We start from the raw sequence: 53,708 nt of genomic DNA, 5'->3' as shown, positions 1-53,708 counted from the left end.
TCTCCTTGATCCGACCGATCAGTGCCGCCTGCGAGCGACGCTTGCCACGGTAGTGGTAGGTCGACGGCTCCATCCGGATCACCGCGCAGGCTTCAGAGCTTTCTTGCCAGGACGTCCTGCAGCATCGCCCGATCCAGCGAGAGATCCGCCACAAGCTTCTTCAGCTTGCCGTTCTCCTCCTCGAGCTGCTTCCGCCGCCGCATCTCCGACGGCATCAGCCCGCCGTACTTGCTGCGCGAATTGTAGAACATCGCCTCCGGGATGCCCGCCTTGCGGCAGACCTCCCCGATTGCCGTCCCCTCCTCCGCCTGGCGCAGCACGAACGCAATCTGCGCATCCGTGAACTTCGACTTCTTCATCGCCATCCCTCCGTCTCCCAGCCCAACCCTAAACTGGAATCTTCCAACTCAGGGCGATCCAGGAAACGGGAGGCAGGTCACCGGGTTTCCCTGGGCTGGGAGGAGCAGATCCGATGAAGGCCTCGAAGTTCAGTGATGCCCAGAAGGCGTTCATCCTGAAGCAGGGTGCGGCGGGAATGCCGGTGGCGGAGATCTGCCGCAAGGCGGGTATCAGCCAGGCGACCTACTTCAATTGGAAGAAGAAGTACGACGGGATGACGCCGCCGGAGATGCGGCGGCTGAAGCAGCTGGAAGACGAGAACGGCAAGTTGCGGAAGCTGGTGGCGGACCTGTCGCTGGATCGCGAGATGCTGCAGGACGTGATCCGCCGAAAAATCTGAGGCCTGGTCGCAAGCGCCAACTCGTCGACGCGGTGCGGCGGGAGTGGGACGTGTCGATCCGGCGCGCGTGCCGGGTTCTGGAAGTCGACACGTCGACCTACCACTACCGCTCACGTCGACCCGACCAGGCCGGCCTCGAGGGGCGCATCAGGGAGATCTGCGCGACGCGCGTGCGCTACGGCTATCGGCGCGTGCATGTGCTGCTGCGGCGGGAGGGATGGCGCGTGAACCACAAACGGACATGCCGGATCTATCGGGAACTCGGCCTGCAACTGCGGAACAAGACGCCCAAGCGCAGGGTCAAGGCGAAGCTGCGCGAGGATCGCCGGCCAGCGAGCCAGGCGAACGAGACCTGGGCGATGGACTTCATCCACGACCAGCTCGCGACGGGGCGGAAGATCCGGGTGCTTACGGTGGTCGACACGTTCTCGCGCTACTCGCCGGTGATCGATCCGCGGTTCAGCCATCGGGCCGAGGATGTCGTGGCGGCGCTGGAGGAGGCCTGCGCCGTGCTGGGCTATCCGAAGACGATCCGGGTCGACCAGGGCACGGAGTTCGTCTCGCGCGACCTGGACCTTTGGGCGTACGCGAAGGGGGTGACGCTCGACTTCTCGCGCCCCGGCAAGCCGACGGACAATGCCTTCGCCGAAGCGTTCAACGGGCGCGTCCCGGGCGGAGTGCCTGAACGCGCACTGGTTCCTGACGCTTGCCGATGCGCGGGAAAAGTTGGAGGCTTGGCGCAGATACTACAACGAAGATCGCCCGCACGGGGCGATCGGGCAGAAGCCGCCTATTTCGTTGCAGAATCCCGGTGGCATCACCAGCCCGCCACCGTGATCAAGGCCCGAAAACTCCACCCTCGGGCGCTCCAACGATGGGGCTCGGAGCAACAAGCCCGAGAAGTTGCGTAGCCCCCGAAGCAGAGATCGGGGCAGGTCCAGGCGGCCCACCGGCCTATGTACGCGGCGGATCGCTTCTATGGGAGCAGGTCAACGGCTCTGGAGATTGACCGCGGCGCAGTCCGATACCTAGGCTTCGCTCTAATGCCGGTTAGCGACCCTGCTCAGCAGGGCGAATTTGCCGGCGCTTGGGAAGGGAAACACGAGAATGACGTTGCGCCTGACCCGCCGTGGTGCCCTGGCCTCGGGGCTCGCGGCCGCCGGCGGCACCCTCGCCGCACCCGCCTATGCCCAGACGCGCGAGCGCGTCGCCCGCGTCTGGGGCGAACCAGGCCCCTATATCGGCGTCTTCGCCAACGGGTTGAACGAATGGGCGCAGCGCAACGCGCCCGGCCTGCGCTTCGAGGCCGAGCAGATCGCCTGGGATGCGGTCTACACCAAGCTCGCGACCGACCTCGCCGCACGCCGTCCGCCGGCGCTGATCAGCGTGGAGAGCCCGATCGCGTATCAGCTCGCGGCCGAAGGCCTGCTTGAGCCGATGCAGGACGTGAACACCGCTATCCGTGCGCGGGAGCGACTGGTCGACGGCTTCACCGTCGACGATTTCGGCACCTGGAAGGGCACGCAGTATGCGGTGCCGCTGCATCATCAGGGCTGCCTCTTCGTCGTCCAGGACGATGTGCGCCAGGAAGCCGGGCTCTCCGACCCGACCAACTGGACCTGGACCGACCTGCTGAGCGGCGCCAAGGCGATCCAGGCCAAGCGGCAGGGCAGCGCCGGCTTCACCATGGCACTGGGGCGCAACCTCTGCGGCGACTACCACATCCAGCAGCTGATCTGGCAGTCGGGCGGGATGACCTGGGATCCCGGCCGCGGCTTCGAGACGACCTTCAACAGTCCCGCAACGATCGAGGCCTATGAGTTCATCAAGGAGCTCTATGGCACCATGCCGCGCTCGGCGGTTGAATTCAGCTTCCTGCAGGTGGTGGACCAGCACGTCACCGGCCGCACCGGCAGCAGCTTCTACTGGGGCCGCACCATGGGCCGCGCCTTCGACGAGGCGAAGCCCATCTACGAGAAGATGGAATACTACCTGAACCCGGCCCATCCGCGCACCGGCCAGCGCTGGTCCTGGACCGACATCAACGGCTTCATCATGCCGCGCCAGAACAACCCCTTCATCCGCGAGGCGAAGGAGGCGATGGCCTACGTGATGAACAACACCGAGTGGATGGTGCGCTATTCCACCAGCCTCTTCCCGAATGTGGGGCCGGTGTTCAAGGACCAGGCAAGCGCGCCCGGCATCGTCAACCACCCGATGTACCGGCAGAAGAAGCGCAGCGTGGATGTGATCTTCACCGGCTTCGTCCCCTATGCCTGCAATTCCGGCCACGAGATCAAGAAGGGCATCAACCCGCTGGCCGGCATCGGGCACGGGCGCAATGTTTGGTCGCAGGTTGCGCAGCGCATCCTGGTGAACAACGAGAATCCCCGCGCCGCGGTGGAATGGGGCCATCGGCAGTTCGAGGACATCCGCCGCGAGAACCGGCGCCTGCTGGGATGAAGTTTCGCCTCAGCGATCGCCAGGTGGGGGTGCTGTTCATGCTCCCCCTCATCCTGGCGGTCGGCATCTTCCTCGTTTGGCCCATCGCCGAGGCGGTGCGGCTGTCCTTCGTCCGCTACAACCCGCTGCGGCCGGACGACCAGCCCTTCGTCGGGTTGGACAACTATGTCTTCGTGCTGGAGGACCCGCTCTTCTGGGAGAGCTTCTGGCAGGCCATTGTCTGGACCGGCTGGTCGACCGTGCTGCAGGCGGTGATCGGTGTTGGGCTCGCGCTGCTGCTGCACCAGCCGCTGAAGGGGATGAACGCCTTCCGCGGCCTGCTGCTGTTCCCCTACATCGTGCCCACGGTGGTGATCGCGCTGAACTGGCGCTGGCTGTTCAATTCCGAGATCGGCATCGTCAACCACCTGCTGCTGTCGGTCGGCGTCATCGACGACAAGATCGCCTGGCTGTCAACGCCGTCCATGGCGATGGCCAGCGCCATCATGCTGAACGTGTGGAAATACACGCCCTTCGTCGTGATCGTTGTGCTCGCGCGGCTGCAGACCATTCCCACGGAGCTGTATGACGCGGCGAGGGTGGACGGCGCCGGCGTGCTGCGGCGCTTCCGCGACATCACCCTGCCGCAACTGGCAGAAGTGCTGGCGGTGGTGATCGTTTTCCGCACCATCTGGACCTTCAACAAATTCGAGGAGATCTACCTGCTGACGCGCGGCGGGCCTGGAACCTCGACCTACAACCTCGCGCTCTATGCCTTCGACCAGTCCATCGCGAACCTGCGCATGGGCGTCGGCGCCGCGGCGGGGGTGATAATGCTCGTGCTGCTGCTGGCGGGATCAATGCTCTACATCCGGGTCTCCGGCTTCGGGCGGGAGGACAAGGCGGCATGAAGCCCTGGGTCGCAGCCATCCTCTATGCCGTGCTGGGTGCCATCACCTTCGTGGTGTGCTTCCCGCTGCTTTGGGCGATCTCCACCAGCCTCAAGCCGAAGGACGAGATCTTCCGCTGGCCGCCAACGATCTGGCCTGAGAACATCACCTTCGATGCGTACCGCGAATTGCTGTTCGGCGGATCGGTCGCCAGCGCGCCGGGGGCGGGGGTGCCGCCATCGGCCTACTTCCTCACCTGGTTCGGCAACTCGATCATCGTCTCGATCGGGTCGACGGTCATCTCCATCACCGTCGCGACGCTCGCGGCCTATTCGCTGACGCGGTTCCGGTTTTGGGGGCAGCGTGCGGTGCCCTATATCGCGATCCTCGGCTACATGGTGCCGAGCGTGATCTTCGTCTTCCCGATGTTCCTCACGATGGTGTCGCTCGAGCTGACGGACACGCTGTTCTCGCTGATCCTAGGCTACGTCTGCATCACGCTGCCCTTCTGCCTTTGGCTGATGTGGGCCTTCTTCCGCGGCGTGCCGATCGAGATCGAGGAAGCCGCGATGGTGGACGGCGCGACACGCCTGCAGGTCTTCCGCCAGATCGTGCTGCCCGTGGCGCTGCCCGGGATCATCGCGGCGAGCATCTTCTCGCTGATCGTCTCCTGGAACGACTACCTGTTCGGGCGGGTCTTCATGAACTCGATGGAGAACCTGCCGCTGACCGTCGGCGTGATGCACTTCTTCGACGGAACGCATGTAGATTGGGCCCTGATGATGGCGTCATCCGTGCTGATGACGCTGCCCATGGCGATCCTGTTCGGCTTCATGCAGCGCCACCTGGTGGCGGGCTTCGGCGCGGGGGCGGTGAAGGGATGACGGACCTCATTGTTCAGGGGCTCTCGAAGTCCTTCGGATCGAACCAGGTGCTCAAGGCGCTCGACCTGACGGTGCCGTCGCGGCAGTTCGTCACGCTGCTCGGACCCTCGGGCTGTGGCAAGACAACGCTGCTGCGGATGATCGCGGGGCTCGAGAAGGCCACCGCCGGCGAGATCCGCTTCGGCGACCGCCGCGTGGACATGCTGCCGCCGGGCGAGCGCAACATCGCCATGGTGTTCCAGTCCTACGCGCTCTATCCGACCATGGATGTGGCGCGGAACATCGGCTACGGGCTCGAGGTCCGCGGCACGCCGAAGCCCGAGCGGACCGAGAAGATCGGCGCTGTCGCCAAGGTGCTCGAGATCGCGCACCTGCTGCTGCGCAAGCCGAAGCAGCTTTCGGGCGGGCAAAGGCAGCGCGTCGCCCTCGGGCGCGCGATGGCGCGGCGGCCGGACATCTTCCTGATGGACGAGCCGCTGTCGAACCTCGACGCCAAGCTGCGCGCGACGATGCGCGGGGAGTTGCGGCGCTTCCACCTCGATCTCGGCACCACCACCGTCTACGTCACGCACGACCAGCTCGAGGCCATGACCATGTCCGACCTGGTCGTGGTGATGAACGAGGGCGTGGTCCAGCAGATCGGCACGCCGGAGGAAGTCTACGGCAAGCCCGCCAACCTGTTCGTCGCGGGCTTCATCGGCACGCCGCCGATGAACCTGATCCCAGCGCAGATAAGCAATGGCATGCTGGCAGTAGCCGGGACGCCCATCCCCGTGCCGCTGCCGCCGCGTGCACCGCCGGACGTCGTCCTCGGCGTGCGCCCACAGGATGTTGCGATGGCAGCCCCGGGCGACGCAGGCGCAATTCCGGGCAAGGTCTGGATGGTAGAGCTCATCGGCAGCGAGCGACTGATCGAAGTGGAGATCGCACCGAAGATCCGCGTCACGGCCGAAGTCCGCGCCAGCCATCGCGCCTCGATCGACGACGCCGTCGCGGTGCGGCCCGACCCGGCGCATATCCATTTATTCGATCCGGCAACGGGGCAGGCGCTGACGGGCTGATTGGGGCGGCTGAAGAGGCTGACGGTTGACATCGGGCCGGGGTTTGCCGGACGGACGCTGCACCAGTGGGCGCACCTGAATCGGGTGGAGATCGACTTCTAGCGGCCGGGCAGACCAACGGATAAGCCGCATATCGCAACGTTCAACAGCCGGCTGCGGGCCGAATGTTTGAACGCCTCGTGGTTCCTGTCGCTGGCCGACGCGCGGGAGCAGCTGGAGGCATGGCGACGCGAGTACAACGAGGAACGGCCGCATGGGTCACTGCGGAACTTGACCCCACGGGCGTTCGCCGAGCAGGCTCAACATGCCCGAGAAGTTGCGTAGCCCCCGGAGCAGAGATCGGGGCAGGTCCAGTGCCCGAAAAAGTTGCCCTCCCAACGGACAAGTTTCCGGGTGACCCTGCCCCCTGGGATGTCCCTGGTCTGAGCGAGAGTCCGTCGAAGGGAGACGGATGATGAAGCGATCGAGGTTCACGCAGGAGCAGATCATTGGGGTGCTGAAGGAGCACCAGGCGGGCGCGACGGCGCCGGATCTGTGCCGCAAGCACGGGATCAGCGAGGCGACGTTCTACGCGTGGCGGTCGAAGTACGGGGGCATGGAAGTGTCCGACGCCCGCAAGCTGAAGAGCCTCGAGGAGGAGAACGCGCGGCTGAAGAAGCTGCTGGCGGAATCCATGCTCGATGTCTCGACGCTGCGGGAGATGCTGGCAAAAAACTTCTGACGTCCGGCTCGCGGAGAAGAGCCGTGACCTGGGCGATCGAGGAGAAGGACTACTCGCAGCGGCGCGCCTGCCGGCTCGTCGGCCTGGCGCCGAAGACGTACCGCTAAGTCTCGCGGCGTGCTGATGATGGCGAGGTCCGTGTTCGGTTGCGGGCGCTCGCGAATGAGCGTCGGCGGTTCGGCTACCGGCGCCTGCACATTCTGCTGGCGCGAGAGGGGCACCGGCTGAACCACAAGAAGCTGTTCCGGCTGTATCGGGCGGAACGCCTCGGCGTGCGCCGTCGTGGCGGGCGCAAGCGCGCGCTCGGCACGCGTGCGCCGATGGCGCTGCCGCAGGCGATGAACCAGCGCTGGTCGCTGGACTTCGTCTCCGATGCGCTGGCCTGCGGGCGGCGGTTCCGCGTGCTTGCGGTGGTGGATGACTTCACCCGCGAGTGCCTGGCGCTGGTGGCGGATACCTCGCTGTCGGGGCTGCGCGTCGGGCGTGAGCTCGACCGGATCGTGGCCCTGCGTGGCCGCCCGGCGCTGATCGTCAGCGACAACGGCACCGAGCTGACCTCACACGCGATGCTGCGCTGGCAGCAGGAGCGTGGTGTCGCCTGGCACTACATCGCGCCGGGCAAGCCGCAGCAGAACGGGTTCGTCGAGAGCTTCAACGGCCGGTTCCGCGACGAATGCCTCAACGAGCACCTGTTCGGCAGCCTGCCCGCGGCGCGCCGGATCATCGAAGCATGGAGGAGCGACTACAACACGGCCCGACCACACACGAGCCTGAACGGGCTCACCCCAGCAGCCTTTGCAACCCGCCCCGCATCGGGGCAAATGGAGAACAGGCTCTGCTCATGAACGAGGGCATTTAGGGGGCAAGGTCACGGGTTCAGGAGCAGTTCAGGACCAACCGCTTCTACGAGGTCAGGCCAGGACTAGCCTGGTACCTCCGCGAAGTAGGCGACCATTCCGTCCATCGTGAGGAGACGCGGATAGTCGGCCTCCGGGATCGGGGCGCCCGTGCGGTCATGCAGAGCGATAACGAGATTCTGGAAGTCGATCGAATCGAGGTCGATCGATTCCCGCAGATCGTCATCGCCCTTCACGTCGGCCAGGCTCGCCTCCGGCGCGATCTCCGCCAGGATCTGGGCGAGGAGTGCGAGCGTCTTCTCCCGCGTCATGGAACCTCCGCCTCCTGCAGTTTCGACTCGATGCGGGCGAGCAGCAGCCCGCCGCGGTGGCCGTCCGAGGCGCGATGGTCCCCGGCCAGGGTCAGTGCCGCCACGCGGCGCGGGACGACGTTTCCCTCCACCACCCAGGGCCGCTCCACGATCCGCCCGATGCCGAGGATCGCGACCTGTGGCGGGTAGATGATCGGCAGCACGCTCTCGGCCCCACGATCGCCGACGCTCGTGACGGTTATCGTGGCGTCGGTGAGCTCCGAACTGCGCAGGCCGCCGCCGCGCGCCCGCGCGACGATGTCGCGCAGCGCCGCCATCAGCGCCTCGGGGGAAAGTCGGTCCGCATCGCGGATCGCCGGCGCGACGAGGCCACCGCCGCGCAGCGCGACCGCCCAGCCGACATGCACGCCATCGCCTTGCCGGAAGGCGCCGTCCTCCCAGAAGCCGTTCAGCTCGGGTGTCTCCGCGACGGCGCGCGCAACGGCGTGCAGGATCAGGGCCGCCGGCAGCAGGCGGTCGGGCGGCGCGCGGTCGCGGTTCAGCGCCTCGATCCGCGCGAGCGGGCCGGTCATGTCGACGGTCTGGGAGAGGTAGTAGTGCGGGATCTCCCGCTTGGACCGCCCCATGGCGGCAGCGATGGCGCGCCGCATCGCGGCAGGGTCGAAGCCGCCGCGGCGTGTGGCAGGGGCGGCGGCCGGCGACGGCAGGTCGGCCAGGCAGATCGCGCCGTCCACGCCGGTGCCGCGCAGGCCGCCGAGGTCGATGCCGAGCGCCGCGGTACGCTGCCGCGCGGCCGGCGTCACGCGACGGCGGGCGGGCGCTTCCCGGGCGGCCGGGGGTTGTGGCAGGACGGGCGTGGGCCTCACGGGAGCGGCCACGACCACCGCCTCCCGCATCGCCGCAGGCGTCGTCGTCGCCGCGCCGTCGAGGCGCGCGAGCACCGCGCCCACCGGCACCTTGGTCCCCGGTGCGACGAGCAGTTCGGCGACGACGCCATCGTGGAAGATCTCGATCTCGATGGCGCCCTTGGCGGTTTCCACCACCGCGACGATGTCGCCGCGGTGCACCTTCTCCCCGGGGCGGATCTTCCACTCTACCAGCGTGCCGTCCTCCATGTCGGCACCGAGGGACGGCATGCGGAACGCGGTCATCACGCCGGCCTCACCAGCCCCCGTGCCGCGGCGGCGATGGCCTCGGGTTGCGGCAGCGCTGCCTGTTCCAGGTGCGCCGCATAGGGGATCGGCACCTCGCGCGAGCACACGCGGCGGATCGGCGCGTCGAGCTCGAAGAACGCCTCCTCGACGATGCGCATGGCGATCTCGGCGGAGAGCGAGCCGGAGCGCCAGCCCTCGTCCACGATCACGACGCGCCGCGTGCGTGCGACCGAGGCCATGATCGCCGCGGTGTCGAGCGGGCGGAGCACGCGGAGGTCGATCACCTCCGCCTCGATGCCTTCGGCCGCCAGCGCCTCGGCCGCGGCGAGCGTCTTGAACAGGCTGCCGCCATAGGTCACCAGCGTGACGTCGCGCCCGGGCCGCCGCACCGCCGCATGGGCGATGTCAACGCCGGCGAGGCCTGCGGGGATCTCGCCCTCCATGTTGTAGAGCATGACATGCTCGAAGATCAGCACCGGGTTGGGATCGGCGAGCGCCGGGGCCAGCATGAAGCGCGCATCGGCCACCGTCGCCGGCGCCAGGATGCGCAGGCCCGGGATATGGGCGAACCAGCCCTCGAGGCTGTGGGAATGCTGTGCGGCCAACTGGCGCCCGGCTCCCGTCGCCATGCGCAGCACGATCGGCACCGCGAACTGCCCGCCCGACATGTGTGGGATGGTCGCGGCGTTGTTGAGAATCTGGTCGAGGGCGAGCAGGCTGAAATTGCAGGTCATCACCTCGACGATCGGCCGCATGCCGGCCATGGCCGCGCCGATGCCGGCGCCGACGAAGGCGCTTTCGGACAGCGGGGTGTCGAGGATCCGATCCTCCCCCAATTCCGCCGACAGACCCTTGGTCACGGCGTAGCAGCCGCCGTAGCGGCCGACATCCTCGCCCATCAGGAAGACGCGCGGGTCGGCCAGTACCGCCTCGCGGATCGCCTGGCGGCAGGCCTCGCGGTAGGTCATGCGGATCGCGCCGCTCATGACGGCACCTCGTCCATGGTGACGAAGCGTTCGAGGTTCTCGACCGGCTCCAGGGTGCCCGCCTCCGCGAAGGCGATGGCGTCGGCGACCTCGGCATCCACCTCGGCCTCCATGCGCGTCATGTCGTCCGGATGGAGGTAGCCGGCCTGTTCCAGCCAGGCACGCAGGCGGCGGATCGGGTCGCGCTCGCGCCAGGCCACCACCTCCTCCTTGTTGCGGTAGAGTTGGGCATCGAACATCGAATGCGCCCGGAAGCGATAGGTCAGGCATTCGAGAAAATGCGGCGCGCCAGTCTCACGGATGCGTTCCACCGCGCGGCGGGCGGCGACCGCCACGGAGACCACGTCCATGCCGTCCACTGCCTCAGCGCTCACGCGGTAGCCTTCCGCCTTGCGGAAGATGGCGGTCTCCGCCTCCGCACGCTCCAGCGCCGTGCCCATGGAATAGCGGTTGTTCTCACAGACGAAGAGGACCGGCAGGCGCCAGAGCGAGGCGAGGTTCATCGTCTCGTGGAACTCGCCTTCGTCCACCGCGCCTTCACCGAAGAAGCAGGCGGTGACGCCCTTGCGGCCCTGCATCCTGTCCGCCAGCGCGACGCCGAGGGCAAGCGGCAGCCCACCGCCGACAATGGCGTTGCCGCCATAGAAGCGTGTGGCGCGGTCGAAGATGTGCATCGATCCGCCGCGCCCGCGGCAGCAGCCTTCCTGCTTGCCCAGCATCTCCGCCATCAGCGGCCGCATCGGGATGCCGCGCGCGATGGCCTGGCCGTGCTCGCGATAGGTGGCGGCGATGCCGTCTTCTGGACCGAGGGCGCGCATGACGCCGACCGAGACTGCTTCCTCGCCATCGTAGAGGTGAAGGAAGCCACGGATCTTCTCCGCCTGGTAGAGCGCCACGCAGGCTTCCTCGAAGCGGCGGATGCGCAGCATGTCGCGCAGCAGCGCGAGACCCTCCGGGCGGCCGAGATGCACCTTGGCGGTCATCGTTCGTCGCTCTCCAGCGTGGACAGGTCGCCTTCAGGAAGGCCGAGCTCGCGCGCCTTGAGGAGGCGACGCATGATCTTGCCGCTGCGCGTCTTCGGCAGATTGAGCCGGAAGTCGATTTCCTTCGGTGCCACCACGGCGCCAAGCCGCTTGCGCGCATGGCCGAGCAGTTCGCGCCGCAGCGCCTCCGACGGCTCGTGACCGGGCTTGAGCGCGACGAAGGCCTTCACGATCTCTCCGGCGGTCGGGTCCGGCTTGCCGATGACCGCGGCTTCCGCGACGGCCGGATGCTCCATCAGCGTGCTCTCGACCTCGAACGGCCCGACCAGGTGGCCGGATGACTTGATCACGTCGTCGGCGCGGCCGACGAACCAGAAGTAGCCATCCTCGTCGCGCATCGCGAGGTCGCCGGTCAGGTACCAGCCGCCGACGAAGCACTTCTTGTAGCGGGCTTCCTCATGCAGGTAGCCGCGCATCATCGATGGCCATCCCGGCTTGAGAGCGAGTTCTCCGGGAACCATCCAAGCGTCCACCAAGGCGATGCCGCCTTGTCCGTCGCGTTGTACGATCGCCGCCTCGATCCCCGGCAGCGGCTTGCCCATGGAGCCGGGCTTCACGTCCATCGCCGCGAGGTTGGCGATCATGATCCCGCCGGTCTCGGTCTGCCACCAGTTGTCGTGGAAGGGCATGCCGAAGGCCTCGACGCCCCAGACCACGGCCTCGGGATTCAGCGGCTCGCCGACGCTGGCGAGGAATCGCAGCGAGGACAGATCGCGGCCGCGCAGCGGCTCGGTGCCCAGCTTCATCATCATGCGGATGGCGGTCGGGGCGGTGTACCAGACCGAGATCCGCTCCTGTTCGAGCACGTCGTACCAGGTCTGCGGGTCGAACTCCGCCTCGACCACGACATTGGTCACGCCATTGGTGAGAGGCGCGATCATCCCGTAGCTCGTGCCGGTGACCCAGCCGGGGTCCGCGCTGCACCAGAAGATATCGCCGGGATGCAGGTCGAGGGCCGTGCGGCCCGTGACATGATGCATCACCACGGACTGGTGGACATGAACCACGCCCTTCGGCTTTCCCGTGGTGCCGCTGGTGAAGTGCAGGAGAGCCATATCCTCAGGATCCGTCGGCGGGATCTCGAAGACCGGATCGGCCTCCGTCATCAGGGCGTGCCAATCGAGCGTCCCATCGACGGCGGCTGCGTCCACCAGGACGACATGCCGCAGCAGCGGCAGCCGCGGCCGCAGGGCTTCCACTTTGCGGCGGTAGAGCGTCGCAGTGGTAATCAGGATTTCGGCCTCCCCGATCTCCAGCCGCGTCGCGATCGGCTCAGGCCCGAAGGCCGAGAAAAGCGGGCAGACGACGCACTTCGCCTTCAGCGCCCCGAGTGTCGCGACATAGAGTTCCGGGATCCGCCCCGCCAGGAGGAAGACCCTGCCGCCTTCCTTCAGGCCCAGGCGCCTCAGGGCATTCGCGAAGCGGTTCGTTTCCGTCCGCAGGTCACGCCAGGACAGCACGCGCCGCGTGCCGTCGCGGCCGATCCAGCGCAGCGCGGTCCCCATGCCATTCGGCCCGGAAGCATGCCGGTCGACAGCTTCATGCGCGATGTTGAGGCCCTTCCCGGAGGGCAGGCCGTCGAGCAGGGCGCGTGCCGCCCCCCAGTCGAACGGCCGTCCGTCGAGGGCTTCACCCAGCAGGTTCGGCTGCATGCGCAGCCCCTCGAGCTGCTTCACGATCCGTCGACCCCGCTCCAGGGGCCTGTCGGCGCCGATATCGCCGGTCGCGGCCACGCGCTCTCCTCCCACCCTTTGATGTCAGGGTGCGCGGGAGGGAGGGCTGGTGACCATGATCCCGATCAAGTTCGGACCCTGGCCAGGGCGTTGGGGAATACTCCGCCTACCCCGTCGGACCTCCCGGTGAGGGATCGAACCGGCCCGCGGGGATGGCGCCCGGTCCAATGAACGGGTCTGCGGCCGCTATGAGCGTGCCGCACGTCGGGTCCGCCCTGACCTCAGTCTCGCGCCTTCGAGGCGTGTCGGGGATCCGCTCGGCGCGCGCGAGCGAGCAAGCCGATCGCGTCACCGCCGACAGGTCGACGATTCCGTGACGTATCCGGCAGCCAGGTCGTGCGCGACCGCTACCGCACTTCGCTGACCTGGATCACCGTGCCCACCGCCTCCCGGCGTGGCCAGCGCGACGGTATCGCCCGTCTTCAGCACGTATTGCCGCTTCGGATCGACCTTCTCGCCGTTGATGCGAAGCATGCCCGGCGCGCCGTCCTGCCCGCCTTCCACCCCGAACGCAGGAAAGATGGTCCGCTCCGCAAGAAAGGAAACGGCGATCGGCGTCGGCGAGCGGCTCTCGATGAGGATCTCCTGGCCCAGTCCGCCACGATGCCGTCCCGGTCCGCCGCTGTCGGGCCGCAGTCGCTTGTGGTGGATGTGGATGGGCGCGATGTGCTCGCTGATCTCGACCGCGGTGGAGGAGACGTTGGACGGCCAGGACAGGCAGGAGATCCCGTCGCCATGCATGTTCCCGCCCATGCCGCCGTTGAAGAAGAACATGTTGGCGTAGGGCTTGCCGTTCGCGCCGACGCCGGACTGGTTCATCCCCCACATCGGCGACCCGCAGGCCGCCATGACCCGTTCCGGCACGACCTGGCCAAGGCAGCCGAAGACGAGCATCGGCAGGTAGTGGCCGATCAGCATGCGAGAGCCGCCTGACGCGGGGAATTGCGGGTTCACGATGCAGCCCGGCGGGGCGACGATGGAGATCGGCCGCCAGGCGCCCTCGTTGTTCGGCAGGGTGGGGCTGGTGCAGACCTTCACCCCGTACATCACCATGGCGTAGGTGTAGCAGAGCGCACAGTTGATCGCGCGATCGACCTGCGCATCGGTGCCGGTGAAGTCCGCGGTGATGGTGTCGCCCTTGATCGTCAGCGCAAGCCGGATCGTGACGGGCGTGTCCATGAGCCCGTCCGTCTTCAGTTCGCTGCGATAGGTGCCGTCGGGCAGGGCGGCGATGGCATTGCGCATGGCCGCTTCGCAGCGGCGGTGGATCTCCGCGGCGAGGTCCGTGAGGTCCCGCAGCCCGGCCTGGTCCATCAGGACGTGCAGCCGTTCCTCCATCAGGTCCAGCGCCACGACCTGCGCCCACAAGTCGCCGAGCGTCTGCTCCGGCGTGCGCACGTTCTGCCGTAGTATCGCGACAAGCGTCTCGTCGGCGACGCCCGAGCGCATCAGCTTGAGCGGCGGGATCTGGAGGCCTTCCTCGAAGACCTCCCGCGGTTCCGGGCTTCGGATCTTGCCGCCGATGTCGGGCGCATGGGCGGTGCTCGCGCTGAAGGCGACCAGGCGACCGTCGCGGAAGATCGGCTTGGCGACGGTGATGTCGGGCAGGTGCCCGGTGCCGAGCCAGAGGTCGTTGGTGATCAAGACGTCGCCCGGCTGCAGTGTCTCCGGCGGGAAGAAACGCAGGAAGTGCTTTACCGTCTCCGGCAGGGTACCGATGAAGGAGGGGATGCTCTCCGTCGCCTGCACCAACGACTGCCCTGCGGCGTCCGTGACGACGCAGGAGAAGTCGTAGGATTCACGCACCAGCGTGGAGAAGGAGGTGCGGACCAGCGCGGCCGCCGCCTCGTCCACCAGCGAGATCAGGCGGCGCCAGAGGAGCTCCAGTTCGACGGCGTCGAAGGTCCGGGCAGGCATCGTGTCATTCATGGTGCACGTCCTCAGGCAACGCGCTCGGCGAGGATGGACCCGTCGGGCAGCACGTCGATGCGCGCGCCGGGGCCGACGATGAAGGTGCTCTCGTTCTCCTCGAATACCGCCGGGCCTTCGAGGCGCGTGCCTATGGGCAACGCGTAGCGATCATAGACCGGCGTCGCGACCGCGCCGCCGGCATCGGGGAAATGCACCTGACGCTCGCCTTTCCGCGCGACCTGCCCGCCGCCGAGACCATCGAGCTTCAGCATGCCGCCCGAACCCGGCATTGGGGCGGAGAGCGAGAGCCGCAGCGCGACGAACTGGGCGGTGGCGCCGGGCGGCGTGCGGCCGAACAGGATCCGGTAGGCGGCCTCGAAGGCTGCAAGCACCTCGTCGGCGACAAGGCGTTCCGGAAGCACGACCGTGATCTCGGAACCCTGGCCGACATAGCGCATGTCGGCGAGGCGCCTGACGTCGCGGCGCGAGAGGTCGGCGCCCGTCTCCCTCACGATGGCCGTCGCATCGGCCTCCAGCATGCCGAAGATGCGCCCGGCCTCCTCCCAGTCGGCTTCGGACAGGCGCGTGTTGAACGACGCGACACGGTCGATGCGCGCGGGCGCCATGAGCATCCCGATGGTGCTGCCGGCGCCCGCGCCGGGCGGACAGACCACGCGCTGCACGCCGAGCTTGCGCCCGACATGCCAGGCATGGACAGGCGCGGCCCCGCCGGTGGCCAGCAGCGCGTAGTCCTGCGGCACGCGTCCACGCTCGGCGATGGCGACGCGTGCGGCGCCGGCCATGTTCTCGTTGACCACGTCATGGATGCCGAAGGCGGCCCTGGCCGCGTCGAGGCCCAGCGCGCCTGCCAGCCCGCCGAGCGCCGCCGCCGCCTTGTCGGCATCGATCGCCATGGCGCCGCCGAGGAAGAAGTCGGCATTGAGGTACCCCAGCGCGAGGTCGCTGTCCGTGACCGTAGGCTCGTTGCCGCCGCGGCCGTAGCAGACCGGTCCTGGCTGTGCGCCGGCGCTCTCGGGCCCGACATGCAGCGTGCCGAGTTCGCTGCGGCGCGCGATCGATCCTCCGCCAGCGCCGATCTCGATCAGTTCCACCGTCGCGATCTGGATCGGCAGCCCGGAACCGCGCAGGAAGCGCTTGGTCCGCGCCGCCTCGAAGCCCCAGGCGACCAGAGGATCGCCGTCATCCACCAGCGCCAGCTTCGCTGTCGTGCCGCCCATGTCGAAGGCAAGCACGCGGTCGAGCCCCGCGTGCCGCCCGAACCACGCTCCGGCGAGCGCACCGGCCGCCGGGCCGCTCTCCAGCAACTGCACCGGCGCGCGCTTGGCCTCGGCCACGTGCGTCAGTCCGCCATTGGACAGCATCAGGAACAGCCCGCCGGGAATGCCCGCGTGCTTCAGCGCGGCCTCCAGCGTATCGAGGTAGGTTTGGGCGATCGGCCGCACATAGGCATTGGCCGCCGTCGTCACCATGCGCGGATACTCGCGGATCTCCGGTGCGAGATCGGACGATATGGAGACGGACAGGGCCGGGAAGCGCCGTGCGATCGCCTCGGCGGCGATGCGCTCATGCGCCGGGTTGGCGTAGGCGTGCAGGAAGCAGATGGCGAGGCTCGCCACCCCGCTGGCGACAAGGCCCTCCACCTCCCGAAGCGCCGCGTCCACGTCGAGGGGGCGTTCGACCGTGCCATCGGGCGCCATGCGCTCCAGGGCCGGGCGCCGCCAAGGGCGCGGCACGAGCGGCGCCGGCATCTCAAGGAAGATGTCGTAGAGCTCGTACTTCCGCTCGCGGCCGATCTCGAGGACGTCGGTGAAGCCATCTGTGGTCAACAGCCCAGTCGGCGCACCCTTCCGTTCGATCAGTGCATTGGTGAACAGGGTCGTGGCATGCACGACGCGGCCGATAGAGCCGGGCGCGATGCCGCCCTTCTCGAGCAGCCGCCGCAACCCGGTGATGGTCCCGCGGGAAGGGTCGTCGGGCGTCGTGCTTTCCTTCCAGATCACTGCCCGGCCGTCTGAGGGATCGAGAACGACCAGGTCGGTGAAGGTGCCGCCGATGTCGATGCCGAGCGAAAGCGAGGCAGCCATGATGCTCCTTGGGCGCAGAGAAGCCGGATGTCGTATGGAAGGCGGGGTCAGTCGCCGCGGATGTTGTTCGCCTCGACCACCTGGCGCCATCGGGCGCGGTCGCGCCGGATGCGTTCCTCGAAGGCCGGACCGCTCTCGCCGAGCGGGATCAGCCCGCGCTCGAGCAGCGTGCGGGCGGTCTGGGGATCGCGGACCACCGCCTCGAAGATGCCGGCGAGCCCTTCGCGCACATCGGCCGGCAGGCCGGCCGGGCCGGCAAGGCCGAACCAGTTGTTGATCTCGAGCGTGGGGAAGCGGACAGCCAGCGGCGCCAGTTCCGGCATCAGCGGGGTCGGCTCCTTCGCCGTGACGCCGAAGCCCTTGAGTTGCCCGCCCCGGATGCCGGGTGCGACTTCCGCGACATTGGCGACCATCATGTCGACGCGCCCCGCGCTAACGTCCAGCATCGCGGGCGCGCCGCCGCGATAGGAGATGTGGTTCAGCCTGACGCCCGCGGCATTGGCGAAAAGCAGGGCCCCGAGCTGGTTGATCGACCCGTTGCCCGAGGAGGCGAAGGTCGCCGCTCCGTCGCGTTGCCGGGCATAGGCGATCAGCCCGTCGATGTCGGTGAAGGGCGCGTCGGGCCGCACCACCAGCGCCATCGGCGTGCCGGCGAGCGCGGTGACCGGCGTCAGTTCGCGATCGAGGTCGATCGGGATCGGTATGCCGGGAATGGCGGGCGCCACACTCATCATGCCCATGATGGCGCTGGCGAGCGTGTAGCCGTCGGGTGCTGACCGTGCGGCGCCCTGCGCGGCGATGAACCCATAGGCGCCGCTGCGCACCTCCGGCACCGCGCTGATGCCGCGCACGCGCTGCATGCCCTCGGCGACGATGCGAACCAGAATGTCGACCGCGCCGCCAGGCGGGTAGCCGACGAGGATCCGGATCGGCTGCTGCGGGGTCCAGGTCGCACGGGCCGCGGCGAAGGGTGCCGCGGCAGCCGCGGCGCCGCCCAGAAGCATGCGGCGGCGAGGGAGACGGAACGAGTCGGTCATGATGCCTCCTGATCTAGCCGTCCAGGGCAGCGTTCCCGTGCCGCCGGGTTGGTCCCCGGCGATGATGCGCGGCGCCGTTCATGCGCCGTGTGCATGGGGCAGGCTGCGCCTGCTCCACGCAAGGTCCAGTTTTCGTGCCGTTGCCTGGGGCTGGCAACCGTTACTCCCTCATGCCTTCATGACGATCCGGAATGAAGTCGGAGGCCGCCGATGCGCCGCCATACCCCGCCGACCGCGGCGCTTCAGGCCTTCGAAGCCTGCGCGCGGCATCTGTCCGTTTCCCGTGCGGCCGACGAACTGCATCTCACGCAGAGCGCCGTCAGCCGCCAGGTCGCGGGCCTCGAGGCGATCCTGGGCGTGCGGCTGTTCCAGCGCGTACGCCAGCGGCTGGTCCTGACGGCGGCGGCAGCAGCCTATGCGCCGCAGGTGCGCGCGGCGCTGTCGCGCATCGAGGCGGCGACGCTCGAGCTGCTGGCGCATCAGGGCGCCGACGGCACGCTGACCATCGCGGTGCAGCCCACCTTCGGGACGCGATGGCTGGTGCCCAGGATGCCGCGCTTCCACGCGGCCCATCGCCGCATCGTCGTGAACTACCAGAACTATACGACGCGGCCGACACCGCTCGATTTCGCAGCCGAGGACGTGGATGCCGCCATCATGCTGGATGCCGGACCGCGCCCGGGCATCGCGAGCCATCGCCTCGTCGCGGACCGCAGGATCCCAGTGTGCGCGCCCGCGCTGATCATGGACCGTCGGCTCGACGTCGTGGCAGACCTTGCGCGGCACACGCTGCTGCAGCATTCGACCCAGCCGCGCGCATGGACGGAATGGCTGGCAATGGTCGGGGCGACCGGCGTCGACGGGTTACGAGGCCCCAAGTTCCATCACCACGCCATGGTCGCCGCGGCGGCCGTGAATGGCCTGGGCGTGGCCCTGATGCCCTCCTTCATGGTCGCCGAGGAACTCGCGCGCGGCAGTCTCATCGCCCCGTTCGAGCACGCTCTGGATACCGGTGCGGCCTACGTCCTGGCCTATCCAGAAGCCTCGACCGACATGCCCGCGCTGAGGGCCTTTCGCGATTGGCTCCTCGCGGAGATCGCTGGAGAGGGTGAGTCGCGCCGGTGAGTGGCGGTCGTCCCGGCAGATGCCCGAGGCGCGCGGGCCCTTGATCTCCTCCGCGATCTGGCGCGGCATGGTCGCGTTGACGCTGCCGGTTGGCGAGGCCGAGTGCACGCACAACATCGCCGCGCTCGAGGAATCCTGCGAAGCGCGCTGAGAATTCTGTGTCGAGGCGTAGCTCATGAGCGGCGCGATAGCGAGGAGCGGGCGCGATGGGCCGAGGCCCCGTGGCTTGACGATGCGGCGTCCACTTTGCTGCAGTGACCCTCCGCGTGAGTGACCTGGGGGGTCGGGATGAGCATGCCTGTCGCTTCGCGAGAGCGTTCCTCGAACGCCACCTCCGGCCTGCAGGGGTCGGCGCATGCCTTCGAGCGCGCCAAGCGCGTCGTGCCCGGCGGCAGCATGCGCCAGGCCACCTGGTTCGCGCCGCATCCGCCGTACGCCGCACGCGGCGAAGGCTGCTGGATCGAAGATCTCGACGGACGGCGCATCCTCGATTGCGCCAACAACTTCTTCTCGCTGATCCACGGGCACGCCTTTCCCCCGGTGGTCGAGGCGCTGCGCGCCGTGGTGGGCAGCGGCACGGCGTTCGGATTGCCGACGGAGCACGAGACGCGGCTCGCCGAGGCGATCAGGAGCCGGGCGCCCCGCTGCGAGCAGATTCGCTTCTGCAATTCGGGCACGGAAGCCGTGATGTTCGCCGTGAAGGCGGCGCGAGCGCTGACCGGTCGCCCGGCCATCGCGAAGATGGAAGGCGCCTATCATGGCGCCTACGATCATCTCGAGGTGAGCCTCGCCTCCGATACCTCGAACTGGGACGGTCCGGATGGCGACCCGGCGGCGGTGCCCTATGCGCGCGGCACGCCGCCGGCGGTGGTCGCGGATACGGTCGTGCTGCCCTATGCCGATCCTGCCCGCTGCGCCGTCATCCTGGAGCGCGAGGGCGCGCGCCTGGCTGCCGTGGTGCTCGATACGCTCACCTCGAAGGCCGGCATGGTGCCGCCGCCGCAGGGCACGCTGGATGCCATCCGCACCGCGTGTCGCCGCCACGGCATCATGCTGATCTGCGATGAGGTCATCGGCTTCCGCCTGGCGCATGCGGGCGCGCACACGCTGTTTGGGCTCGAGCCCGACCTGATCGCGCTCGGCAAGATCATCGGCGGCGGTCTGCCGGTCGGGGCCGTGGCGGGTCCGGCCGATCGCATGGCGGTCTTCGACCACACACGCGGGACACCCGCGGTCGCGCATGGCGGCACCTTCAGCGCCAATCCGCTCACCATGGTGGCGGGGCTCGCGACGCTGGAGGCGTTCGACGCGGCCGCGGTGGATCGGCTCGGGCGGCTCGGTGACACGCTGCGCGCGCGGATCAACGCCGCCTTCGCTGCGGCGGGCATGCCGGCGCAGGTCACGGGGCTCGGCTCGCTGTTCCGTCTGCACCTCACGGCAGCGCCCATCCGCGACTATCGCTCAAGCTACCCGACGGCGCAGGCAAAGCGCGCGATCGCAGCGATCCACCTCGCCATGCTGGACCGCGGGATCCTGATGACGCCGAACTGCTCCGGCGCGTTGTCCACACCAAAGGGGGCGGCGGAGATCGACCTCATCGCGACCGCCTTGGTGGAGGAGACAGAGCGTGTGCTGCCCACCGCCTAGCGCGACCGGCGCCTCAGGTGGACAGGCGGGCGCATCGCGCCGATCATCCTGCTTCACGGCACGCAGATGGGAGGCGCGGCAAGGCCCTTGAGTTCCATCCACCTGCACTCCGTCTCCAAGCATTATGGCGCGGTGGCCGCCGTCGACGACGTCTCGCTCGACGTCGCGCAGGGCGAATTCGTGACGATTCTCGGCCCCAGCGGCTCCGGCAAGACGACCATCCTCACCATGATCGCCGGCCTGAACCACCCGAGCGGCGGCTCGATCCATATCGGTGGCCGCGACGTGACGGCGCTGCCAGCATCCCAGCGCAACATCGGCCTGGTTTTCCAAAGCTACGCCCTGTTTCCGCACATGAACGTCTTCGACAACGTCGCCTTTCCGCTGTCCGTGCGGAAGTTCGGCGCCAGGGAGACGCGGGAGCGCGTGGAGGAAGCCCTGGCACGCGTCCGGCTCGAAGGATTCGAGCGGCGCAAGCCAAGCCAGTTGTCCGGCGGCCAGCAGCAGCGGGTCGCTCTCGCCCGCGCCATCGTCTTCAAGCCGGACATCCTGCTGCTGGACGAACCGCTCGGCGCGCTCGACCGCAAGCTGCGCGAGGAGGTGCAGGTCGAGCTGCGCCGCCTCCAGCGATCGCTCGGCATCACCACCATCCTCGTCACCCACGATCAGGAGGAGGCGCTGTCGCTGTCGGACCGCATCATGGTGCTCGACCACGGACGCGTGCAGCAGATCGCCGCACCGCAGGAGGCTTATCTGCGGCCGAGCAACCGCTTCGTCGCGGACTTCCTCGGCACGGCGAACTTCCTCGAAGGCCGCATCGGCTCCGGTTCCCGGTCGATCCTGCTCGGCAGCGGCCAGGCCATCCCCTGCGGTCCATCCGCGCTGCCCGAAGGCGCGCGCGTCACCGCCATCCTGCGGCCTGAGCGCCTTGCGCTGGCGCCTCACGGCCCGGACGGCATGTTGGCGGCGACGGTCAGCGAGGCCGTCTACCTTGGGCAGTCCGTGCGCTACCACGTCGAGACACCGAGCGGCCCGATGGTTGCGGTCGCACCTGGCGGACGGGGCGGCTTTGCCGCCGGCGCGCAGGTGTCCGTTTCCTGGCAGGCGGAAGATGTATGGATCATCCCGGACGACGGTTCGACGCCCGGATGAGGATGCCGTCACGCCCTCGGACGTGTCGGCGATCCGCCGTGTGGGGCACTGCCCTTCGCGGCGCTGCCACTGAGGACCGGCCAAGGGAGGCATGGACATGACCAACAGGCGGACACTCTTGAAGGCCACGGCCTTTGCGGCCTTGCCAGGCGGGCTTGCCCTGCCGGGCATCGCCCGGGCCCAGGCGCAGGTGCGGGAAATCCGCATGGTCGAGGCCGGCGGCCTTTCCGGGGATTCCATCGAGGCGGGCTACATCCGGCCATTCACGGCGCGGACGAACATCCGCGTGGTGAGGGAGAACCCGAATCCGCTCGGCAAGCTGCGCGCCATGGTGGAATCGCGCAGTATCACCGCGGTGCTGTTCGAACTCGGCAGCCTGTCAACCGCGATCGCGCAAGCGGCGGGGCTGATCGAGCCGCTCGACTGGGCGGCGATCAATCCGGACCCGATGTTCGACGAGGCGAAGCTGCCGCATGCTTTCGGATACCAGTACTATTCGACCCTGATGGCCTGGCGGTCGGACGCCAAGCCGCTGAGCAGCTGGGCGGAGTTCTGGGATGTGCGGAACTTCCCGGGAAAGCGCACGCTGCCGGACAATGTCACGCTCGCGGTGCCGATGGCGCTGCTGGCCGATGGCGTGACGCCTGCGCAGTTGTATCCGCTCGACCTCAACCGCGCCTTCCGCAAGCTCAATCAGATCAAGGGAAGCGTCTCGGTCTGGTGGGGCGCCGGCGCGCAGCCGCCGCAGCTGCTGAAGGACAACGAGGTGCAGTACGCCGCCTCCTATTCCGGCCGCGTGGCAGGGCAGGCGGGCATCAACCTGACCTATGCGCAGGGCCTGCTGGACCTCGCCTACTTCGTCGTGCCGAAGGGGGCCAACCCGGCCGAGAAGGCCGCGGCGATGGGCCTGCTGCACGAGATGTCGGTTGCCCGCAACCAGGCAACGGCGGCGGAGGTCATCCCCTACACCGGCGCGAGCCCGACGCTCGACCAGCTGCTGCCGCAGGCGCGCCTCAACGAGTTCCCGACCACGCGCGCGAACAAGGACGTGCAGGTGTTCGGCAACCCGGCCTGGTGGGCGCAGAACCGCGACGCAGCAGAGCGGCGCTGGCAGGAATTCAAGCTCGGACTCTGACCGGCGCGGGCAGGAGAGGGGCGAGGGCATGGCAACCATCCGGCGGTTCCCGGCCGAGTTCGGCTATGTCCTGCCTCTCCTGCTGCTCATGCTGGCGGTCTTCATCCTGCCGATCGCGCTGATGCTGGCGCGCAGTGTCACGCAGCCCGAATGGACTATCGAGCACTACCAGAACCTGATCGAAACCTCTGTCTATCTCCGCGTTCTCGGCCGCACGCTGCGGATCGCGGTGATCACGACCATCGTCTGCGCCGTTCTTGGCTACCCGTTGGCCTATTGGATGCGGGGCCTGTCACCGCAGCGGCAGGTCGTTGCGACCGCGCTGGTAGTGCTGCCGTTCTGGATCAGCATCCTGGTGCGCACCTATGCCTGGATCGTCGTGCTCGGCAATGCGGGGGTGGTGAACCGCATCCTGCTTGACCTCGGCCTGGTCGGGGCGCCGGTCGCATTTCTCTACAACGAACTCGGCGTGATCATCGGCACGACGAATGTGCTGCTGCCGTTCCTGGTATTGCCGCTCTTCGCCGCCATGGTCAGGATCGACGACCGGCTGCTGCATGCGGCGGAATCGCTGGGCGCGAGCCGAAGGACGGTGTTCCGGCGCGTCTTCTTCCCCCTGAGTCTCCCGGCTTTGGCGGCGGGTTCGATCCTGGTCTTCATCCTCACCTTCGGATTCTTCATCACCCCGGCGATACTCGGCGGCGGACGCGTGCCGATGGTGGCGAACGCGCTGGACCTGCTGATCAACCAGTTCGCCCGCTGGGAGACGGCCGCCGCGTTGTCCACCGTGCTCCTGGTCGTGACGCTGGCCTGCTTCGCCGTGTCCCGCTGGGTGGGCGCCCGGGGGGCGACGTCGTGAGCCGTATCCTGCTGGCGACGAGCAGCGTGCTCGTGCTCGCCTTCCTCTGCCTGCCGGCGCTGATCGTCATCCCGATGTCGTTCTCGAGCGCCAGCTCGCTCGAGTTTCCGCCGCCCGGCTTCTCGCTGCGCTGGTACGAATCCTTCCTCGGCGACCCGCGCTGGCTGCTCGCGCTGCAGAACTCGGTCGTTGTCGCGCTGCTCTCGAGCACGATCGCTCTGCTGGTCGGCAGTGTTGCCGCCTACGGCCTGGTGCGCGGAACCTTCCGCGGCCGGGCGCTGATCGAAGGCGTATTCATCGCGCCGCTGGTGGTGCCGAGCGTGATCATCGCCGTCGCGCTCTACATATTCTTCGCGCAGATCGGCCTGCTCGGCACGATGACGGGCCTCGTGATCGGGCACACCGTGCTCGGGGTGCCCTATGTCATCCTGGTGATGTCGGTCGCCATCGGTTCCTTCGACCACAGGATCGAACAGGTGGCGCTCAGCCTTGGTGCCTCGACCTCCATGATGTTCCGCCGCGTGCTGTTGCCGAACCTGCTGCCAAGCGTCTTCGCGGCCTGGATCTTCGCTCTCATAGCCAGCTTCGACGAAGTGATCGTCACGCACTTCATCGCCGGGCGGCACGACACCGTTCCAAAGCGCATGTTCAATGAACTGGTATTGCAGGTGAATCCGACCATCACCGCTATCGCGACGCTGCTGATCGCGCTCAGCGTCGTTGCCATCGGGATCATCGTGCTTCTCCTGCGGCGCGGCGGCGTGCGGATGCAGTCGCTGACCTAGGCTCGAACTGTGGAGCCTGCGCCTGTTCGGTCAGGTGAACATGCGTGACGCGAACGCCGTTCGCCTTGGATGTCGAACCGCATTCGACGATGGACAGGTGGCTGCTTCCTGTGTGGCGCAGCGTGTACGATGCCTGCGGCAGGACCGAGACACGCTCGGCGCCGCGCCGTGGTCACGTCCTGGCGCCGAGCGTGGCCGCCTGGGCGCATCAAACGATCCAGGTACCGTCGACATGCATCATGGTGGCCCGGCCGCCCGTCCAGGGCGCCGGGTTTGCGGCGTATCGGCGGATGGCCGCGAGGAACATCAGCGCTGACCGCGTCAGACGGCTACGGCAACACAGCTTCGGTTGCTGCCGCGGCACCGTCAGCCCCGCGCGCCGCCAGAAGCACTCCACGCGCTTGGCATTCACCCGCCAGCCCTCCACCCGCAGTAGCGCCGTGATGCGGCGGTAGCCATAGCGGACATACTCCGCCGCCAGCGACAGCACCGCATCGGTCAGCGCGACCACATCGGCTCTCACTGCCCGCGCCTTGCGCTGCGTCGATTGCGGTTGGCCCGGCGCGCAGCAAGCTCGGCGCCCGAAGACACCGAGCACCGACTACACGTGCCGCACGCTGGCCTGGCGGCGCTCAGGGCCTAGAAGTTTCCCTCCGCGGCTTCCTTCGGGATCTGCTTGTCCAGCGTCAGTGCTGCCAATGCCCGATTCAGCCGCGCGTTCTCGCGTTTCGGATCCTTCAGCCGGCGCGCCTGGTCGAGCTTCGAGCCGCCATACTCGGCTCGCCAGCGATAAAGGCGCGCCTCCGAGATACCAAGCCCGCGGCAGATCTCCCCCACCGCCCGGCCCTGCGCCAGCTCCACTTCAGCTTGCCGCGGCGGCCTGATGATCTGCTCCGCCGTGTGTCGCTTCTTCGGCATCCCCGCCTCCTTCCAAATTGACCTACGCCCCAAGAAGCAGTGCGCCATCGGTGTAGCCCGGTGCCCGCGCGGTCCTGTCCACGGCCGGCATCATGGCCTCGCAGGGCGGTGTTTCGAACGGAGCGTCTCTTGGCGTAGCGGCCGTTCGGTGGTCGGATCGCACGATAGGCAAGAGGGGGAACCGAGATGCCGCGCATGACCGGCGGAGATGCCATCGTCGATGGCCTGCTTCGCCATGGGATCGATACCGTCTTCGGCCTGCCTGGCGTGCAGATGTACGGGCTATTCGACGCCTTCGCCCGCAACGCGAACCGCATCCGCGTCATTAATGCACGACACGAGCAAACTACCGCCTACATGGCCATGGGCTATGCCTGCGCGACCGGGCGTCCGGCGGTGTATTCGGTGGTGCCGGGGCCGGGCGTGCTGAACACCACCGCCGCGCTCTCGACCGCCTGGAGCGTGAATTCGCCGGTGCTGTGCCTAACGGGCCAGGTTCCCTCGACCATGATCGGCCGGCTGCGCGGGCAGCTGCACGAACTGCCGGACCAGCTCGCGACGCTGCGCACGCTGGTGCGCCACGCGGAACGCATCGAGGACCCGACCGAGGCGCCGCGCAAGGTCGCGGAGGCCTTCCAGTCCATGATGTCTGGCCGGCACAGCCCGGCGGCGCTCGAGATACCGCTCGACCAGCTGCCCGCGATCGCCGAGGTCACGCCTGTCGATCCGCTGCCGCCGCGCGCCAATCCGGTTCCCGATCCCGAGAAGATCGCGCGCCTCGCCGCGATGATGAACGCCGCGAAGAACCCGATGATCTGGATCGGTGGCGGCGCGATCGACGCCGGGGCCGAGATCCGCGCGCTGGCGGAGAAGACCGGCGCGCCGGTGGTGCGCTTTCGCAGCGCGCGCGGCGTGCTGGATGACCGGCATCCGTTGAGCGTCACCGTGCCCGCCGCCTACAAGCTGTGGGCCGAGACGGACCTGCTGGTCGCCTTCGGATCGCGGCTCGAGGTGTCGACGGCGCGCTGGGGAAAGCTGCCGGCGGACCTGAAGATCGCGCGCATCGACATCGACCCGGCCGAGATGCGGCGACTGACGGTCGATCTTCCGATCGTCGCCGACGCCGCCGACGCCATGCGCGCCCTGACGGCGGCTGTCGAACCGCGTGCCGACGCCGCCCGCGCCGAGGCCATCGCCCGCGCGAAGGCCACGGTCGCCGAGGAGATCAAGGCGGTGCAGCCGCAGATGTCCTTCCTCTCGGCGATCCGCGAGGCGCTGCCGGAAGATGGCATTCTCTGCGACGACATGACGCAGGTGGGCTACGTCTCATGGTTCGGCATGCCATTCCACCATCCGCGCACGGGCATCAGCTCCGGCTTCTCGGGCAATCTCGGCGCCGGCTTTCCGACCGCGCTCGGCATCAAGGTCGCGCATCCCGACAAGGCCGTCGTCGCGGTCTGCGGCGATGGCGGCTTCCTGTTCGCCGGCGCCGACCTGGCGACGGCGGTGCGCTACGGCATCAACCTGGTGACGGTGGTGTTCAACAACGGAGCCTATGGCAACGTGCTGCGCGACCAGCAGCGGCTGTTCGACGGCCGGCATTCGGGCGCCGAGCTGACCAATCCGAACTTCCAGACCTTCGCCAAATCCTTCGGCGTGCGGTCCTGGCGCGTGCGAGACGGCGAAGGGCTCCGCAATGCGGTGCGCGATGCGCTGGCGGCAAATGCGCCCTGCCTGATCGAGGTGATGACCGATATCACCCAGGAGACATCGCCCTTCCGCTTCATCTCGCCGTTGAGGGGCTGACGCGGCGGGGGAGTCGAGGATCGGGGTGCGAACCGTACGGGCCAGCGACGTTGCCCGACGGCGCCCGCCCGCCCTCAGGCGGTATGCACGGCGAAGCCAGCATCAGGAGGCGCCATCGACGTCCAGCACGAAGGCTCCCCTGAGCTCAGTCGCCCCGACGCCGCTCCGCCGGGTTCACGCAGTAGATCGCGACCTTGTTGCCCAGGGGGTCGCGGAGATAGGCGACATAGAAGCGGTCGCTGTACTCGGCCCGGAAGCCTGGCGCTCCCTCGTCGGGGCCGCCGGCCTCGAGGCCAGCTGCGTGAAGGTTTCGGACCATCTCGTGCGCGTTGGCCTGGAAGGCCATCATGGAGCCGTTGCCGACGGTCGCCTCCTCCCCGTCGTACGGCTTCCTCACGTAGACCGCGCCGGGGCCACTGCTACGGCCCGTCTCTTCCGGCAACGTGAATGCGACCCCCAGTGATCCTTCCTCCTTCTGGTAGCCGAGCGGGACCACCCAGGGGCTTCGGTCACACATGTCGTCGTAATGCCGGAGATCCCTGAGGTATGGAGGCATTCTCTGCTATGCTGTTAGAAACGTTACTGTTCTCTTCGGGTCCCCGACGCGTACAAGGCATTCTAAGTCGGCCATTCCGGCCGAGCCCGTGCTGGCGACTCAGGGCTGGCCCAGCCGCAGGCTGTCGCCCGCGGCGTTGTCGAGGAGATCGAGGACCCCGAACGCGGGATCATCCTTACGCTGGCACTGCCGCTGCGGCTGGAAGGAACGCCGGGCACTCTGCGGCACCGCGCAACGGATCTTGGCGAGCATGGCGACAAGTCTCGGCGCTGGCTCGGCGCCTAGGCACAGCTTCCGATGACCGCCGACGACCGGGCGCACGGATTGCGGCGAGCAGAACCACCCTTGTGTGGCCCTCTTACCCCATGCTCATGGGCATGCGGACAGTCGAATTGCATGCGAGGACTCACTCAGCCGGCCCAGGCGCGATAGCGTCGCTGCAGAAATGTAGAGGAACGCCCCATGCCGATGATCGCACGCCCAGGCCGGCCGACGCTGCACGTCGCCATTCACGACCATACTGACCCATGGCGCGACGCACCCTGGCTTGTCCTCCAGCATGGCTACGGCCGTTCGGGCATCTTCTGGCGGTCCTGGATCCCCTACCTGTCGCGCTTCTACCGCGTTGCCTGCCCGGACCTGCGCGGGCTCGGGCAGTCGCCCCTCGCCTTCGACCCACATCAGGGTATTCATGTCGACGGCTTCCTCGAGGACCTGGTCACGGTCATGGACCATCTCGGCGGCGGGGCACCGGTGCATTACTGCGGGGAGTCCCTGGGCGGCATCCTCGGCATCGTGATGGGCGCCACCATCCCCGAGCGTCTACGAAGCCTCACGCTGCTCGCCGCGCCAGTGACGATCCCTCGGGCAACGCAGGAAGCTTTTGCCTGCGGGCATGACTCCTGGCAGGACGCCTTGCGCATCATGGGCAGCAAGGGATGGTCCGAGGCCGTGAACGTCGCGACACGCTTCCCGCCCGAGGCCGACCCCGCCCTGGTGCGCTGGTACGCGGAGGAGATGGGCAAGTCGGATGTCGAAGTACTGATCGCGCTCTCGCGCGTCGCGGCGAGGGTGGACGTGTCATCCTACCTGCCGCAGGTGAAGGTGCCGACCCTGGGCCTCTATCCCACAGCAGGCGTGGTGACCGGGCATGAGGAAGCGCAGATCCGCGCGAGCATCCCGGGCATCCGCGTCATCAACCTGCCCACGCGCTTCCACGCGATCCAGGTGCTGATGCCGGGCGCCTGCGCGACATCCCTTCTGCACTTCTGCGGTGAAGTGGACGGCGTCTCCAACCGCGAGTGACGCCCCGGGGTCAGTCCTGCCGGATGTTGAGCCGCTGGATGAGTGCGCCCCAGCTTTCGAGTTCGTCCCGCATGAGCGTGGCCAGGGCCTCTGGACCAAGGTCGCGCGTCTCGAGGGATTGGGCGGCAAATCGGTCCTTCACGACGGGCAGCGCCACCACACGTCGGAGATCGGTATCGATTTTCGCCACGACCGGCGCCGGAATACCAGCCGGGCCGAGAACCGCATACCAGGTCCCGGCGTCGAAGCCCGGATAGCCGGACTCGGCGAGGGTCGGTATCTCCGGCAGAGCCGCGGCGCGCGCTGCGCCCGTCGTGGCGAGGGCACGCAGGCGACCGGCCTGCACGGCCGGCACGGCCAGCACCGGATTGTGGAACATCGCTTGCACCTGCCCCGCGAGCAGCGCGGTATGTGCCGGCGCCGCCCCCTGGAAGGGGACATGCGTGAATTCGAGCCCGGCGCGGATGCGGAAGAGCTCCGCCGTGAGATGGGTGGGCGTGCCAACGCCGGCAGAGGTGACGGTGACCTGGCCGGGATTGGCGCGCATCAGCGCCTCCAGATCCCGGAGGTTCATCGCCGGCACCGAGGGATGCACGACGACGACAAGGCTGTAGTAGGCGACCTGCGTGATCGGCGTGAAGTCCTGAATCGGGTCGAAGGCCAGGCGGCGGTAGAGCGCGGCGCCCTGAACATGAGACGACGCGGCGAGCAGCAGGGTGTGTCCGTCCGGCACGGCTTTGGCGACGATATCCGCGCCGATATTGCCACCGGCACCGCCGCGGTTGTCGATGACGACCGGCTGCCCCCAGATTTCCGCAAGCCTCTCGCCAAGGATGCGCCCGATCGCATCCGCGGGACCGCCTGGCGGGAATGGCACCACCAAGCGCACGGGTCGTGTCGGCCATGCCTGCGCGCGCACGGGGGCGGCGGCCAGCGTGGCCGCGAGGGCTAACGCGCTGCGACGGCCCAAGGGAAGGTTGGCGGTCATGGCGTCTCTGTCTCCCTCGCGCCGGTGCCTTCGGCGGGCCCGGTCGTCACAGGCAACGGTAGGTCCGCGATGCCACCGCGGCAATGCACCTGATTGACAGCGCCCTCATACCGCGCGGGAGTGTCGCCGGATCACGAATTTTGGGGGGGTGGGGGAAACGATCATGGAGCTCGGTCTCAGGGGAAAGACTGCCGTCGTCACCGGCGGCTCGCTCGGCATCGGGCGCGCCATCGCAAGAGAGTTGGCCCAGGAAGGCGTGTCGGTGGTCATCGTCGCGCGCGACACGGCGCGGCTCGAGGCGGCGGCGGCGGATATCGCCCGCGAGACCAACGCCCGCTGCATCCCCGTGCCTGCGGACCTGACCGATGCCGTGCAGCTCGACGCCGCGATAGCCAAGGCCCAGGCGGCGCTCGGGCAGGTGGACATCCTGGTAAACAATGCCGGCGCGACGCCGATGGGACGCATCGGCGACACGCCGGACGAGACCTGGATGAAGTCCATCAATCTCAAGCTGATGGGCTACATGCGCTGCGCGCGAATCCTGACACCGCCGATGCGCCAGCGGAAATGGGGGCGCGTCATCAACATCATTGGCCGATCCGGCCACCAGCCTCGACCGAACTACATCACCGGCAGCGCGGTGAATGCCTCGCTGCTGTCCTTTACCCTGGCCCTGGCCGCCGAGTGCGCGCCGGACAACGTGCTCGTCACTGGCGTCAATCCTGGCCCCATCGCGACGCCACGCTGGGAGACGGTCGTGGCGCAAGGTGCGGCTGACATGGGCCGGAGTGCAGGCCAGGAGAACGCCGCAGCGATCGCGACCGTGGCGCTCGGCCGGCTCGGCACGCCGGAGGAATGCTCCGGCCTCGTCGCCTTCCTCTGCTCCGACCGCGCGGGCTTCATCACTGGCACGAACATCGATATCGATGGCGGCGGAACGCGCTGTATCTGAGGAACCAAGCCGCATGCCGATGATCGAGACTACGCCGGGGATCCGGGTCCATGTCAGCCTGGACGACTTCACCGACCCCTGGGTGCAGGCGCCGACCGTGCTCATGATCCACGGCTTGGCCGAGTGCGGAGAGGCGTTCCGCGCCTTCGTCCCGGCCTTATCGCGCCGTGCGCGCGTCGCGCGTCTTGACCTGCGGGGCTATGGCGCAAGCCCTTCTTTGCCGGCCGATCACCCCTGGCGATTCGATGCGTTGGTCGACGACGTTGTCAGGGTCATCGCCTCGCTGGGCTTGGCAAAGGTCCACCTCGTCGGGGGCAAGATCGGCGGGACCATCGCGCTTGCCGTTGCGGCGCGGCATCCTGCGCTGGTGGATCGACTCGCCGTGCTCGGCGCCCCAGCATCACTGCGGGACATGATCAGCCGGACGCCGTCGTGGCGGACGCAGATTGCCCAGGAAGGCGTGCTCGCCTGGGTGCGCGCGACCAATGCGGGCCGAATGGGCAGCCGAATGACCCCCGAACAGCTCGAATGGTGGGCGCAGATGATGGGGCGCACCGCCGCCTCGACGCTGGAAGGCTTCCTGCAGATGGTGCCGGGCGTCGACGTGACGGCGGAAGTCGATCGCATCGTCGCGCCGACGCTCGTCGTCACCACGACGGGCAGCGGCCTTGGCTCCGTCGACACCGTCCGCGCCTGGCAGGAGCGCATACCGCGGTCGCGCCTCGTTGTGCTGGAGAATGACAGCTACCACGTCGCCGCCTCGGACCCGGACGAGACGGCGGCGCTGGTGCGGGACTTCCTGTTCGCCTCCTAGTCCGCGCGCGCGCCGGAGGCGCGCACGACCTGACCCCAGCGCTCGCGCTCGGCGGCGACGAAGCGTGCAAAGCCCTCGGCGTCGAGCGTACCGGGCTCGGCACCGGCGCCGGCGAGCCGCTCGCGGAGCGCGGGTTCGGCCAAGGCGGCCAGCACCGCGGCGTTGATCCGCGTGACCAGCGTCGGCGGCGTGCCGCCCGGCGCGGCCATGCCGAACCAGGACGAAGCCTCGAAGCCCGGCAGGCCGGCTTCGGCCATGGTCGGCAGATCGGGCATCGCCGCCGCACGTTGCGCTCCGGCGACGGCCAGTGCGCGCACGCGTCCCTCGCGCACCTGCGGCAGAACGCCGGGCATGTTGTCGAAGTACAACTGCAGGCGACCGGCGATCAGGTCCGTCATGGCCGGCGCTGCGCCGCGGTAGGGCACGTGCACGATGTCGATGCTGGCCATGCTCTTCAGCAACTCGCCCGCGAGGTGATTGGTCCCGCCGATCGATGATGAGCCGAAGGAGAGTCGCCCCGGCTCGCGCCGCGCCATGGCGATGAGATCGCCCAGGCTGCGCGCCGAACTGTCGGCCGGCACGATCAGCACGATCGGCACCGCGGCGACGAGCGCGACGGGCATCAGGTCCCGCTCCGGGCTGAAGGGCATGCTGCGGTAGAGGTGTTCGTTGATGACGAGGGCCGGCGGCGCGCTGACGAGCAGCGTATGGCCGTCCGGGGCGGCCTTCGCGACAACGTCCGCGCCAATGTTGCCGCCCGCGCCGCCGCGATTCTCCACGAGAAAGGGCTGGCCGAGACGGTCGCGCAGCGCCTCCGCGAGGAACCGCGCCACGATGTCGTTCGACCCGCCTGGCGGGAAGGGGACGACGACGCGCACGGGTCGCTCAGGCCAAGCAGGCTGAGCCATCGCGCGCATCCCCAGCAGGGCAAGCGCCCCACTCAGCATCCAACGCCTCCGGATCCCGGTCATTCTTGTCCTCTCTGCCGCGTTTCGATGTGTCTGGCACGTGAGCCTGTCGCGACATTGCCCGGACGGCAACGGGCGGTGACCTGAGGCGACCAACAAGCATTTCTTCCCGCAATGATCCCTGAACCGTACGGAGCATTCCCTGCAAGGTGCTCAACAATTCCCTGTTCCGCCGCACAGGGGATGTCGCCCCGAAGCCGCCGATTTCCGCGCCTTCCAGCCGGCCGATGCCTCACTGAACGGCCGACATGGCGCCGATTTCCCCGTTCTTTCCCTGCAGAACAGGGAAATCAGGCTGTCAGGCGGCAGAGAGGGGTTCGCGGGGGGCTGCGTCCACAACCACGCAGTCGCGGTGTCGCGGACGATTTACGGCTCCGCGACCCTAGCCCGCGAAAGGCCCGGCTTTCCGGCCCGACACGCGAGGGCCTCAAACGAATCATACCTGAGAGACGCTGGCCCGGCGGGTTCAGCTGGCTGAATGCCGGTTCTGTCTCTCCTGGCCATTTCGGCATGTACAGATGGGGTCAGATGCCCTGGTCCGCGGCGTGGCCTAGCGCGGCGGACCCTCCTCAGCTCTCGCGTGTCGGAGCTGCTTTCGTGGGCATTGAACGCAGGTGAGATGCTGCCCAAGCCTTAGCAGCCGGGCGTACCGTTCCGGCTCAGATAAATCCGGCCGCCCGGCGCTGATCGTGCCAGTCGGTGGAGATGCGGGTATCCTGCATCAGCCGCGATGCCGTCAGGTTCGCCGGCTGACAGCCCCCGAGGATCGCCTCGACGATGTCGGGCGCCAGCCAGGCCAGGCGAACCAGTCGCGTCGCATAGGATTGCGAGATGCCCTGCTCCGCCGCGACGGCGGTCAGGCTGGGTGCGGTGCTCGACACCAACGCTTCGCGCAGCGCCCAGGCCTTGGCGATCAGGCGAACCAGCGACGGGTCCGACCGATCGGCGGCGACGGTCGATCCCACCAACAGCGCGATCTCCCGACCGCCGCGCCGCAGGGACACGGGTTCAGTGAGTGTGACGCGCGGGAGATGTCGATCATCCCCGTTGCCGTTGCGCTTGTCGATCGCGGTGGCGGCGCTGCCGCCCTTACCAGCGAGGACTGCAAGCAGTCCATGCGGCGCGAGATTAATGGTGATCTCCTGCCGCTGCACAGTCATCTCAGCCTGAAGGGCGAGCAGGATCTCCCGCTGCGCGGCATGACCCTGCTGATGCCAACGACGCGCAAGCTTTCCCGCAGCCTCGAGTACCCGCCGCTGCTGTGCAGCCTCCGTCGGCAGCACCCGGGCGGATCGCAGCGTACTGAGTAGCTCTGGCCCGTCAGACAGCAGCCGGGCGATCCTTCCGAAAACCACCCGTTCCAGCGCCGCCGCCGGAACCCGAAGCGCATCTGCATGCTCCTCGCGCGTGCCGGTGATCAGCCCGTTCGAGACGTAGCAGCGGTACCGATGCCCACCCTTGTTCGCATGCGTCGGGACCATCGGCTCACCAGTGGCGTCGGCGACCATCCCGGCCAACAGGCTCGGATGGCTGGCATTGCCGCCCAGGCGACGGTCGGCGCGGCTTGCGGCAAGACCCTGCTGCACCGCCTCCCACAGCTCGGTGTCGACGATCGCCGCGTGCTCGCCAGGATAGACGTTGCCCCGATGGGCCACCTCGCCCCGGTAGACCCGGTTCTGCAGCAGGTGGAACACAGCGCCACGGGCCAGAGGGCGGCCTGCCTTGCCGGTGATGCCCTTCTCCGCAAGGTGCTGCTGCACCAGCCGCACCGTGCCCAGGACGAGATAGGCGCGGTAAATGGCCCGGACGCGCCCCGCCTCGGCCGAATGGACCACCAGCTTGCGGTCCTTCACCTCGTACCCGAGGGGGACCGATCCGCCCATCCACATCCCCTTGCGCTTGGAGGCGGCGATCTTGTCGCGGATGCGCTCGCCGGTGACCTCGCGCTCGAACTTCGCGAAGGACAGCAGCATGTTCAGCGTCAGCCGCCCCATGCTGGTGGTGGTGTTGAACTGTTGGGTGACCGAGACGAAGGAGGCCCCATGGCCGTCCAGCACCTCGACGATCTTGGCGAAATCCGAGAGTGAACGGGTGAGACGGTCGACCTTGTAGAGGACGACCAGATCGACCTTGCCGGAGGCGACATCGGCAAGGAGGCTCTGCAGCCCCAGGCGGTTCATGGTGCCCCCGGAGAGACCGCCATCGTCGTAGCGGGCGGACAGCAGATTCCAACCCTCGTGGCGCTGGCTGCGGATATATGCCTCGCAGGCCTCGCGCTGGGCATCGAGGGAGTTGAACTCCTGCTCCAGCCCCTCCTCGGAGGATTTGCGGGTGTAGATGGCGCAGCGCAGGCCGGTCCTGCCGGCAGGCTGAACTGAGCCACGACGGCTACGAATCGCGCGCGTCCTCAGCCTGTCGGCAGACAGGCCTCGCTCCAACGGCCGTTCCGCCCCGCCGGAGTCCGAAGAACCTCGGCCCGGACCAGTGGGCGCCGGTAATTTGGCGGGCGACCTCCGAGAGGGAGGCAAAGCGCTGCCCCGCCATCTCGAAGCCCTCCTCCAGCGCCAGCACGGCGTAGGTCCTGCCGTGCCATTCCCGCAGCAGGGTTGAGCCGGCCTTGATCCGCGGCGTCAGCGAACGCGGCTGCGGCACCCTTGCAGGATCGCCGCTGGCCAGGTCTGCCAAGCTGCGGCGGGCCTTGGGGCTGAGCCCGCCGTGTTGGTCTGCCTGCAGGCGATAGGCGATGTCCCGCTGCAGGAAATCCGGGCTAAGTGCCGCGGGCGCCGCCCTGCCGTGGAGGCGCTCCCACGCCTGCCGCAGCGTCGCGGCAGGCGAGTCGCCAGTGCCTGCCTTGCGTAGCCTGGGCATGCGCCCCTCGTCAGCCCACCGAGGAGAGGCGGTAGGCCTTGCGGCCGTTCTGCTGGATGAGCGCCACGTCGTAGCCCCGCTTGCGCAGTCCGGTCACCGCGGCGCGGGCGGTATGCGGCAGCCAGCCGGTCAGCGTGGTGATCTCCGCCAGCGTCGCACCCGCCTCGGCTGAGATCGCCCGCAGCACCTCGCCCAGCTTGCCGGTCGGGCGGGGCGGCGGGGCGTCCTGCGTGACCTGGTCAGCGGCAGGCTCGTCGACCACGGCCGCGTCGCCGCCCGTCGAATGCGCGATATCTTCCTTGTCGGCGCCGGCACCCGCCGCTTCCGCCGCAACGACGGGGGCGCTGGCGGCGCCCAGACCGGCTGCGGTGAGGCGGAGGCCATGCTGCTGGCCGGCCTTGTCGGTCCGCCAGGCGATTGTCGCGTCATTGACCGGCACTTCCTCGACGAGCTCCGTCTTGAGCAGGGCGCCGAGCAGATTGCGCTGCGCTCCTCCACGGGCGCGGATCGTCGGCGGCAGGGGCAGGACCACGTGGTCGGGCCCCTGCACGGCGGTGGTGAGGATCAGCAGCTGGGCCGCGGTGAGGGTCCTGGTGGTGAACATCGGATGGCTCCTTGCCGAGACGCCGCCCCATGCGGCGCTCCCACCACCCGAAGCCCGGGACTTGCCGGGTTTGCTCGCGCGGACTGCTTTAGCCGCGGCGCGTCAGCACCAATGCGTCCTGTCGGCAGGAAGCCGAGCGGAATGTACGGACGCGCCTCTGACGGGCCGGCACCGGCATCGCGCGCCACTCACCTCGGCGACAGCATGCGGTGTGGAACCTCGTGCCCTCGGCACAGGTTCAAATCGGGGACGCGCAGCCGACGATCCCAATACATCGAGGTTGCCATCTGAAATCGCCAGGCAATCGGATCGCTCCGGGCGCGAAGCGGCCCCTGGTCCACGTCGAGCCGCCCGGCGAAACGCAGCACGAGGCCAGCGCGGAGCGGTCGGCCGCCCGAGCAAAAGAAGATGGCAGCGGGCCGGATCTCGCCGGCGGCGAGCGCGGCGCGCGCGCGTTCATGGTCGCGCCGGTCATCCGCCCGCGCATCCGGGGTGGCCAGCAGCAGCATCGGCGGCAGCAGAAAGGCTCGGCGCATCTGTCCAGCATCGGCATTGCCACCCGAACCGCGGCTGAACAGGTGGCTCGGCCTCGGTTCAGGTGGGGGTGTGGCTACGACGCGCCCCGTTGCGGAGAGGCCGCAACGTCGAACCACGAGATCCGAGATGACCCGCTTCCGCCCTATCGCCGCCCTCGACCTGGCCCTTGCCGTAGCCGCCCCCTTCGGCCCCGCGCTCGCCTCCTCAGACGACAACCGCCCCGAGCGGTCCGGCACGCAGGCGGTGACGCCCGCTAGCGTCCGCTTCGAGGCCCCCGCCGCCGTGGCGGCCGTGCTTGGCGCCGGCTACAGCGCGATCAGCGAGTTCGAGTGGGAGCGCGGCGCCTGGGAGGTGAAGGCCGACGACGCGCAGGGCCGCCGCGTGGAACTGCGCGTGGACGCCACCACCGGCGCCGTCGCGCCCCGCGACCGCTGAGCAAAGGAGCACAGTGATGGCGACACGCGCCATCCACTGGGCAACCGCGCTGCTGGTGCTGCTGGCTTGGGCGGTCGGCAGTACGATGCGGGTGTTCCCCTGAGGCGCCGGGCGCGACCTGGCAATGCAGGTGTACTATAGCCCTGGGCGTCCTCGTGCTCGGCTGTGCGTCGACTTGCAGGCGGTGGCGCCATCACCCGGGGCTGAAGGGCCGGCCTGGCAGCGCCTGGCGGCCGTCGCCATGCATCTGGCGCTGATCGGCCTAACCATTGGCGTGCCGCTCAGCGGGCTCCTCGACCGCCGGGCCTGAGGCCGGGCGGTCACGGTCTTCGGTCTCTGCCGGCTCCCTTCCTGTGCCTGGGGCGCGCAACTGGGGCGAGGCGCATGAGGTGCAGGCCAACCTGATGATCGCGACGATCGCGGCACACGTCCTGGCGGCGCCCTGGCACCAGTTTATCCCGCGAGATCGCGCCATCTCCCGCATGGTGCGGGGCTTTGAACGGCGCGCCGCAGAGCCTTTTCTCTCGCCGGCGTACGAAACGTGGCATGCTGCGAAGGACGCCCATGACGATGGCAGCCGACGCAGTGCCCCCGGCCAGCGGACCCCAGGCGACCGGCACGACCCCGGTCTTCGTCGCGCGTGGCTTGTGCAAAAGCTACGGCAGCGGCGACGCGACGGTGCATGCGCTGCGCGAACTCGACCTCGATATCATGCAGGGCGAGTTCGTAGTGCTGCTTGGCCCCTCGGGTTCCGGCAAGTCCACGCTGCTGAACATCCTCGGCGGGCTCGATGCACCGACCTCTGGCCGCGCCGCCTGGCGCGACCACGAGCTGACGGGGGCGGATGAGGCGGCACTGACCGCCTATCGCCGCGAGCATGTCGGCTTCGTCTTCCAATTCTATAACCTGATCCCGAGCCTCACCGCGCGGGAGAACGTCGAACTAGTCGCCGAGATCTCACACGCCCCGATGCGGCCCGAGGAGGCGCTCGCACTCGTCGGGCTGTCGCACCGGCTCGACCACTTCCCTGGCCAGCTCTCCGGCGGCGAGCAGCAGCGCGTCGCGGTCGCGCGCGCCATCGTCAAGCGCCCCGACGCCCTGCTCTGCGACGAGCCGACCGGCGCGCTCGACGTCGAGACGGGCAAGCTGGTGCTCTCCGCCATCGGGCGGGCGAATCGGGAGGTCGGCGCGACGACCGTCGTCATCACCCACAACGCCGCCATCGCCGGCATGGCGGACCGGGTGCTGCGCATGGGCGGCGGGCGCATCGTGGCGATTGAGCGCAATGCGCGCCGCCTCGCGCCCGAGGAGCTGGTCTGGTGAGCGTGCTGGACCGCAAGCTGCTCCGCGACCTCTGGGCGCTGCGCGGCCAGGTCCTGACCATCGCGCTGCTTGTCGCCGTCGGCGTCGCCGTGCTGGTCATGTCTGTCAGCAGCTTCCTCTCGCTCCGCGGCGCGCAGGAGGCCTTCTACGCCGAGAGCCGCTTTCCGGACGTCTTCGCCAAGGTGAAGCGGGCGCCGCGCACGCTGCTGGCTCAAATCGCCGAAATCCCGGGCGTCGCGGTGGTGGAAGGGCGCGCGGGTGGCGAGGCTCGCGTGGACTGGCCGGGCGCCGAGGTGCCAGTCGCCGGCCGCGTCCTGTCCCTGCCGACCAGCGAGGAAAAACTGGCGCTGAACCGGCTGCGGCTAATCGCCGGCCGCCTGCCGGAGGCGACCCGGCATGACGAGGCGATGATCCATGCCGCCTTCGCTGAGGCGTGGCAGGTCCGCCCGGGCGACGAGATCGCTGTCATCCTAAACGGCAGGCGCGAACGCTTCCGCATCGCCGGGATCGCCCATTCGCCGGAATTCGTCTTCACGTCCCGCCCTGGCAGCCCGCTGCCCGACGACCGCGGCTTCCTCGTGCTCTGGGCGAACGAGGAAGCGGTGGCGCGCGCCTTCGACATGCAGGGGGCCTTCGGCGAGGTGGTGCTCACCCTCGCCCCTGGCGCCTCCGAGCCGGCTGTGATCGCGGAGCTGGACCGCCTGCTGCTGCCCTGGGGCGGCACGGGCGCCTACGGGCGGCGCGACCAGCCCTCGCACCGCTTCCTGGAGGACGACCTCGCCGAGCAGCGCACGATGGCGGTCACCGTGCCGCTGGTCTTCTTCGGCATCGCCGCCTTCCTGCTGAACGTCGTGCTCGGCCGGATGGTGGAGGCGCAGCGCGAGCAGGTCGCGGCGCTGAAGGCGCTCGGCTACCCGTCATTCCAGATCGCGATCCACTACGCCAAGTTCGTGGCCGTCATCTGCCTGCTGGGTTCCTCGCTCGGCATCGCGGTGGGCGCCTGGAGGGGGGTCGGCATGCTCGAAAACTACCGGCCCTTCTTCCGCTTCCCGGACATGCCCTATCTGCTGCCGGCTTGGCTGCCGCTGCTCGCCGCCGCGGCGAGCTTCGCGGTGGCGATGATCGGCATCTTCGCCGCGCTGCGACGGATCCTGCGCCTGCCCGCCGCCGAGGGATTGCGGCCGGCGCCGCCGGCCGCCTTCGGCGGGCGCGTGCTCGGCGGGGTGGGGCGGCGGCTCGCGGCGCGGACGAAGATTCCGTTGCGCGGGCTGCTCGGCCGCCCCCTGCGCACCGTGCTGACCGTGCTCGGCATCGCGCTGGCGGTACCGATGGTGGTCCTCGGCCTGTTCTGGTGGGACGCGTTGGACAGCATGGTCGAGCTGCAATTCGACCGCATCGAGCGCGGCGACGCCTTCGTGGCGCTCACCGACCCGCGCCCCTCCCGCGCCGTGCGCGAGATGACGCTGCTGCCCGGCGTTCTCGCGGCGGAAGGGCAGCGCATTGTGCCGGTGCGCATCCGGGCCGCACAGCGCAGCCACCTCCTGGCCTTGACCGGCCTGTCGGCGGGCGCGGAGCTGCGCGTGCCGCGCGACGCCGATCTACGTTCCGTGCCGATCCCGCAGGAAGGCCTCGCGCTCAGTCGGCGGCTGGCCGAGCGGCTCGGCGTGCGCGCGGGCGACACCGTGCAGGTGGAGGTGCTGGAAGGCGCGCGGCGCGTGCACGACCTGCCGGTCGCCGCGCTGGTCGAGGACATCATCGGCTTCACCGCGCTGATCGAGATCGGCGCGCTCAACCGGCTGATGCGCGAGGATGACCTGGTCTCCCACGTCGCGTTGCGGGTGGACCCTCTGGCGGCTGAGGCGCTGTGGCAGCGCCTCGCGGAGCGGCCGCGCGTGGCGGCGATCAACGTGAAGGCGGTGTGGCTGCGCGTCTTCGACGAGGTGATCGCGGGGCTCGTGCTGACCAGCGCCGTCGCGCTGACCGGCTCCGGCGTCATCATCGCTGTCGGCGTCGTCTACAACAGTGCACGCGTGGCGCTGCAGGAGCGGGGCTGGGAGTTGGCGAGCCTCCGGGTGCTCGGCTTTACGCGGCGGGAGGTGTCGCGCATCCTGCTTGCGGAGCTGGCGCTGGCGGTGCTGGTCGCGATGCCGCTGGGGCTCGTCCTGGCACAATGGTTCGTCGGGCTCATCCTGGGGGCGCGGGACAATGAGAGCTACGACGTGCCTGCGGTGATTAGTACGGCGACCTTCGCCACGGCGGCGCTCGTCGTGCTGGGCTCGGCGCTGGCCAGCGCCGTGGTAGTGCGGCGGCGGATCGACCGGCTCGACCTGATCGCTGCCCTGAAGGCGGGAGACTGAGGCATGGGCCGGCATCTCCGCCGGGCGCTGATCGCCGCTTCCGTCCTGCTGGCGGCGTGCGGCGCGTTCCTCGCCCTTCGCCCTGGACCTTTGCTCGTCGAGGCCGCACAGGTCACCCGGGGCCGCTTCGCAGCAGTGGTGGAGGAGGACGGGCGCACGCGGGTGCGGGACCGCTACATCGTCTCGGCCCCCGTCGCCGGCCGAGTGCTGCGGCTCGCCGTGCGCCCGGGCGACACGGTCGGCCGCGGCGACCCGGTTGCGCTGATCCTCGTCGCACCGTCGGCGCTGCTAAGCCCCCGTGCGCGGCGCGAGGCGGAGGAGCGCGTCGGCGCCGCGGAAGCGATGCTGCAGCAAGCCGGCGCGCTTGTGGAGCGCGCCGCCGCCCAGCAGGTGCAGGCCGAGGCGGAAGCCACCCGGGTGCGCGCCCTCCTCGCGCGGGGCGCCGCGCCGTTCCAGCAACTCGAGCGCGCAGACCTCGCCGAGCGCTCGGCCGCACGCGACATGCTTGCGGCCGAGCGCCGCCGCTACGCCGCCGAGCACGAACTGGAGCGGGCGCGCGCTCTGCTCACCGCCACTGAGGCGATGGAGAACGGCCCGGATCGCCAGGAGATCCGCGCCCCCGTCGCCGGCCAAATCCTGCGCGTGCTGCAGGAAAGCGAAGCCGTCGTCGCGGCAGGCACGCCGCTGCTGGAACTCGGCGATCCGGCCGATCTGGAGGTGGTGGTTGACGTCCTCACCACGGTGGCGGTGGGCATCGTGCCCGGTGCGCCGGTGGCCATTGAGCGTTGGGGTGGACCGGCGCCGCTGCAAGGGCGCGTCCGGCGGGTCGAGCCCGGCGCCTTCACCCGCGTCTCGGCGCTCGGCGTGGAGGAGCAGCGGGTCTGGGTGGTGATCGACCTCGTCGGCCCGCGCGAAGGCTCGGCAGCCCTCGGCGACGGCTTCCGCGTCGATGCGCGGATCACGGTGGAGGAGATTGAGGACGCGGTGCTAGTGCCGGTCAGCGCACTGTTCCGGCGCGGTGGCGGCTGGGCGGTGTTCGTGGTGCAGGACGGCGCGGCGCGCGAACGGCGAGTCGACATCGCGAGTCGCGCCGCGCGCAGCGCGATGGTCGCTGATGGGCTCGCGCCCGGCGAAACCGTCATCCTGTTCCCGCCGAGCGCGCTCCGCGACGGCGCTCGCGTCAGGACTGCTCGGTGAGCCGTGTGCATCCTCGCACTGCCGGGCGAGTTGCTGACAGGCCTGCCGCCAAAGATTCTTGCGAGCTTGCCGGGACAACCGCTCGCCCCCCTTTGTAACCGCAGACAGCCGGACGCTGCTGTTCCCCGTGTTTCCGTCGCACGGGGCCGATTTCGATGCATTGGCCGGCCTGGTCGGCACAGTGCGGGACTGCGTCGGTGCGCATGAGACACGGCACTCAGGCCACGTGTCGTGGTGGGCGGCATGCCTGCGGCGGCATACGACTATGCACAGGCAATCCGGGCGTGGACGCCCGCGGTGATCGGGCCGGTCGTGCTCGCCACATTCGTCGTCCTGAGCTTCGCTTTCCAGGCCCCATTGGTGGCGACGAAGGCAGTCTTGCTGAAACCGCTTCCCATCGGAGCCACCTGCGGTTTGACGACGCTGGTCTTTGTCGACGGCCATGGCCTGCGGCTTCCGGGCGCCGGCCGTCGAAGGCGTGCTTCCGGCGATCTCGCTCGTCGTCTTCTGCGCGGTCTCCGGGGTTTCGATGAACTAGGAGGGCTTCCTGATCAGCCGCATAGCGAGATTGCGATGACAAGGTGCCGACGAGAGCGGCGCCATCGTCGATCGTCTTCGGGGCGTTTACGTCTACCGGCTGCTGGGCTTCACGCTGGCTGCCGCGGTGCTGATCGATGCCACGCCCGTCCGCACGGTGTTGAGCCCCGCGCTCATGCGGCTTGCGGGGCGCTGGAACTGGTGGCCGGGGATCGAGCGCTGAGATCGTCGCCGGTCGCGCCGTTCTCCGTGCCCAGCAGCATCCCCTGCTTGTCACGCGCATCCCGGCGAAAAACGCTGTTGAAGCGCAGGTACAGCGCCAGGCGCAGCGGTGAACTCAGATGAGTCTTGAAGTCCCACATCCGCCAGAAAATCGAGGCCGCGCTGGTCCATTGCCGCCGGCAGTCCGATACTGCCTGCGTCAGTGCGTCGGGCGTCATCCGCATCGGGCGGAAGGTCGCATCGTTGAAACGATAATCCGGATGCAGCCACCAGCGCCCATCGAACAGCAACCGCCGTTCGGCCGCCAACCTGTCGTACAGCGGGGTGCCGGGATAGGGCGTAAGGATGTTGAAAGCCGCAAAAGCGAAGCGATTCGAGGAAGCAAAGGCCAGGGTGTCCCGGATCGATCTTTCGTCTTCGTGGTCGTGGCCCAGAGTGAAGGCGGCCCAGGTCTGGAGGTGATGGCTCCGCAGCACCTCCACCTGCCGCTGATAGCGGTCCCAGCGGTCGCCGCGCAGGTTCGGTGTCTTGCCCATCGCCATCAGCGCTGCCGGATCGACGCTTTCGAAGCCCGTCACCGTGCCCAGGCAGCCGGACGCTTCCATCAGGTCCATAAGCTCCGGGTCGTCCGCCATGTCGATGCTGGCCTGCGAAATCCACCGGAGCCGCAGCGGGATCAGCGCGCGAAGCAGGCTCTTCAGCGCCCTGCGGTTCACGATCAAGTTGTCATCGACGAAAAAGACAGTCCGTCGACCCGCGCGCTCGATCTCAGCGATAACCTCGGTGATCGGGCGCGAAACATGTCGGCGTTCGAAATACGTACTGATGGCGCAAAATTCGCAGGGATATGGGCAGCCGCGCGAAAACTGGACCAGTGTGACAGGCAAGTAGCCCTTGGTCGGAAACAGATCGCGCCGGGGCATCACGCCGACAGCCTGCGGCACGCCAGGCCCGCCGCGGTAGAGGGCCTTCAGCCGGCCGGCGCGGGCGTCTTCGATGACGTCCGCCCATACGCTCTCGGCATCGCCGATGACCACAGCGTCGGCATGCGCCTTGCACTCCTCGGGGGCCAACGTCGCGTGGAAGCCGCCTAGAACGACCGGCACGCCACGCCGGCGGTACTGGGCGGCAATTTCGTAGACACGCTTGGCGGTGTAAACCTCGATGGTGATCCCGACGAGGTCAGTTGGCTCGTCATAGTGAATGGGCTCCACGCGGTCGTCGTAGAGCCGGACATCGACATCCGCCGGCGTCAGGGCTGCGACTACGCCCACCTCCAGAGGTTCCATGGCCCCCCGTTCGTGGAATCTGCCGCCCGGCAGCCGGCCCATATTGGGGCGGATCAACGTCACCTTCATCGGGCCGCACTGTCGGGCGATGCCTCTCCGCCGAGCGCCCTGCCCTGCTTCCTGTAGATCTCGTACCGGGAGACCAAGTTGCCCAGCCAGTAGAGCCACGCCCGGTAGGGCGACCCTGCATTGGTGCGTGAGGCTACGAACCGTCCGATGAGGGAGCCCCAGGTGTTGAACGCCCGCCTGGCGCGGAAGCAGCCCTCAGTCAGCTCGGAGGCTGTCATCGCGCGCGGCTCGAAGGTCGCGTCGCCATAGCGGAAGTTCGGGTCCAGCCACCATTCATTGAAGACCATCCGCCCTTCCGCGATCAGCCGGTCATGCAGCGGGGCGCCGGGGGTCGGCGTCAGAGGGTTGAAATTCGCCAGCCAGAAACGGTTCTGCCGCGCGAAGTCCACGGCCGCATCGAAGGACGCTGGCGTATCGTGGTCGTAGCCGAATACGAAGGTGCCATAGATCATAATGCCGACATCCGCGAACTGGCTCAGCGCCTGCTCGTAGCTGGCGAATTTCTGGTTCCAGCCCTTGTTCATCTGCTTGAGATTTGCAGCATCCAGAGACTCGAACCCGATCAGCGCTGTCGCGCAGCCCGATGCCTTCATCAGCGGCAGCAGTTCGGGGTCCTTCACGATGTCGATCGAAACTTGACAGGACCAGCGGATCTTCAGAGGGATCAGGGCGCGGAATAGCTCCTTGGCCTTCTTCGGATTGATGAAGATATTGTCGTCGACAAAGAAGATGTGGCGCTGCCCCAGCCCGGCGATCTCGGCCACCAGTTCATCCACCGGCCGCTGCCGCAGGTTCGCCCCGTAGAACGCCCGTATCGAGCAGAAATCGCAATTGAACTTGCATCCGCGGCTGTACTGCACCAGCGCCACCGGGGCGTATTTCTTGCCGGCAAAGATGCTGCGGTCGTAGTGGGCACCGGCGAGGTCGGCGAAGCCATCGGCCTTGTAATGAGAGGACAGCCGGCCAGCACGGGCTTCCTCGACGACGCGGGGCCAGATGCCCTCGGCATCCCCCACGACAACGGCGTCTGCGTGGCGGGCGGCCTCCTCCGGCAGGAACGTCGGGTGATAGCCGCCCATCACCACAGGGATGCCGCGGGAACGGTAGCGATCGGCGATCGCATAGGCGCGGCGGGCGGTATAGGTCTCGACCGTCATCGCAACGAGGTCGCAGGTCTCGTCCAGCGGGACCTCCTCCAGCCGCTCGTCGTAGAGCACGGTCTCGACGTCAGGCGGGGTCAGACCCTTGAGGATCGCAAAGCACAGCGGCTCCATCGCGTCGCTGGAGCGACCCGCGTACATGTTCGGACGTATGAAAGCGATCTTCATCGGCATTCAGAAACAAAATGGCACCCGCGCGCGAACAGCCGATTGATCGAAATCAAGATCCAAATAGGCCGTTCGTGGTTTCTTGAAGTTCGATTTCCGGGCGGCGCTGCGGCGGTCCGACATGCGGTTGGGGCCCGTCGCAACACATAGGCAGGAAACGACGGCATGCGAATTCTGCTGCTTTCGCCCAAGGGCCCGCTGTATCGCCATCGCGGCGGCATCTTCCGCAAGTCGCTGCGCTATGCACCGCTCACGCTGCCCACCCTGGCCTCGCTGATCCCGCCCGAGATCGAGCACGAGCTGACCATCATCGACGAGGGTGTCGATGACGTGCCGCTGGACTTTCCTGCCGACCTGGTCGGGATCACGGTGATCACCGGGACAGCCCCGCGGGCCTACGAAATTGCCGCGGCGTTCCGTGCACGCGGGATTTCGGTGGTGCTGGGCGGGCCGCATGTGACGCTGGTCCCCGACGACGCCCAGCCCCATGCGGACAGCATCGTCGTGGGCTATGCCGAGGATACTTGGCCAGAGTTGTTGCGCGATTTTGTCGCCGGAGCCATGCGGCCCCGCTATGTGCAGGCACCGGACTTCAGCCTGGCAAATCGTCCCCGCGTCGATCGGACGCTGGCCGCCCGTCACCGCTATGCCACCAGCCACGTGTTCGAAGCGACCCGGGGCTGCGTGCATGGCTGCGAATTCTGCGTGGTGCCCTTTGCCTGGGGCCGCGATCCCTATCAAAAGCCGATCGAAGACGTGGTGGAGGATATCCGTGCGAGCGGTGCCCGGCAGGCGATCTTCATCGACCTCAACATCATCGCCGATCTCGACTACGCCGCGCGCCTGTTCGAGGCACTGATACCCCTGAACATCACGTGGTACGGGCTTTCGACCACATTGCTCGCCGACAAGCCGGACCTTCTGGAACTCTGCGTGCGCAGCGGCTGTCGTGGTCTGCTGATCGGCCTGGAATCGATCTCGAAGGGCGGGCTGCGCGAAGTGCGCAAGGGCTTCAACGACCCGGCACGCTATCCTGAGCTCATCAGACTGCTGCATGCCCGCGGGATAGCGCTGATGGGCACCTTCGTCTTTGGGCTGGACGATGACAGGCCGGACGTGTTCGAGAAGACTGCCGAGTTCGTCATCGAATGCGGAATCGACTTGCCGCGCTTCGCCATCGTGACGCCCTTTCCGGGCACAGCAATGTATCGGCGCATGGAGGCGGAGGGCCGGCTACTGACCCGGGACTGGGAACTGTACGACGGCCAGCACGTCGTCTTCCGCCCGGCGCACATGACCGTGCAGCAACTGGAACAAGGCAACAGGGCCGCCTGGCGGCGGGCCTATTCCTGGCGCGGAATATGGCGGCGCTATCGCGACACGACGGCCGCGACGGGCCTCTATCTGGCAGCCAATCTCGGCTACCGCCATTACGCGCGGAACCTTGACCGGTTCTATACCTGCGACTGGTTCGTCGGCAGCGATGCCGGGTCAGCAGGGCCCCTTGCGGCTCGCGCGGCGAAAGGCGCCGCCAGATGAGGCTGACGCTGATCCACCCGTGCATCGGCCGCCGCGCGGGAGATAAGCGCTACCTCAGAACGTGGCAGATGCAACCGCTGCCAGCAGCGATGATCGCCGGGCTGACGCCCCAAGATGTCGACGTGCGGTTCTACGACGACCGGATGGAGGCGATCCCCTATGACGAGCCCACCGATCTGGTCGCCATCAGCGTTGAAACCTACACGGCGCGGCGCGCCTACCAGATCGCCAGCGCCTACCGCCGCCGCGGCGTGCCGGTAGTCATGGGCGGCTTTCACGCCACCCTCTGCCCCGACGAAGTCGCGCAGTACGCCGACATCGTGGTGATAGGCGAGGCAGAGGATCTCTGGGCCGGCATCGTCGACGATGTTCAGGCCGGCACCTGGCGACGCCGCTATCGCGCGCCCTGCCGGCCAAGACTGGGCTTCGCCAGGCCCGACCGCCGGATCTTCTCTGGCAAGCACTACCTTAACGTCCAGCTTGTCGAAGCCGGACGTGGCTGTCACTTCCGCTGCGAATTCTGCGCCATCCAATCGTTCTTCAGCGGCACCCAGAACCGTCGTCCTGTCGATGCCATCCTGTCCGAGATTGCGGACATCGGTCGCAAGCGAGATCTGTACTTCTTCGTCGACGACAACATCACGTCGAACATGGACGACGCCAAAGAGTTTTACCGCGCCCTGATCCCGCTTGGCATCCGCTGGGTCTCGCAGGCCAGCATCAACGCCGCCCATGACGAAGAATTCCTTGATCTGATCTCGCGTGCCGGCTGTCAGGGCGTGCTGATCGGCTTTGAGAGCCTGGATCGCGAGTCCCTTCGCGCCATGGGCAAAGGATTCAACCTGATGGGCGGCGGCTACGAAAAAGCCATGGCCAATCTTCGCCGCTTCGGGATTCGGCTCTACGGCACTTTCATCTTCGGTTATGACCACGATACGCCAGATTCGTTTGACGCCGCTGTCGATTTCGCGATGCGCCACCGCATGTTCATCGCTGCCTTCAACCATCTGACGCCGTTCCCGGGAACTCCGCTGTATGCCCGGCTGCAGCAGGAGGGGAGGCTGATCTCCGACGCGTGGTGGCTGGACCCGGACTACCACTACAACCAGCTACCCTTTCGCCCTGCGAAGATGACGCCTGACGAGGTGCACGAGAACTGTGTCCGGGCCCGGGCACGCTTCTTCTCCTTGCCAAACATCGCCCGCCGCATGGTTGACGGCACGAACTGCCGGACGGCATTCATGCTCAAGACATTCCTGGCGACCAATCTGATGCTGGGCAGGGAGGTCTTCCAGCGCGACCAGCTGCCTCTTGGCGACGCCGGGTGCGAATGGCCGTTGGAACCCGTGGGAGCCGCCGGCAGTGGCGAGTGGCGCAATGCGAGCTGAGTTCGCCACACCGGCCGACAATGCCGAGATACTGCGGATCCTGCGCGAGAACCCCGTGGGCGGCGAGATCGCTGTCTCCTACGAACGCGAACCGGACTTCTTCGTCGCCTCCCGGGCGGCCAGCCTCCGCAGTTTCGTCGTCGTGGTCCGCCCTGAGAACAGCGACCGCATCGCGGGATTGGGTGAGATCTCGATCCAACGGCTCTGGCTGAACGGGGTGGCGACCGAGGTTGGCTATCTTCACCAACTCCGCGTCGACCACCCGTATCGCGGGAGCAAAGCGGTCATATACGCAGGGTTCTCGGGACTCGCCGCACTGCATGGTCAGGGCCTGTTGGCCGAAACCTATTTCTCGACCATCGTCACCACGAATGTCGCCGCCCGCAGGCTGCTCGAGGCCAAGCGGCCCGGTCTGCCCGTGTTCCATCATGTCGAAGATCTGGTCACCTACCTTATGCCCACGAGCCAGCCCGTGCGCCGGCCAGAGCGGGTCCGCACAGGCGGCACTCCCGCTGGGATCGCCGCCTGCCTCGCGCGCAACCTTAGCCACCGGCAGTATGCGATGGCCTGGAGCGAAGAGGATCTGGTGGATCCACAAATCTGCCCGGGGCTGGCGATCAACGATTTCCTGACAATCGGCACGGGAGACAACGTCAGGGCCTGCGCCGCTGTCTGGGACCAGGCCGCGTTCAAGCAGACCGTGATCCGGGGCTATGGCAGCGCGCGCGGGCTGCGTGCGCCGATCGGTGGGTCAGGCCAGGTCGTTACCCCGCCAATGATGCCGGCGGTCGGTGCGCGACTGCGGATCGGCTTCCTCTCGCACCTCGCCGTCGATGACGACGATACCAGGGCGCTCGATGCCCTGATCACGGCTGCATGCGAACGGGCCCGGGACGAGAAGGGCATTGAATTGCTCGCCCTGACGCTATCGACCCGCCACCCGTCCTGTGCCTGGGTGCAGGGGAATTTTCGACCTCACACCTATCTCTCGCGACTCTATCAGGTCGCGATAGACGGGACTCCGCCCCCCACACCGCTCGACCCGGCACTTTTCGCGCAGCCCGAGGCGGCGCTGTTATGACCGGGCTCCTGATCCGCCGCTCCGCCCTCTCGACCTCTGGCGAAGCGGAGATGTTCCGCCTGCTCGAAAGCCAGTTCGACGGCGTCGACCGCTGGACCTTCCGCGAGGATCTGAACAACAAGGACTACGTGCTGCTGGTCCGCGCCGAGGATGACGGGCGCTTGGCCGGCTTCACGACGCTGGCGCTCTATCGGCGCAGGTTCGAGGGACGCGACATCGCGGTGATCTGCTCGGGCGACACCGTGATGGCGCCCGACGGCTGGGGTCAGCGGTCCCTGGCGCAGTATTGGATCCCCGCGATCGAGCACCTGCGGGCACAGCAGCCTGGGCTCACGCTCTACTGGTTGCTGATCTCGTCAGGGTACCGGAGCTATCGCTTCCTGCCGGTCTTCGCGCGGACCTTCCATCCCTGCCATGACCGCCAAACCCCGGCAGAAGACCGACGATTGCTCGACTTCCTCGCCACCGACCGCTTCGGCGACCGCTACGACCCGGCCAGCGGCGTCGTAAGGCTTCCTCGTCCACAGCTTCTCGCGGGCCCACTGCGCGGCATACCCGAACGTCGGCTCGCCGATCCCCATGTCGCATACTTTGCGGCGCTGAACCCCGGCCATGCCGAAGGCGACGAACTGGTCTGCCTGGCGAGTCTCGAGCGCGAGAACTACACCGCCGCCGCCGGCCGGCTGGCCGAGCGCGCCAGCCGGCCGGCGGAAACGCTCAGGATCCTCGCGTGAGCCTTGCGGCGCGCAGCGCCAACGCGATCTGGCGGCTCGCCTCGATCTCTGCGGATGTGCGCTTGCGCCGAGCATTGCCAGCCTGCTGCGAGGTCCAGTCCGGCCTCCTCGAAAAGCTCCTGGCGGCGAATGTACGAACGGTGTTCGGCCACAAGCACGATTTTGCGCGGATCCGGACACCGCGCGACTTCCGCTCCGCGGTGCCCGTGAACACGTACAGCGATCTGGCCCCGCTGATTGACCGCATCGCAGTGGGTGAGCCACGGGTCCTGACTGCCGCCCCGGTCACGCACTTCGCGCTGACTGCCGGCACCGGCGGTCCGGCCAAGCTGGTTCCCTACACGGCTCCCCTGCAGGCACAATTCCGTGCCGCGCTCGCTCCCTGGATGGCCGAGGTCTTCCGCACCGTCCAAGGCGCCGGGGACGGGCCAGCCTATTGGGCAATCTCGCCCGCGCTCGGCCGCTCGCGCACCGCTGGCGGCATTCCGGTCGGCTTCGACGAGGACAGTGCCTATCTCGGCGGCCTCATGAAGCCGGTGATCGACGCGGCCCTGGCCGTGCCCGGCAGCGTAAGCCGGATCGAGGACGTCGAGATCCACCGCCAGGCCACCGCCCTCTGCCTGCTCGCCCGCGAGGACCTCGCTCTGGTGTCGATCTGGCACCCGAGCTTCCTGCCGCTCCTCTGGCGCTGGATGCTCGGACATTGGGACACGCTGCTTGCCTTGCTCGCAGGGGGGATGTCACTCACCGGCACGGGCCTGCACCTGGCGCCCCGTCCCGCACGCGCCCGCGCGCTGGCAGGGCTGCGGGACCCAAGCCCGGCCTCGGTTTGGCCACGCCTGCGCCTGATCAGCGCCTGGGGCCACGGTTTCGCCGCGGCCTACCTGCCGGAGCTTGCCCGGCTGTTCCCGCAGGCCATGATCCAGCCCAAAGGCGTGATCGCCACCGAGGGCTTCGTCACCCTCCCCCATGCGGGCCGCCAGATCCTGGCCGTCACCGCCCATGTCTTCGAGTTCGAGACACCGTCGGGCGACGTGCTCTGGCCCTGGGAGCTGGAACCCGGCCAGGAATATGCCCCCTTGGTCACGACAGCGGGCGGCCTCTACCGCTATCGCATCCCCGATCGCCTGCGCTGCACCGGCCGTCTCGGCACGACGCCATGCCTCGAATTCCTCGGCAGGCAGGGCATGCGGTCCGACCGGTTCGGCGAGAAGCTGGAGGAGGATTTCGTTGCCGGCGTCATCGGCACCCTGTTCCACGGCACCACGCTTGCCTTCGCTTTGCTGGCGCCCGAGGAGACAGCGGCCGGCATCGCCTACACGCTCTACATCGAAGGGGCGCGGTCGGACCCCTGCCTGGCGGACCGGCTCGACCAGGCACTTTCGGCAAATGTCCACTACGCCCATTGCCGCCGCCTGGGCCAACTCGCGCCGGCGCGGATCGCAACCACCGGTCCCGCCGCGCAGGACCGCTACACGGCTCGCATGACCGCGGAGCGCGGCCAGCGGCTGGGCGACGTCAAGCCATTGGCTCTGAGCCCGATGACCGGCTGGGACGCTGCCCTGGCCAGGAAGGGCTGCGATGCTTGACGCGACGCCGCTGCTCCGCGCCTATGCCCGCAGCCGGGTGAGCCGGCTCGACCGCCTCGATGCGGTCAGGGCGCAGGAACGCACGCTACTCCGCCTGTGCCGCGAGGCGGCCGGCACTTTGTTCGGCCGCGAGCACAGGCTGGCCGAGGTTGCGAGCGTCGCCGACTTCCAGACCCGCGTGCCGGTACGCAGCTACGACCAGATGCGGAGCGAGGTCTGGGGCGACGTATTTCCTCGGATCGACGGCATCTCCTGGCCCGAACCGACCCGCGAGTTCGCCATAACCTCGGGCACGTCGACCGGAAACCGAAAGCTGGTCCCCGAACCCAAGGCCCTGATGCGCTCGCATATGCGGGCCATCACCGATCTCTTCAGCTTCTACCTCGCAGCCACGCCCCGGAGCAGGCTCTTTGCCGGGCCGAATCTTGTGCTGCTGGGCGCGACCGACCTCACCGAGATCGCTCCCGGGATCATCGCTGGCGATTTGACGGGCCTTGGCGACCGCCACACGCCCTGGCTCGTCCGGCCATGGCGCTTCACGCCGCGGAGTGTCGAAATGATCGACGGCTGGGAGGCACGCATCAACCGCCTTGCCGAGGCGGCGGTCGCCTCGGACATTCGCTCGATCTCCGGTTATCCGTCCTGGTTGATCTTCTTCTTCGCCCGTCTTGCCGAAGCCGCAGGCCGGGTTGGTGAGCCGCTGTCGGCGCTGATGCCGAGCCTGGAACTGGTGATCCATGGCGGTGTCGACTTCACGTCCTATCGGCCAATCTTCGACAGGCTGCTCGCCGGCAGCAAGGCCGCGCTGCGCGAGACCTACGCGGCCAGCGAGGCGTTCGTGGCCGCCGATGATTCCAGCGGCGCGCACGGCATGCGCCTGCTCGCCGACCACGGCGTCTTCTACGAGTTCGTGCCGCTGGCCGAGGCGGGCCGCCGCTGGCCCGAGCGGCGTTGGATCGGCGATGTCGAGCTTGGCGTCGACTATGCCCTCGTGCTCAGCAACAGCGGCGGTCTCTGGGGCTATGCTCTCGGCGACGTGGTTCGCTTCACGGATCGCGATCCGCCTCGCCTGATCGTTGCCGGACGGGTCGAGCGCGACCTGTCGGCTTTTGGGGAGCATGTGCGGGAGGCGGAGCTCAGCAAGGCCTTGGGGGATGCGGCGGCCGGACTGGGATACGGGGTCGCGGACTTCACTGTCCACGCGGTCCCGCCGGACGTCGACAAGGTGGCGGGGCGGCATCGCTACCTGGTCGAATTCGAGCCTTCGCTCAGCTCTCGGGAGGCAATCGCCGAAATTGCGCGCCGCGCGGACACACGGCTCCAGGAACTGAACGACAACTATCGAGTCTATCGCGCGCATGATCTGGTCGTCGAGCCACCCGAACTCGTCTCGCTCGCAGCGGGCACCTTCAACGACTGGATGCGCCGCTCGGGTCGGCTCGGAGGACAGAACAAGTTCCCGCGGATCATGAGCCATGAGCAGGCATCGGAGAAAGCGTTCCAAGAATTTGTGAAGCAATGCACCATTCAGCAGTCGGCGCCAGAGTGCGCAAACGGGTAGTGACCAGCCCCACGAGTGGTCCTGGCGGAATATTAGTGGGCCACTGCCTGGACCTGACCCCAACGCTGGTCCGGGAGCTAGGCTCAGGACTCATTGACCGAGCCAGAAGGTGACGGTGGCGGCGAGGGTGATGGCGCTGAAGAAGGTGTGTGCGCAGCGATCGTAG

General features: G+C 68.2%; 45 protein-coding genes and 5 pseudogenes. 29 read left to right on the top strand and 21 right to left on the bottom strand.

Annotation, left to right across the window (positions count from 1 at the left end; genetic code table 11):
- A pseudogene (locus tag GWK15_RS23995) lies at positions 1 to 359 on the bottom strand (transposase); the annotation flags it as partial.
- 113 nt (positions 360 to 472) lie between these two features.
- Between GWK15_RS23995 and GWK15_RS23990 the strand changes: the two are divergent.
- The 7 genes and pseudogenes from GWK15_RS23990 to GWK15_RS23960 all read left to right on the top strand — a co-directional run bounded on the left by GWK15_RS23990 (position 473) and on the right by GWK15_RS23960 (position 7,582).
- Positions 473 to 1,576: pseudogene (locus GWK15_RS23990) on the top strand (IS3 family transposase).
- Between the two features lie 270 nt (positions 1,577 to 1,846).
- A complete protein-coding gene (locus GWK15_RS23985; protein ID WP_168043936.1) occupies positions 1,847 to 3,202 on the top strand; it encodes an ABC transporter substrate-binding protein in 1,356 nt (451 codons plus the stop codon).
- A 38-nt stretch (positions 3,203 to 3,240) separates the two neighbouring features.
- Positions 3,241 to 4,092 carry a carbohydrate ABC transporter permease gene (locus tag GWK15_RS23980; RefSeq protein ID WP_245211871.1) on the top strand — a complete coding sequence of 284 codons (852 nt, stop codon included), beginning with the start codon at positions 3,241 to 3,243 and terminating at the stop codon, positions 4,090 to 4,092.
- Complete coding sequence (locus GWK15_RS23975) at positions 4,089 to 4,955, top strand: carbohydrate ABC transporter permease (protein WP_168043934.1); 867 nt, start codon at positions 4,089 to 4,091, stop codon at positions 4,953 to 4,955. Before GWK15_RS23980 ends, GWK15_RS23975 begins: the two co-directional genes overlap by 4 nt.
- Positions 4,952 to 6,016, top strand: a complete 1,065-nt coding sequence (locus GWK15_RS23970; protein WP_168043933.1) for an ABC transporter ATP-binding protein — start codon at positions 4,952 to 4,954, stop codon at positions 6,014 to 6,016. Before GWK15_RS23975 ends, GWK15_RS23970 begins: the two co-directional genes overlap by 4 nt.
- A 3-nt stretch (positions 6,017 to 6,019) precedes the next feature.
- Positions 6,020 to 6,340: pseudogene (locus GWK15_RS23965) on the top strand (integrase core domain-containing protein); the annotation flags it as partial.
- Positions 6,341 to 6,470: 130 nt separating this feature from the next.
- Positions 6,471 to 7,582, top strand: a pseudogene (locus GWK15_RS23960) (IS3 family transposase).
- Positions 7,583 to 7,659: 77 nt separating this feature from the next.
- On the opposite strand, the gene GWK15_RS23955 reads toward GWK15_RS23960, so the two are convergent.
- The 8 genes from GWK15_RS23955 to GWK15_RS23920 all read right to left on the bottom strand — a co-directional run bounded on the left by GWK15_RS23955 (position 7,660) and on the right by GWK15_RS23920 (position 17,874).
- Positions 7,660 to 7,905, bottom strand: a complete 246-nt coding sequence (locus GWK15_RS23955; protein WP_168043932.1) for an acyl carrier protein — start codon at positions 7,903 to 7,905, stop codon at positions 7,660 to 7,662.
- Positions 7,902 to 9,056, bottom strand: coding sequence for a dihydrolipoamide acetyltransferase family protein (locus GWK15_RS23950; protein WP_168043931.1), 1,155 nt, complete (start codon positions 9,054 to 9,056; stop codon positions 7,902 to 7,904). The genes GWK15_RS23955 and GWK15_RS23950 overlap by 4 nt, the downstream gene beginning before the upstream one ends.
- On the bottom strand, positions 9,056 to 10,045 hold the full coding sequence (locus tag GWK15_RS23945; RefSeq protein WP_168043930.1) for an alpha-ketoacid dehydrogenase subunit beta: 990 nt from the start codon (positions 10,043 to 10,045) through the stop codon (positions 9,056 to 9,058). Before GWK15_RS23945 ends, GWK15_RS23950 begins: the two co-directional genes overlap by 1 nt.
- Entirely contained in the window at positions 10,042 to 11,028 is a 987-nt protein-coding gene (gene pdhA / locus GWK15_RS23940) for a pyruvate dehydrogenase (acetyl-transferring) E1 component subunit alpha (protein ID WP_168043929.1), read from the bottom strand. The genes GWK15_RS23945 and pdhA overlap by 4 nt, the downstream gene beginning before the upstream one ends.
- Positions 11,025 to 12,821 carry an acetate--CoA ligase gene (acsA, locus tag GWK15_RS23935; RefSeq protein ID WP_338147327.1) on the bottom strand — a complete coding sequence of 599 codons (1,797 nt, stop codon included), beginning with the start codon at positions 12,819 to 12,821 and terminating at the stop codon, positions 11,025 to 11,027. Before acsA ends, pdhA begins: the two co-directional genes overlap by 4 nt.
- Before the next feature lie 288 nt (positions 12,822 to 13,109).
- A complete protein-coding gene (locus GWK15_RS23930) occupies positions 13,110 to 14,750 on the bottom strand; it encodes a hydantoinase B/oxoprolinase family protein (protein ID WP_168043928.1) in 1,641 nt (546 codons plus the stop codon).
- An 11-nt stretch (positions 14,751 to 14,761) separates the two neighbouring features.
- The gene (locus tag GWK15_RS23925; protein ID WP_168043927.1) at positions 14,762 to 16,837 is read right to left on the bottom strand and encodes a hydantoinase/oxoprolinase family protein; all 2,076 of its coding nucleotides are present in this window, start codon (positions 16,835 to 16,837) and stop codon (positions 14,762 to 14,764) included.
- 47 nt (positions 16,838 to 16,884) lie between these two features.
- Positions 16,885 to 17,874 (bottom strand): tripartite tricarboxylate transporter substrate binding protein, encoded by a 990-nt coding sequence (locus tag GWK15_RS23920; RefSeq protein WP_168043926.1) that lies wholly within the window; start codon positions 17,872 to 17,874, stop codon positions 16,885 to 16,887.
- Between the two features lie 210 nt (positions 17,875 to 18,084).
- Between GWK15_RS23920 and GWK15_RS23915 the strand changes: the two genes are divergently transcribed.
- The 7 genes from GWK15_RS23915 (at position 18,085) to GWK15_RS23890 (ending at position 24,577) form a co-directional block, all read left to right on the top strand.
- Complete coding sequence (locus GWK15_RS23915; RefSeq protein WP_168043925.1) at positions 18,085 to 18,999, top strand: LysR substrate-binding domain-containing protein; 915 nt, start codon at positions 18,085 to 18,087, stop codon at positions 18,997 to 18,999.
- 19 nt (positions 19,000 to 19,018) lie between these two features.
- On the top strand, positions 19,019 to 19,150 hold the full coding sequence (locus tag GWK15_RS26440; RefSeq protein ID WP_272870092.1) for a hypothetical protein: 132 nt from the start codon (positions 19,019 to 19,021) through the stop codon (positions 19,148 to 19,150).
- Positions 19,151 to 19,287: 137 nt separating this feature from the next.
- A complete protein-coding gene (locus tag GWK15_RS23910) occupies positions 19,288 to 20,646 on the top strand; it encodes an aspartate aminotransferase family protein (RefSeq protein ID WP_209442400.1) in 1,359 nt (452 codons plus the stop codon).
- A 66-nt stretch (positions 20,647 to 20,712) separates the two neighbouring features.
- Positions 20,713 to 21,798 (top strand): ABC transporter ATP-binding protein, encoded by a 1,086-nt coding sequence (locus GWK15_RS23905; protein WP_209442399.1) that lies wholly within the window; start codon positions 20,713 to 20,715, stop codon positions 21,796 to 21,798.
- A gap of 97 nt (positions 21,799 to 21,895) precedes the next feature.
- Positions 21,896 to 22,933: an extracellular solute-binding protein gene (locus GWK15_RS23900; protein ID WP_168043924.1), complete on the top strand. Its 1,038-nt coding sequence runs from the start codon at positions 21,896 to 21,898 to the stop codon at positions 22,931 to 22,933.
- Positions 22,934 to 22,961: 28 nt separating this feature from the next.
- Positions 22,962 to 23,792 (top strand): ABC transporter permease, encoded by an 831-nt coding sequence (locus GWK15_RS23895; RefSeq protein ID WP_168043923.1) that lies wholly within the window; start codon positions 22,962 to 22,964, stop codon positions 23,790 to 23,792.
- On the top strand, positions 23,789 to 24,577 hold the full coding sequence (locus GWK15_RS23890) for an ABC transporter permease subunit (RefSeq protein WP_168043922.1): 789 nt from the start codon (positions 23,789 to 23,791) through the stop codon (positions 24,575 to 24,577). Before GWK15_RS23895 ends, GWK15_RS23890 begins: the two co-directional genes overlap by 4 nt.
- A 208-nt stretch (positions 24,578 to 24,785) precedes the next feature.
- On the opposite strand, the gene GWK15_RS23885 is transcribed toward GWK15_RS23890, so the two are convergent.
- Together GWK15_RS23885 and GWK15_RS23880 are read right to left on the bottom strand one after the other, a co-directional pair.
- Complete coding sequence (locus GWK15_RS23885; protein ID WP_168043921.1) at positions 24,786 to 25,100, bottom strand: IS3 family transposase; 315 nt, start codon at positions 25,098 to 25,100, stop codon at positions 24,786 to 24,788.
- 116 nt (positions 25,101 to 25,216) lie between these two features.
- Positions 25,217 to 25,495: a transposase gene (locus tag GWK15_RS23880; RefSeq protein WP_168043920.1), complete on the bottom strand. Its 279-nt coding sequence runs from the start codon at positions 25,493 to 25,495 to the stop codon at positions 25,217 to 25,219.
- 186 nt (positions 25,496 to 25,681) lie between these two features.
- Here GWK15_RS23880 and GWK15_RS23875 point away from each other — a divergent pair, with 186 nt between their 5' ends.
- A complete protein-coding gene (locus GWK15_RS23875; protein ID WP_168043919.1) occupies positions 25,682 to 27,301 on the top strand; it encodes a thiamine pyrophosphate-dependent enzyme in 1,620 nt (539 codons plus the stop codon).
- Positions 27,302 to 27,446: 145 nt separating this feature from the next.
- On the opposite strand, the gene GWK15_RS23870 is transcribed toward GWK15_RS23875, so the two are convergent.
- Entirely contained in the window at positions 27,447 to 27,818 is a 372-nt protein-coding gene (locus GWK15_RS23870; protein ID WP_209442398.1) for a VOC family protein, read from the bottom strand.
- A 138-nt stretch (positions 27,819 to 27,956) separates the two neighbouring features.
- Positions 27,957 to 28,109: a hypothetical protein gene (locus GWK15_RS23865; protein ID WP_168043917.1), complete on the bottom strand. Its 153-nt coding sequence runs from the start codon at positions 28,107 to 28,109 to the stop codon at positions 27,957 to 27,959.
- Between the two features lie 210 nt (positions 28,110 to 28,319).
- Here GWK15_RS23865 and GWK15_RS23860 point away from each other — a divergent pair, with 210 nt between their 5' ends.
- Entirely contained in the window at positions 28,320 to 29,162 is an 843-nt protein-coding gene (locus GWK15_RS23860) for an alpha/beta fold hydrolase (RefSeq protein ID WP_168043916.1), read from the top strand.
- Between the two features lie 10 nt (positions 29,163 to 29,172).
- Here GWK15_RS23860 and GWK15_RS23855 read toward each other — a convergent pair whose 3' ends face one another.
- Positions 29,173 to 30,150, bottom strand: a complete 978-nt coding sequence (locus GWK15_RS23855; protein ID WP_168043915.1) for a Bug family tripartite tricarboxylate transporter substrate binding protein — start codon at positions 30,148 to 30,150, stop codon at positions 29,173 to 29,175.
- Between the two features lie 163 nt (positions 30,151 to 30,313).
- On the opposite strand from GWK15_RS23855, the gene GWK15_RS23850 reads away from it, so the two are divergent.
- Positions 30,314 to 31,102 (top strand): SDR family oxidoreductase, encoded by a 789-nt coding sequence (locus GWK15_RS23850; protein WP_168043914.1) that lies wholly within the window; start codon positions 30,314 to 30,316, stop codon positions 31,100 to 31,102.
- A gap of 13 nt (positions 31,103 to 31,115) precedes the next feature.
- Positions 31,116 to 31,916 (top strand): alpha/beta fold hydrolase, encoded by an 801-nt coding sequence (locus tag GWK15_RS23845; protein ID WP_168043913.1) that lies wholly within the window; start codon positions 31,116 to 31,118, stop codon positions 31,914 to 31,916.
- Here the strand turns inward: GWK15_RS23845 and GWK15_RS23840 are convergent.
- The 5 genes from GWK15_RS23840 to GWK15_RS23820 all read right to left on the bottom strand — a co-directional run bounded on the left by GWK15_RS23840 (position 31,913) and on the right by GWK15_RS23820 (position 36,865).
- Complete coding sequence (locus tag GWK15_RS23840) at positions 31,913 to 32,794, bottom strand: Bug family tripartite tricarboxylate transporter substrate binding protein (protein WP_338147326.1); 882 nt, start codon at positions 32,792 to 32,794, stop codon at positions 31,913 to 31,915. The genes GWK15_RS23845 and GWK15_RS23840 overlap by 4 nt on opposite strands.
- Before the next feature lie 749 nt (positions 32,795 to 33,543).
- Positions 33,544 to 35,322, bottom strand: coding sequence for a recombinase family protein (locus tag GWK15_RS23835; protein ID WP_209442396.1), 1,779 nt, complete (start codon positions 35,320 to 35,322; stop codon positions 33,544 to 33,546).
- Entirely contained in the window at positions 35,273 to 35,752 is a 480-nt protein-coding gene (locus tag GWK15_RS23830) for a DUF2924 domain-containing protein (protein ID WP_168043911.1), read from the bottom strand. The genes GWK15_RS23835 and GWK15_RS23830 overlap by 50 nt, the downstream gene beginning before the upstream one ends.
- Before the next feature lie 10 nt (positions 35,753 to 35,762).
- The gene (locus GWK15_RS23825; RefSeq protein ID WP_168043910.1) at positions 35,763 to 36,356 is read right to left on the bottom strand and encodes a DUF3489 domain-containing protein; all 594 of its coding nucleotides are present in this window, start codon (positions 36,354 to 36,356) and stop codon (positions 35,763 to 35,765) included.
- Between the two features lie 188 nt (positions 36,357 to 36,544).
- Positions 36,545 to 36,865 (bottom strand): hypothetical protein, encoded by a 321-nt coding sequence (locus GWK15_RS23820; protein ID WP_168043909.1) that lies wholly within the window; start codon positions 36,863 to 36,865, stop codon positions 36,545 to 36,547.
- A 154-nt stretch (positions 36,866 to 37,019) separates the two neighbouring features.
- On the opposite strand from GWK15_RS23820, the gene GWK15_RS23815 reads away from it, so the two are divergent.
- The 5 genes and pseudogenes from GWK15_RS23815 to GWK15_RS23800 all read left to right on the top strand — a co-directional run bounded on the left by GWK15_RS23815 (position 37,020) and on the right by GWK15_RS23800 (position 42,205).
- Positions 37,020 to 37,328, top strand: a complete 309-nt coding sequence (locus GWK15_RS23815; protein WP_168043908.1) for a PepSY domain-containing protein — start codon at positions 37,020 to 37,022, stop codon at positions 37,326 to 37,328.
- A 353-nt stretch (positions 37,329 to 37,681) separates the two neighbouring features.
- A pseudogene (locus GWK15_RS26725) lies at positions 37,682 to 37,810 on the top strand (cytochrome b/b6 domain-containing protein); the annotation flags it as partial.
- Positions 37,811 to 37,898: 88 nt separating this feature from the next.
- On the top strand, positions 37,899 to 38,651 hold the full coding sequence (locus tag GWK15_RS23810) for an ABC transporter ATP-binding protein (protein WP_168043907.1): 753 nt from the start codon (positions 37,899 to 37,901) through the stop codon (positions 38,649 to 38,651).
- Positions 38,648 to 41,008: an ABC transporter permease gene (locus GWK15_RS23805; protein ID WP_209442395.1), complete on the top strand. Its 2,361-nt coding sequence runs from the start codon at positions 38,648 to 38,650 to the stop codon at positions 41,006 to 41,008. The genes GWK15_RS23810 and GWK15_RS23805 overlap by 4 nt, the downstream gene beginning before the upstream one ends.
- Before the next feature lie 3 nt (positions 41,009 to 41,011).
- The gene (locus GWK15_RS23800; protein ID WP_168043906.1) at positions 41,012 to 42,205 is read left to right on the top strand and encodes an efflux RND transporter periplasmic adaptor subunit; all 1,194 of its coding nucleotides are present in this window, start codon (positions 41,012 to 41,014) and stop codon (positions 42,203 to 42,205) included.
- 710 nt (positions 42,206 to 42,915) lie between these two features.
- On the opposite strand, the gene GWK15_RS23790 is transcribed toward GWK15_RS23800, so the two are convergent.
- Together GWK15_RS23790 and GWK15_RS23785 are read right to left on the bottom strand one after the other, a co-directional pair.
- The gene (locus GWK15_RS23790) at positions 42,916 to 44,322 is read right to left on the bottom strand and encodes a B12-binding domain-containing radical SAM protein (protein WP_168043905.1); all 1,407 of its coding nucleotides are present in this window, start codon (positions 44,320 to 44,322) and stop codon (positions 42,916 to 42,918) included.
- The gene (locus tag GWK15_RS23785) at positions 44,319 to 45,656 is read right to left on the bottom strand and encodes a B12-binding domain-containing radical SAM protein (protein WP_209442394.1); all 1,338 of its coding nucleotides are present in this window, start codon (positions 45,654 to 45,656) and stop codon (positions 44,319 to 44,321) included. The genes GWK15_RS23790 and GWK15_RS23785 overlap by 4 nt, the downstream gene beginning before the upstream one ends.
- A 159-nt stretch (positions 45,657 to 45,815) precedes the next feature.
- On the opposite strand from GWK15_RS23785, the gene GWK15_RS23780 reads away from it, so the two are divergent.
- From GWK15_RS23780 to GWK15_RS23755, 6 genes are read left to right on the top strand one after another with little or no spacing between them, the layout of a single operon-like run.
- Positions 45,816 to 47,189, top strand: coding sequence for a B12-binding domain-containing radical SAM protein (locus GWK15_RS23780; RefSeq protein WP_168043904.1), 1,374 nt, complete (start codon positions 45,816 to 45,818; stop codon positions 47,187 to 47,189).
- Complete coding sequence (locus GWK15_RS23775; protein WP_168043903.1) at positions 47,186 to 48,577, top strand: B12-binding domain-containing radical SAM protein; 1,392 nt, start codon at positions 47,186 to 47,188, stop codon at positions 48,575 to 48,577. The genes GWK15_RS23780 and GWK15_RS23775 overlap by 4 nt, the downstream gene beginning before the upstream one ends.
- Positions 48,567 to 49,658, top strand: coding sequence for a hypothetical protein (locus tag GWK15_RS23770; protein WP_168043902.1), 1,092 nt, complete (start codon positions 48,567 to 48,569; stop codon positions 49,656 to 49,658). Before GWK15_RS23775 ends, GWK15_RS23770 begins: the two co-directional genes overlap by 11 nt.
- Positions 49,655 to 50,392 carry a hypothetical protein gene (locus tag GWK15_RS23765; RefSeq protein ID WP_168043901.1) on the top strand — a complete coding sequence of 246 codons (738 nt, stop codon included), beginning with the start codon at positions 49,655 to 49,657 and terminating at the stop codon, positions 50,390 to 50,392. The genes GWK15_RS23770 and GWK15_RS23765 overlap by 4 nt, the downstream gene beginning before the upstream one ends.
- A complete protein-coding gene (locus GWK15_RS23760; RefSeq protein ID WP_168043900.1) occupies positions 50,389 to 51,981 on the top strand; it encodes a GH3 family domain-containing protein in 1,593 nt (530 codons plus the stop codon). Before GWK15_RS23765 ends, GWK15_RS23760 begins: the two co-directional genes overlap by 4 nt.
- A complete protein-coding gene (locus tag GWK15_RS23755) occupies positions 51,974 to 53,542 on the top strand; it encodes a GH3 family domain-containing protein (RefSeq protein ID WP_168043899.1) in 1,569 nt (522 codons plus the stop codon). The genes GWK15_RS23760 and GWK15_RS23755 overlap by 8 nt, the downstream gene beginning before the upstream one ends.
- Positions 53,543 to 53,708 lie beyond the last annotated feature (166 nt).

This window comes from Neoroseomonas oryzicola, from assembly GCF_012163135.1.
GTDB classification, from domain to species: Bacteria; Pseudomonadota; Alphaproteobacteria; order Acetobacterales; family Acetobacteraceae; genus Neoroseomonas; species Neoroseomonas oryzicola.
The sequence above is the reverse complement of the archived record's forward strand: the minus strand, read 5'-3'. Positions and strand labels throughout refer to the sequence as shown.

Bases quoted from the DNA above. Each gene is read 5' to 3' on its own strand.
- GWK15_RS23900 (WP_168043924.1), top strand. From the start codon at position 21,896: ATGACCAACAGGCGGACACTCTTGAAGGCCACGGCCTTTGCGGCCTTG.
- GWK15_RS23925 (WP_168043927.1), bottom strand. From the start codon at position 16,837: ATGGCTGCCTCGCTTTCGCTCGGCATCGACATCGGCGGCACCTTCACC.
- GWK15_RS23825 (WP_168043910.1), bottom strand. From the start codon at position 36,356: ATGTTCACCACCAGGACCCTCACCGCGGCCCAGCTGCTGATCCTCACC.
- GWK15_RS26440 (WP_272870092.1), top strand. From the start codon at position 19,019: ATGCCCGAGGCGCGCGGGCCCTTGATCTCCTCCGCGATCTGGCGCGGC.
- GWK15_RS23755 (WP_168043899.1), top strand. From the start codon at position 51,974: ATGCTTGACGCGACGCCGCTGCTCCGCGCCTATGCCCGCAGCCGGGTG.
- GWK15_RS23950 (WP_168043931.1), bottom strand. From the start codon at position 9,056: ATGACCGCGTTCCGCATGCCGTCCCTCGGTGCCGACATGGAGGACGGC.
- GWK15_RS23915 (WP_168043925.1), top strand. From the start codon at position 18,085: ATGCGCCGCCATACCCCGCCGACCGCGGCGCTTCAGGCCTTCGAAGCC.
- GWK15_RS23875 (WP_168043919.1), top strand. From the start codon at position 25,682: ATGCCGCGCATGACCGGCGGAGATGCCATCGTCGATGGCCTGCTTCGC.
- GWK15_RS23820 (WP_168043909.1), bottom strand. From the start codon at position 36,865: ATGCTGCTGCTGGCCACCCCGGATGCGCGGGCGGATGACCGGCGCGAC.
- GWK15_RS23800 (WP_168043906.1), top strand. From the start codon at position 41,012: ATGGGCCGGCATCTCCGCCGGGCGCTGATCGCCGCTTCCGTCCTGCTG.
- GWK15_RS23880 (WP_168043920.1), bottom strand. From the start codon at position 25,495: ATGCCGAAGAAGCGACACACGGCGGAGCAGATCATCAGGCCGCCGCGG.
- pdhA (WP_168043929.1), bottom strand. From the start codon at position 11,028: ATGACCGCCAAGGTGCATCTCGGCCGCCCGGAGGGTCTCGCGCTGCTG.
- GWK15_RS23845 (WP_168043913.1), top strand. From the start codon at position 31,116: ATGCCGATGATCGAGACTACGCCGGGGATCCGGGTCCATGTCAGCCTG.
- GWK15_RS23910 (WP_209442400.1), top strand. From the start codon at position 19,288: ATGAGCATGCCTGTCGCTTCGCGAGAGCGTTCCTCGAACGCCACCTCC.
- GWK15_RS23810 (WP_168043907.1), top strand. From the start codon at position 37,899: ATGGCAGCCGACGCAGTGCCCCCGGCCAGCGGACCCCAGGCGACCGGC.
- GWK15_RS23765 (WP_168043901.1), top strand. From the start codon at position 49,655: ATGACCGGGCTCCTGATCCGCCGCTCCGCCCTCTCGACCTCTGGCGAA.
- GWK15_RS23955 (WP_168043932.1), bottom strand. From the start codon at position 7,905: ATGACGCGGGAGAAGACGCTCGCACTCCTCGCCCAGATCCTGGCGGAG.
- GWK15_RS23970 (WP_168043933.1), top strand. From the start codon at position 4,952: ATGACGGACCTCATTGTTCAGGGGCTCTCGAAGTCCTTCGGATCGAAC.
- GWK15_RS23815 (WP_168043908.1), top strand. From the start codon at position 37,020: ATGACCCGCTTCCGCCCTATCGCCGCCCTCGACCTGGCCCTTGCCGTA.
- GWK15_RS23895 (WP_168043923.1), top strand. From the start codon at position 22,962: ATGGCAACCATCCGGCGGTTCCCGGCCGAGTTCGGCTATGTCCTGCCT.
- GWK15_RS23870 (WP_209442398.1), bottom strand. From the start codon at position 27,818: ATGTGTGACCGAAGCCCCTGGGTGGTCCCGCTCGGCTACCAGAAGGAG.
- GWK15_RS23770 (WP_168043902.1), top strand. From the start codon at position 48,567: ATGCGAGCTGAGTTCGCCACACCGGCCGACAATGCCGAGATACTGCGG.
- GWK15_RS23920 (WP_168043926.1), bottom strand. From the start codon at position 17,874: ATGACCGACTCGTTCCGTCTCCCTCGCCGCCGCATGCTTCTGGGCGGC.
- GWK15_RS23865 (WP_168043917.1), bottom strand. From the start codon at position 28,109: ATGCTCGCCAAGATCCGTTGCGCGGTGCCGCAGAGTGCCCGGCGTTCC.
- GWK15_RS23980 (WP_245211871.1), top strand. From the start codon at position 3,241: ATGCTCCCCCTCATCCTGGCGGTCGGCATCTTCCTCGTTTGGCCCATC.
- GWK15_RS23850 (WP_168043914.1), top strand. From the start codon at position 30,314: ATGGAGCTCGGTCTCAGGGGAAAGACTGCCGTCGTCACCGGCGGCTCG.
- GWK15_RS23975 (WP_168043934.1), top strand. From the start codon at position 4,089: ATGAAGCCCTGGGTCGCAGCCATCCTCTATGCCGTGCTGGGTGCCATC.
- GWK15_RS23780 (WP_168043904.1), top strand. From the start codon at position 45,816: ATGCGAATTCTGCTGCTTTCGCCCAAGGGCCCGCTGTATCGCCATCGC.
- GWK15_RS23790 (WP_168043905.1), bottom strand. From the start codon at position 44,322: ATGAAGGTGACGTTGATCCGCCCCAATATGGGCCGGCTGCCGGGCGGC.
- GWK15_RS23945 (WP_168043930.1), bottom strand. From the start codon at position 10,045: ATGAGCGGCGCGATCCGCATGACCTACCGCGAGGCCTGCCGCCAGGCG.
- GWK15_RS23785 (WP_209442394.1), bottom strand. From the start codon at position 45,656: ATGCCGATGAAGATCGCTTTCATACGTCCGAACATGTACGCGGGTCGC.
- GWK15_RS23905 (WP_209442399.1), top strand. From the start codon at position 20,713: ATGGGAGGCGCGGCAAGGCCCTTGAGTTCCATCCACCTGCACTCCGTC.
- GWK15_RS23775 (WP_168043903.1), top strand. From the start codon at position 47,186: ATGAGGCTGACGCTGATCCACCCGTGCATCGGCCGCCGCGCGGGAGAT.
- GWK15_RS23985 (WP_168043936.1), top strand. From the start codon at position 1,847: ATGACGTTGCGCCTGACCCGCCGTGGTGCCCTGGCCTCGGGGCTCGCG.
- GWK15_RS23860 (WP_168043916.1), top strand. From the start codon at position 28,320: ATGCCGATGATCGCACGCCCAGGCCGGCCGACGCTGCACGTCGCCATT.
- GWK15_RS23855 (WP_168043915.1), bottom strand. From the start codon at position 30,150: ATGACCGCCAACCTTCCCTTGGGCCGTCGCAGCGCGTTAGCCCTCGCG.
- GWK15_RS23930 (WP_168043928.1), bottom strand. From the start codon at position 14,750: ATGAATGACACGATGCCTGCCCGGACCTTCGACGCCGTCGAACTGGAG.
- GWK15_RS23830 (WP_168043911.1), bottom strand. From the start codon at position 35,752: ATGCCCAGGCTACGCAAGGCAGGCACTGGCGACTCGCCTGCCGCGACG.